A 56,177-nucleotide genomic window follows, 5' to 3' on the forward strand; every position below is an offset into this window, starting at 1 on the left:
GATCTAGAACTAACTAATCAATTAAGTCTCTTGCCAGATAAGGATTTGGTCGATTTATGCCCCCCGATCAAACCATACCAAGTAACGAAGAACCAAAAATATTAAGCAAATTGACGATTACGATCTAGCGGAGATTACCATACAAAGTTCTGCTAAATATCGAACGGCGAATATAGGAGATAGCCAGCAATTACAACCCACCGATGATTTAACCGTTTCTGGCTATCCGCTTCCTTCCTCTCTGATTACAGAAAGGCTATCTACTTCCACCCTTAGACTGGGTAAATTTACTGATAGATTACCTCCTGATGCGCTACTAAAAAGACAAAAGGGGGCAACGCTGAAGATAGATGTAACAACGGAAGTCGGAATGAGTGGCGGCGCGGTTGTTAATAAAAATGGTGAATTAGTCGGAATATTAGTCGAAGCAGATAAAGACGCTTCTGGGAATAAATCATCATCTTTAGCGATTCCTATTAATTTATATCCTCAGTGGCAAGCGATTCGGAATTCTCAAAGATTATCTTCCCCTCTTCCCTCTCCCAATCAAACTTTGGAGCAATTACTAGCAGCTAAAAAATGGGGACAAGCGAATGATAAAACTTGGGAGATTTTACTAAGTAAAGGCGATTCAGATAAGTCAGGCGATTTAGATAGCAATGAATTGCTATCTTTAAACTGTAAAACTCTAGCAGATCTAGATCTAGCGTGGCGTAAAGCATCTAATGGAAGATATGGATTTCGGTTACAAAGAAGCATTTATAATAAGTATCATTATACTTTGCCGCCTAGAGAGTCTCGGCTTTATCTTTATACAGAATTCGCTAAAGAGCTAGGTTGGTTTAACGATATTCAACAAGTATCAACTCTCTCAATTTCAAGTTTATACAATCAAAAAAATCCCAATCTCGGCTTTTACCCAATTTGGTTTGTTGACCGAGGACAATTAGGACAGTATCCTTTTGGTTTACCTTCCGATGATAATCTATTGCGCGATCCTGGTTCAATTTGGGAAAGTAGGGGAACGATCTTGAGCGATATGTTAAAACGATGTTCGATATAATTTTTATCGCGGAAACCAGATACAAAATCAATCAAAAACTGTAGATATAACTGAACAAACTTATCAAGAAATTTTGACATTCGGAAATCTTAGAAAACTAGAATTGCCACGAATGTCAGTATGTAATTCAAAAGTGTCAAATTCACGGATTTGAGAAGGAATATTATTAAACGTTAATGTTACCTTGACTGGAGCTCCCTGCGGAAACCTTGAGCTAATCCTCCCTTCTTCTTTGCGATTACCAATTTGAATTTGACTACAAAGGTAAAGATTTCCAAATGCGTCATACAATTTAGTGACATCCCGATCCTGACATAATATAGTGATATTGGTATCTTCTTTACTTCTAATAACCACCGAACATTTTACAGAGGAGCCGGAACGAGTGCAACTTTGTAAGACTCCTGAAAAATACTTATTTTCGCTGAAAATAGGTTGTTGTGCCAGTAGTTGTGTGTCCCTACGGCTATTGATTCCGTCGTTGACTTGGCTTTCTCTTACCCCTGTCATTCTCTGAGATGCCGACACGCTAACCCCCGAAACCAATAAAGCCAAAGCGAGTAAACCAAAAGCCGATGTTCTGTAAACCATATCAGGTGACTCCTCACACAATAAAGAAAACCGAATCATGCTATTATAGCCGAGATCGTAGCACAGATCATTATATTTGAAGCATTGTCCAGTAAATCCTATTATTTTGATGATAATTTAATCAATTTATAGAGAAGAAATAGATTGATAGGGAATGATTTCTTCTAGCTTATTGCCTAGATTTTCTCTGGCTACATCCAATTCATAAGCCTTTTGTAAATTCATCCACAATTCTGCACCAGTATTAAAGAAACGTCCTAATTTTAAAGCAATATCTCCCGTGGGATTCGCGTCTCCTTGTAGGATGTGATAGAGAGTTTCTGACGATACATAAATTTTTTGGGCAAGCTGAGAGATAGTAAGATCAATTTCTTCTAATTCATCCGCGAGAATTTCACCGGGGTTAATGGAGCTTTTCCAATCATTCATCATCAACCTCCTTTAATGATAATCAACAATTTCAACATGACAGGGTTTCTGTGTCTTGACAGCGAAAACTTTTAATCATAGACTATTTAGCTTCTTTAACCGAATCTAACTCTAAAGAGTTGATTATCTCTCTCGCTTCCTTTTCATACTTATCAAAGTCTTGGGTACTGGCTTCATAACGAATCGTATATTGTTTTTTACTGTATAAAAAACCAATATCTCTTCGTTTAATATTGTCTGCATCATAAACTAATTCATAGTTAGCTGAATTACCCTTGAATTGAAATTTTTTATTACCTATAAAATAAGTATTGTTTTTGTTATCTATAGCAGTCATAGCTCTTTTCTGGTAAAATTTTTGCAAAGTAACATCGTTGTCATAAAGCTCTTCGACAATCAAGAGTATTTTAGGAGAATTGCTTTCATTACTAACAAAAGACTTGGGGATGATGGTAGCGTCAGGAACATCAGGAATTGCAACAGATTGACATCCAAGTTGTTGCCAATTCTGCGGGATTTGAACAGTGATCCCCTCGCAAGAGAAGGAAAGAGGTTTTGGGAATAACATAGTTAGCCAAAGTTGAACCTTATCGGGATTAGTGATAAAAGTAACCATAACCGAACCCAATACAGCTATCGGTAAATTTTTTTGCCCGAATTCCATTAGCCATGAAAGGATCGTGTTTTTTTTCTCTGGTTTGCTAGAATTTACAGAGGGCTGTTCGGATGGATGACTTTTTTTCTGATTGTTTGTCCAGAAAGGTAATAGTTGACCGATCCTTGTAATGATCGATTGTTTTGATTTTGTCTCTGGTTTGGTAGAATTTACAGAGGGCTGTTCGGATGGATGACTTTTTTTCTGATTGTTTTTCCTAGAAAAGGGTAGTTTAGGGATCATTGGTTGAGGATGGTTGTTGATGGCATACAGCAGTTACTTTATTCCTCTGGTACAGCCAATTCCTTATTGGATAAACCTTTCAGGGTGGAGAATTTACCAGAACAAACATGAATCCGCCGTAACGATATTATAACTACAGTGTAATCATTGATCTTATCGGATAAATTAGCCGTCAAGGAGAATAATAACGTTAGTGCGATATCGATAATAATTATAATGAGATTTTGTCGGGTGCGTTCCCTGCTGCAACGACAGGGAACGCACCCTATGCCATTTTTCTTTATTCGTGGCAGACATCTTACTCCCATTTTCTTTTCTAGAATAGGGTTTGAGGTTGGAGGCAATTAACCATCTCTGCCATTACTTTAGAAAAATGGTATTAGCAAGGTCCTATTCACGTTTCATCAGGATTATCTTCTATATTGTTGACTTTCGTTAATTGTGGAAAAATATCTCGTACTGACTTTTCAAATTTTTTGTAGGAAGATAAGGATTCTAATTTCGACAATGGGATTTTTGTACCAATCTGTGAATATAAATCGTCAATTTTTAGTTTATTTCGATAGCGTTTAGTAATACCTTCTCTGGCTTTATTGATGGCATTTTTAATCGTTTCTTTCGGATTGCTAAAAGATTCGGGATCTTTATCGATTGCTAACTCACTATCACTTTTCTTTGTACACAATTCTTTTTTTAGTAATTCTTTGTCTGCTAATATCCAGGCTTCAGTCATTTGTATTGGAACGATAGCAACTAAATTTTTACATAAGTCTCGCTCGTCTGATTTAATAGCATTAAAAGCCGGATCAATTCTTTCCTTAAATGCGTTTTCATCTGTTTTATCATCTGCGTCTGCATGGAAGCACAAAACCATTGCTCCCTTCTCCACCGCTTGAATTGCGTATTTTTTAGCTTTTTCTCGGATATTTTCGCCAGAGATTTGTGGAAGACAAATTGGGTCAAAAATTTCTATTTCTTGTTCATCGTCAAAAGCAACTCTCTCGAAAGTGCGCTGAATAATATTCGTTAAAAATCTATGATCGGAACTGCCTTCTGTAGCTAAGGCAATAATTATTTGTTTGATTTTTTTTGCCATCTTAATTGATTTACATTAATTGGTTTTGTTGATTTTTAATATTTTTAATCGCACTTTCAGCATCAGCAGTTTTTAGATATTCGACAACTTCCGAGAGAGTTAGCTTGGCCTCATTTTCGGATAAAAATAAGGTTAATTGCTTTTTATTATCTTTGATAACAGGGTGAAAATTACTGCTTTTCATCTTAATTCGCTTCCCTTCAATAGTGGATATTCGATTGGTAAGTTGAGAAAGCCAAATGCTGACATTTTTATCATCTTGCCAATTAATTAATTGACTCACCAGAACCGGAGAATGAGTGTTCACTATTACTTGGCGTAAAGGCATTTCAGTATCTTCAAAATCGACAGTTAGCTCTTTTAATAATCTTGCCATTGCTTCAATACGAAAAGGATGAATGCCATTTTCTGGCTCTTCAAAACACAGTAATCCTGTGTGTTGTCGGTCGTATTGCAGGACACATAATGTTAATAAACGTAGGGTTCCTTCGGAAAGCACTCTTGAAGAAAACTCCCGACCATCATCACCTTTTACCTTGATAATAAATTGTCGATTTGCTTTGTCGTCATAAACATTAACTTCTGTAAGATTCGGTAGCAGATTATTGAGATCACGGGAAATTGCTGTGAGGGTATATTCATCATCTTGTTTAATGCGAAATAAAGCAGCGGCTAAATTCTTTCCGCTTGCTGTTATTGTATCTCTGATGCCCATATCTTGACGAGTAGGTTCTCGCAAATCTTCGGGATTAAGCTGCATAAACTTCCAACTCAGCATTTCTTGTTTGGCGGCTAATATATGTTTAAAATCTATAGTATTAATGCTGCTTAAAACAGTTTGTGATGCGTTTTTTGCGGGAAATACTTTTTTATTTCCTTGTTGACCGTCTTGAGGTACAACAATGGTAGCAATACCATTAATATCTTCAGTCTTAATATAAGGAATGGCTCTCCTACCCGTTACTTTTGGTCGCCAAGTTTCCAATACTGTCTTAGGAATATAATTTTTTACCCAATTATCTTCATTGTGCTTTAAATTTTCTAAACGTTCATCAACAATATACAAGTTTTCAAAGCCACTTATATTAGACTCTCGTTTAATTTTTAATTGATACCGTAATCTTGTATATTTAAGATCGACTTCCCCACCCCAATTATCTTTTACTTTGCGATTGACTAACATTTCCACTATAAATTCCATTTCCGTGGCGTAGTCGTCCTCATCATATTGGGTAAAAAGTTCGCTAGGATGTCCTCGCTGCTCGCTAAAAGCCGTCTTCAGATCCACTTCTGCCAACCGCGTCAACAATTGCAAAGCATCAAATAAATTACTCTTACCAGAAGCATTAACCCCAGCAACTACAGTAAGCGGCGTAAATTCCATTTCAAAATTATGAAAGGATTTAAAGCCATGAATTTTAATATAAGTAATCATAGTTTTAGGCGATAAGTAATATTAAAACATCAGCGCAATATTTAACCATACTGGAAAATCTTATCAACTTTCGCCTGATACTGTCCTACTATAATCTAGACATTGGCTTACAGGGGTAGTGCAATTACGCCGATTTTGTCGGGTGCGTTCCCTGCTGCAACGAGGGAGAACGCACCTTACCGATCGATTCCTGAGAGTATAGGGTCTTAGTCTAACAAAACCCATAGACAACAGCTTATCTGGCTGACGGCCGACGGCTGACGACCAGAGGCTAAAAATTAACATTGCAAGAAAACTTAACAATTGGCCAAGAAACTCGATCGAGTAGGTAGAATAGCAAGTAAATCATTTTGTAAACTCCACCCGATTAACTAACTAGAATAGAGATAACCCAGAACGCCTGTGATAGATAAAAGACGCACTACTCGCGATCTCCCCCAAATTAACGAAAGAATCCGCTTTCCCGAAATCCGCGTTATCGATAGCGACGGCTCTCAACTGGGAATTATTACTCCTGCCGAAGCTTTGCGCGTGGCCGAAGAAAAGGAACTTGATCTCGTCCTCGTCAGTGAAACGGCAATTCCTCCCGTTTGCCGGATTATGGACTATGGCAAATACAAGTTTGAACAGGAGAAAAAAGCGCGTGAAGCCAAGAAAAAACAGCATACAGCCGATATAAAAGAAGTTAAAATGCGCTATAAAATCGATGAGCATGACTACAACGTGCGAGTCAACCAAGCGCAACGTTTTTTAAAAGCGGGAGATAAGGTAAAAGCGACGATTACCTTCCGAGGTCGAGAAATTCAACACTCTAACCTAGCGGAAGAATTACTGGCTCGCATGGCCAAGGATTTAGAGGATGTAGCTGAGGTACAGCAAGCACCAAAAAAAGAAGGTCGTAACATGATGATGATGTTATCGCCGAAAAAATAACTAACTAATCCGGAAAAAGGGGCTAAGTCCCCTTTTTTGTTCTTCGGAAATCCCGAAAGGAAACCAATAATCTAAAACAAATGTATTATCCGAGAATTAAGTCTCTGGATTGCAATCACAGGCACTCACAGGGGTTAACCTAGGAGCAAAAGACTATTGTGAAGCATAGTCTAAAAATTGATGACCGAGTTTACTGGCTCTTCTAGGTTCTGTGTGATAAGTTTAACTCACAATATGATCGATCTTTGTGTCCTTTGTGTCTTTGTGGTTCGTTCCACCCCCTCGCTAGGAGGAATGTATCTTAGAATACATTTTACCCACCAAGCCTGGGAGAGCCGTTTACTGCTATTGAGCGTGAATGCGTGGATGGAGTAAACGCTCGACCGGTTGACCGTTTTTTAAATGTTCCTCGACAATCTGACTGACATCCTCTGGTTTAACACGACAGTACCAAGTTTCTTCGGGAATAATTCTCACCGTGGGGCTAGTGCTACACTGTCCTTGACAACCACTGGTCATAACGATGACATCTTCTGGGAGAGCTGCCGTTTGCCAAGCTAAAAGAAGCTCGGACGCACCCTGCACCGAACAGGAAGAATGCTGACAGACCATCACAAATCGCTTTTGGGGATAAGACATATTATCAAAAAGTTGCAAAATTAGATAGTTCCCTGGGTATATTCTTGGGAGTCGCTTTGGGGAAGCATAGTTTTATTTTGCCCCGAATCCCCGATACTGGCAACACAAAAAAAAGGGGCTGAAAATTAACCATCAATCTTTAAAATAGAATTGGGAGAAAAATTTAGTCAATCAAGAGGGTAAAAGTGGCATTCGCTAGTCATTGGGTCATGTTAGGTTTATTACTGGGTTTTGCTGTTGCCCATAGCGGATTAGCCAGTTTACGAATGGGGGGAGAAGCTATCATCGGTGCGCGACTGTATCGGGTATTATTTGCCCTTGTGAGTATCCCTCTAGCAGTAATTTTAGTAGTTTATTTCTTCAATCATCGTTATGATGGTTGGCTTCTCTGGCAAGTACAGGGAGTAACCGGAGTTAAAACCCTAGTTTGGATACTTTCGGCCATTTCTTTTTTCTTTCTCTATCCTGCCACCTTTAACCTGCTGGAGATCGCCGCTATCCAAAAACCCCAGGTTCATCTCTACGAAACCGGCATTCTGCGCGTTACCCGTCATCCCCAGATGGTAGGACAGGTGATCTGGTGTATTGCCCATACCCTCTGGTTAGGGACAAGCTTTACCCTATTAACTTCCCTGGGTTTAATTGCTCATCATCTTTTTGCTGTCTGGCATGGCGATCGCCGGTTAGAAGACCGTTACGGAGAGGCATTTTTAAAGGTCAAAGAACGCACCTCAGTGGTTCCCTTTTTAGCGATTATCGATGGTCGGCAAAGTCTAAAATGGCAAGAATTCCTTCGTCCTGCCTATCTAGGAGTAACAGGGTTTATTCTACTCCTCTGGTGGGGTCATCCTTGGCTAATGCAAGCAACAAGTAAAATTTATTGGTGATTTTGCTCCCAACCCCTTTCCTATTGATCCCGATTGGTGTAGCATGGTTTACATATCAAAATAAAATTTTCATAAAATCCGTTTAGACATGATCCTATCTGTCAACGAAAAGAGCTTCCCTAAGCTAGTTTTAGAATCTTCTCGTCCGGTCCTCGTGCATTTTTGGGCTCCCTGGTGTGGTTTATGTCGTTTAATCCAACCCACCCTCTTGTCTTGGCAAAATGACTGTCAAGGTGCGATTCAATTAGTCGGTGTCAATGCCGATGATAATTTTAAATTAGCTAATAGTTTTCGTCTGCGTAGTCTGCCTACTTTAATTCTCTTCGATCAAGGTGTTCCCGTTCATCGTCTGGAGGAAATTCACAGTCGCGAGGAATTGCATCAAACCCTGCGACTAATAGTCAAAAATCAAATCCCGCGTTCAGCTTAAGAGAAAGATACCTTTTCTGATGGGTTCTGTGGTTAAAATGTATTCTGAGATACGGTAACGCCGGTGGGCGAGTGGAACGAACCACAGAGATACAAAGGACACAAAGATCGATCGCTCCTATATCAATTAAACTTATCACACAAAGAATAAGAGAGCCTCTGATGGGACTGGCAGAGATAATATAATAGGGCAAAAAGTAGATAATCCCAATTCCTAAAACTCCCATAGTTCCCCCAGTTCAAAAAATTAGGAGGCTTAAAAAAATGCCGATTGGTGTGGCTGAATTTGTCGAAAATCAGGAAAATCGCTGTCCTGTGGTACTACTACTAGATACCTCTGGTTCAATGCAAGGGGAACCGATTAAGGCTCTCAATGATGGCATCAAAACCTTTCAGGAGGATGTGATGCGGGATACCCAAGCGACGTTGAGCGTAGAAACCGCCATTGTCACCTTTGGTAAGGGAGGGGTTAAAACCGTGCAAGATTTTGTCGGGATTGACCAATTTACGCCACCTACTTTAAGCGCAGGAGACTTAACCCCGATGGGAGAAGCGATTGAATTGGCCTTAGATTTAATCGAAGATCGTAAAGCGATTTATAGAAATAATGGTATCCAATATTATCGCCCCTGGATATTTTTAATTACTGATGGTGCGCCTACGGATCAATGGAATCTGGCAGCGCAACGGGTAAAACAAGCAGAAGCAGAAAATCGGGTTTTATTTTTTTCTGTAGGTGTTCAGGGGGCCGATATGGAGAAGCTCAAACAGATTTCTAATAAACCCCCTGTGTTACTCAATGGTTTAGATTTTCGGGAATTATTTCAGTGGTTAAGTAACTCAATGAAACGAGTTTCTGGTGGTAAAATTGGAGCGGCGATCGCTTTACCACCAGTGAATTGGGGACAAATTACCACCTAGAGGAAAGTCAATGATGTGGAGAACATTATGTCAGTCAGTGGTCGGTAGTTTTCACGTCCAAACGGGATTACCCTGTCAAGATTACGGTGATTATAAATTATTGGGTCAGGATGTTTTGATTGGAGCCGTGGCCGATGGGGCCGGTAGTGCCAAACATTCGGATTTAGGGGCGAAAATAACAGTTAAAGCAGCGCTGCAATTTTTAGAGTATAAGCTCAAAAAAACAGCATTAGCTGCCACTGGAACTGAAGCGGAATTAAAGGAAATATTCCGGCGACTGTTGGCTTATGTTCAGCAAATTCTCCAAGAAGAAGCCGAAAAAGAACAGTTAGACATTAATGATCTGGCGACAACTTTACTGGTTGTTTTGGTTACTTCAAAACGATTAGCGGCGATGCAGATAGGAGATGGTTTTATTGTGTTCAAACCTCTGGGAGGAAATTATCAGTTATTGTTTCAGCCTGACAAGGGTGAATACATCAATGAAACCACTTTTGTTACTTCTAGTAATGCTTTGGAGGATATGCAAATAAAAGTTTTAACCGAGCCAGTTGCCTTTATTTGTGTGGCGACGGATGGAGTGGAAAAGGTATCGATCGATTATAAAAATTGGCAGCCTTTTCCTCCTTTTTTTCAGCCATTAGAGGAATATTTACAACAGACAGAAACGCCATTGCAAGAAGACCTCAAAGAATTTTTAAAGCGGGAGGATTTAAATAAGTTAACAACCGATGATAAAACCTTACTCCTAGCTTTTTGTTTAAGAAACTGAGGGGTTTAAGAAACCGGGTTTGTTTGACAAACCCGGTTTCTGGCTCTGGTTCAACCCAACCTATGATAAGACTATGGACTAAGTAAATCATGAAAATTGACGAATTACTCAAAAACAAACGAGAAAAAATTATTGCTATTGCGGCTAAACACGGCGCAAATAACGTGCGAATTTTTGGTTCTGTTGCACGGGGAGAAGCTGACGAAAAAAGCGATATTGATTTATTAATTGATTATTGTAGCGAACGTCGGAGTCCCTGGTTTCCCTTGCCGTTAATTCGAGAACTCGAAGCCTTGTTAGGCTGTAAAGTTGATATTGTTACCGAACAGGGACTTAAAGATAGAATCAGAGAGCGGGTACTAAAAGAAGCAATACCCATCGCTCTAATAAAACTCGTATAATCTCAATGAGAAAGGCAAACAATCGTGAGCAAAAAATCTATCAAAAGCTACTTGAAGAGAATTGATGCGATGACGGATGAGAATATCGATTATTCTGATATTCCGCCATTAGGTGATGAATTCCTTACCCAAGAAACAGTATCTTTTTCGACATCAAAGCAGCAATTAACTATACAACCTATGGCAGATTTAATCGTCCGCAATATCGATGAAGCCATCGTCAAAGCTCTCAAAAAGCGAGCCAGCCAACACGGGATCAGTGCCGAAGCCGAACACCGCCAAATCTTAGAAAAAGCCTTGCTGCAACCGCAACGAAAATCCCTAGCAGAGGTGCTACGCCAGATTCCCAACGTTGGCAACGATTCAGACTTTGATCGCGTTCAAGATGACACAGCCAAACCAGTATTTGATTGATACTAAGTAGGTAGGCGTTAAAAATTATCAGACACCCCCGTTATCAAGGGTAGGGTTGATTCATGAATCAACCCTACCTTATCAAGGGGGGATCAAGGGGGGATTAAAGGCAAAATCCATTTTTAATTTAATTATAACCAGCTACTTATATCTAACTTATTAGAAACGACTAGATAAAATTTTCTGAACAGCACAAATACTCGGAGATTTTTTGATGTCTTTAACTTATCGCTGTCAACTACAGAATCGCTGGATTACACTGACGCAAGAACTGGCCGACAGTGGCGAGGCGAAAGTATGGCACACTAACTTTAATGGGTACTTAGCGAAAATCTACCACAATCCCCATAATGAAAGGGTTGATAAATTACAGTTAATGGTGAGAAATCGTCCCAGTGATCCTAACGTTCATCTTAACCATATTTCCTTCGCTTGGCCCTATTCTATCTTGGAAGATAACCAGGGAAAAGTCGTTGGTTTTTTAATGCCAGAAGTGGTGGGTTCAGAAACATTATTAAAGCTTTGTACGCCCATAATGAGAAGAAAATACAAGTTAGAAACTAATTGGTATATTCTTCATGTAGTAGCGCGGAATATAGCCGCTATTATCGAAGCAATTCACCTTAAAGGTTATGTTTTGGGAGACATCAAGCTAGAAAATATCTTAGTGAATAATCGGGCGTTGCCTACAATTATTGATACAGATTCATTTCAAGTATCAGATCCGGATAGCGGTAAAATATATCGGTGTTTAGTTGGCTCAGAAGGATTTACACCGGCGGAATTAATCGGAGTGAATATAGCAGATGTAAATCAAACAGAAGTGCATGATCGCTTTCGATTAGGAGTTGTTATTTATTATCTATTATTTAGCGGGCCGCCGTTTCGGGGATTGTGGCAAGGAGGAGGGGATTCCCTGGAACAGTCGGAACTAATTCGACGGGGACTATGGCCTTTTTCTGGTGATAAATTGCTTGTACCTAGTAATACTACCATACCATTAAATATTTTACATCCCGACTTACACGCCTTATTTTTGCGCTGTTTTAATGAGGGACATAAATTCCCCCACAGACGACCGACGGCTAAGGAATGGTGCGATACTTTGGAAGCTGCACGACAAGAGGTTATACCCTGTGGCAAAGTTGATAATCATTACTACAGTCGCCGTTACGGAAAGTGTTATTGGTGTGAGCGATTTAGTGATTTAAATCTTGATATTTTTCCGGGGAACAGTATCGCTACTGTGACACCTACACCGTCACCTAAAGTAGTGCCACCACCTCCCCCACGCATACCTCCTCCAAGATGGTCGCGTCGTAAAGTTTTAATAAATTTGGGTTTAGTTACAGTAGGGACAGTCGCTAGTAATATTTTCGCTCAGTTGTTTCGTCAGAATCCTACTCCTTCTCCTTCACCTCGTCCTTCAAGTTCTCCATCTCCTCCTTCACCTCGTCCTTTAGCTCCTCCATTTACCGAAAAACTACCCAATCGAGTCACACTAGAGATGGTGAGCTTACCAGCAGGTGAGTTTCTCATGGGTTCTCCTGACAGTGATCCCAATGCTCGCGATAATGAAAAGCCTCAACACCAAGTTAAAGTAAACAGTTTTGCTATTGGGAAATATCCAGTGACTCAGGCACAATATCAAGCGGTAATGGGAACCAATCCCTCTCGGTTTCAAAATAATCCCCAAAATCCGGTAGAAAAGGTTAGTTGGAATGACGCTCAAGCCTTTTGTCGGAAATTGAGTCAGATAACAGGGAAAACCTATCGTCTCCCCACAGAAGCGGAATGGGAATATGCCTGTCGTGCGGGGACAACTACTCGCTATTATTTCGGTGATGATGCCAATCAGTTAGGAGATTACGCTTGGTATAAAGGAAATTCTCAGGCTAAAACTCATCCTGTGGGCCAGAAAAGGGCCAATGCTTGGGGACTGTATGATATGAGTGGCAATGTTTGGGAGTGGTGCGAAGACGATTGGCACGATAACTATATCGGAGCGCCAAAGGATGGCAGTGCTTGGCTAAAAAATGGTAATGATAATCGTTCTCCATTGCGGGGCGGTTCTTGGTACATCGATCCTTATAGCTGCCGTTCTGCTTACCGCTACTACTTCATCCGCCGCGTCCTCTACGACTACCCCTACTTCAACGGTTTTCGGGTGGTGTGCGGTGCTGGGAGGACTCTGTAACCCTTATTTTCTTTTTACCCTTTTTACCCTTTTTTACCCTTTTTTACTTTTTTCTTTTTCCCGCCTAGCGGCGGGTCGATTTTTTTTGAGATATTCTAGATCTCGTAGGGTGCGTGTTTGCGGCAATCAATTCGGTCAAAAAACTCAAATTAACAATCCGCCGTAACGCACCACCTTTATCATTCGGGTTGCGTGTGTCTTTCTGTGATTAACCCTTTGCCCTCTAGTCTTTTTGCCCTTTGCTCTTCTGTCTTTCCCACCTAACGGCGGGTCAATTTTCAGCATTTTAGGTCTCTTTTTCGTTCTGGGTCTCTAGATTTAATCTATCTGCTCTTGTCAAAAAACTCCAGTTCTCTAACTGGTAGGGGTTTACTCACTGATAACTGATGCTAGGGCCTGACGGGCAATTTTTGTGACGTAGAGGGTGACGGCAACGGTAGCGATAAAACCGATAAGACGAATAGTCCATGATAAAACTGGGTTAGTGGCTGCCGAGGTTCCGATAGTGGCAAGATTGCCCGCTAAAGAGCCAATATAGACATACATTATCGTCCCCGGAATCATGCCCGCGCAACCTAGTAGATAATCTTTCAGGGAAACCCCGGTGACACCATAGGCATAATTGAGCAGAGTAAAGGGAAATATGGGAGATAAACGGGTTAAAAGCACTATTTTTAAGCCTTCTTTCCCCACAGCTTCATCGATAGCTTGAAATTTACTATTACCTTGAATTTTTTCCGCCACCCAACCCCTAGCCAGATAACGTCCCACCAGAAAAGCGGCAGTAGCGCCGATAGTTGCCCCGATAAAGACGTAAAAAGAGCCTAAAACCAAGCCAAAAACCACACCAGCCCCTAAAGTTAGGATTGAACCTGGAAAAAAGGCCACAGTAGCTAGAATATAGATAATTATAAACGCGATCGCTCCCACAGCCCCCAAACTATCCACCCAAGTTAAGGCATGGAAAAGAATAGTTTGAGGATTAAAAGCGGTGGAGGCACTGGATTCGAGGGCAAAAGCGGGGGGAGTAGTCAGGAAAAAAACAAGGCTGAATGTAGTTAATAACAGTAAATGCCTGATAATCACAGTTTTTCCCAAGGGCAAAAACTTAGAAATAATCATAAAAAGTCCCTATAAGGAATGAAAAAAGAGAGATTGAACTATAAAAGCGAATTAAATAGAACTGGTGGCTATTCTACCGCGATTATGATTGTTTAGACCAGAAAGTCAATCCTGAAAATTCCCAGAAAATCCCCCTCTCTGGGAGAAGATAGGACAAGCAACAGCCCGGTAATTTTTGCTGTTTACTTGATAAGACCTCTTGCCGTCTCTGGGGAAAAAATGTCACAATTAGAAATAATTAGCATTGGATATAGCAATTAATCTATGAAAATCCTCCCCAAGGTCAAAGCCCCCACCTTCGTGCAAATGGCACAATGGATCATTAATCCCGTGGGTTTTATGGAAAATGCCGCCCGCAAGCATGGCGATATTTTTAGCACAAAAGTGGGTTTAACTGTAGATAATTTTATCTTTGTCAGTAGTCCTGCGGCTCTACAACAGGTTTTAACTAATGACCGGAAACAATTTTCGGCACCGGGGGAAGCTAATCGGATTATTGCCCCGATTATTGGTGATTATTCCGTCGTCATGTTAGACGGAGATATCCACAAAAAACGTCGTCAGCTTTTATTGCCACCTTTTCACGGGGAAAGAATGCGTTTCTACGGCGATTTAATCCGCGATATTACCCTGAGAGTAATGGCAGAATTGCCCCAAAATCAACCTTTTAAAGCCCGTTCAGCGACCACAGCGATTGCTTTACAAGTAATTATGGAGGCAGTTTTTGGAATTAGTCAAGGGGAACGTTATCAAACCCTGAAAAAAATTCTGGCTGAAATGCTCGATATTTTTAACTCTCCGGTGATGGCTTCTTTGTTATTTTTTCCAATTTTGCGGGCTGATTTTGGTGCTTGGAGTCCCTGGGGAAAATACCAGCGTTTCCAAGAAAAAATTGATGATATTATCTATACAGAAATTGCCGAAAGAAAAGCTAATCCTAACCCCAATCGCACCGATATTTTATCACTACTGATGTCAGCCTGGGATGAAGAAGGCAACCCGATGAGCGATAAGGAATTGCGCGATGAATTAATGACCTTATTATTCGCAGGTCATGAAACCACCGCCACCGCTATGTCTTGGGCGCTCTACTGGACTCATCGCTATCCAGAAATTCAAGCAAAAATTCTGCAAGAAATAGCCACTTTAGGAGATAATCCTAACCCCATTGACATAACTCGATTACCCTATCTTTCGGCAGTTTGTTCGGAAACTTTACGCATTCATCCCGTGGGAATGTTAACTTTCCCGCGAGTAGTGCAAGAACCGGTAGAACTAGATGGTTATCCTTTAGAAAAAGGGACAATTCTTATGGGTTGTATTTATCTGGCCCACCACCGCGAGCAAACTTTCCCCGATTCCCATACTTTTAAACCAGAACGCTTTTTAGAAAAACAATTCACCCCCTACGAATATATGCCTTTTGGTGGTGGAGCGCGTCGTTGTATCGGGGAAGTTTTAGCCATCTACGAGATGAAAATCGCTATCGCCACAATTTTGGCTAATTATCAGTTAACTCTAGTTAATAATACCCCCGAAAAACCCAGCCGTCGCGGTTTAACCCTTGCTCCCTCGCGAGGAGTTCCCATGGTCTTAAAAGGACGACGGGAACCTCTGGTGACTGCCCCCATGCTCGCCGAAATTTCTTAAAAAAACTGACAAAATATTGTACAATCAGAGTTGTGGTATCCCATATCATAACTCTGCTTTTTTGTAAATAAAATTGGGGATAATTATGGTCTTAATTCGTTTAGCTAAATCTTGGCAAATTTCCGAAAATGAAGTTACTTCCGAAAGTGTTTATTTTAACCGTCGTCGCTTTTTACAGGGGTTAATCGGGGCAGGAATTGCGGGTAGTTCCCTATTATTAACTGCTTGTGGTAAATCCTCTTCCTCGGAAGCTTTAGAAAAAAGTTTGCAATTACCTAAAATTGCAGGGTTCAGCAAGAATCCGAATTTTTTAACGGTAAATCGCCCCATAGTTGCCGAAACTGTAGCGGGGAGATATAACAATTTTTATGAGTTCGGGGGTGGCAAAAATATCTGGTTAAAAGCGCAGAAATTACCGACGAATCCCTGGACGGTAGAAGTGGGAGGATTGGTAAAAAATCCCCAGACCTACGATATAGATACTATTAAAAAAACCTTCCCTCTCGAAGAAAGAATCTATCGTTTTCGTTGTGTGGAAGCTTGGTCAATGGTGTTACCTTGGCTGGGTTTTCCCATGAGTGCTTTAATCGCAGCGGTGGAACCAAAACCAGAAGCTAAATTCGTCCGTTTTACCTCCTTTTATGATCCCGAAATTACCAAAGGGCCAGGATTACATTTAGGAGCCTTACCCTGGCCCTATGCAGAAGGTTTAAGAATTGAAGAAATGGCCAATGAATTAGCTTTCTTTGCCGTGGGAATTTTCGGGCATGATTTACCCAAACAACACGGCGCACCCTTGCGAATGGTTATTCCTTGGAAATACGGTTTTAAAGGAGCAAAATCGATAGTAAAAATTGAATTTACCGCCAAACAACCCGCCACCTACTGGAACACAATTGACGCTCACGAATACGATTTTGAGGCTAATGTTAACCCCAGTAAACCCCATCCCCGTTGGTCGCAAGCAACGGAGAAATTTATCGGCAGTAGAAGTGATTTATCTTGGGAAATTATCGAAACTCTGCCCTATAATGGCTACGGTGAATATGTGGCTAGTTTGTATAGTTAATTTTGATGATTATCCTCGTTTTATTCAGTTTAACTAAGTATCTATGGACAATAAAACTCTGTACGAACAAGACTTTTATCTCTGGATTAGAACTACTATTAATCAACTGCAAGCGAGACAGTTTGAGCGGGTAGATTTAGAGAATTTACTAGAGGAGTTAGCAAGTATGGGAAGGAGTGAAAAGCGCAAAATCGAAAATCTTTTGATTCAATTGCTGGTACATTTGCTGAAACTAACCTACTGGACAGGAGAAAAATCTAGAAATGAGGGTCACTGGAAAGGGGAAATTATCAACTTTCGCCGACAAATAATCGAAGAAATTAAAGATAGCCCTAGTTTAAAACCCTATATTCTGGAAATTTTTGAGGAATGCTATCAATTTGCTAGAAAAGAGGCTCAAGTTAGAACTCAATTACCCCTCGATACTTTCCCCCCTATTCCCATTGGTTCCCTTGAACAAATTCTCGATGAAGATTGGTTTCCCACTAATAACCACGAGTAATATATAGAGGTAAATTATGGATAATAAAACTCTGTACGAACAAGATTTTTATCTCTGGATTAGAACTACTATTAATCAACTGCAAGCCAGACAGTTTGAGCGGGTAGATTTAGAGAATTTACTAGAGGAATTAGCAAGTATGGGAAGGAGTGAAAAGCGCACAATCAAAAGTCTGTTAACCCGATTATTAGAACATTTACTTAAACTCAAATATTGGGCGGCAGAAAGAGAGAGAAACGAAGGTCACTGCAAGGGAGAGATTAGAACTTTTCGTCTCGATATATTAGATGAACTTAAAGATAGTCCTAGTCTGAAACCTTATCTTTTGGAAATTTTTGATGAATGTTATCTTTCAGCCCGAAAAAATGCCAGTGACCGCTCTCAATTACCCCTCGATACTTTCCCCGCTATTCCCCTTGGTTCCCTTGAACAAATTCTCGATGAAGATTGGTTTCCTGCGGGCGATAATCTGGAAATATAGCCATCAGTTAGGCTGCTCCACACTGCTGTAACAAAAAACAACTATCCACCGATAGCGATCGCTAAAGGTCGAATAATTGTAAGTTTTTGTCAAGGGGTGCGGTCAGACATAGGAATCATCGCTAGAATAAGCCTAATTGTCAGAAATTTAGTTAAACAAGGTTTTTGGCAATATGCTAGTCTGGCTAACAGGCTTTTGGGGGTGATATAGGGAAAACTTCTGTCGATTGCGCCTAAATAGAGTGTTATACAGAAAGTTGACCCATATCGTTACTATGGAGAGTGTTATGCAGAAAGTTTCCGTACAATATGTGGTTAGACCGAAATAATTTCTTCATCAATCAATCTCAGAATTTTGGAGCAGTGCAGGATGAGGTTTTCCAAGGCTTTGCGATTTCGGAGTATCAGCATACTCTTCATTTCTATTTTTGTAGCTTTACAAGTACACTTTTTCCCTGCTTTGCGTCCAGCCAATTCTGAGCCTGTGACATTAGGAACAGTCGCTGCAGTTGTAGCCTTAGTCAAAGCCGTTTCGGCATCAGGTTTGGCAAGAGGGGTTTGCTTTTCTGGTCTACACATGGGCGCAAAAGAATGTAGAAAGCCTTCTAGGTGTGTAGAAGCTATTGAAAGAGTTGAAAATATAGTGAATACTAACGGTAGTTCAGAATCTGTTAGGCAACTTGAAAGTTGGATTGGAAGCGCTTCCCAAAATGAGAATTGTGCAATTTCTCTGTCTAGACATCTTACAGTAAATGTTAACATTGTTGGCCTAACACGAAGTGCTGTTGCAGAATTGGATCGTTTGAGAAATCCTACAATCACTTCTCTGACTTCAGGCAATGCACTTGTAAATGCAGGTGGTAAATGTTTGGACATTCACGCCCCAGATATGCGTAACAATGGTAGCAGAGTTCAAGTTTGGGACTGTAATGGTCAACCTCAGCAACAGTGGAGTTTTAGTGGCAATGCACTTGTAAATGCAGGTGGTAAATGTTTGGATATTCATGCCCCAGATATGCGTAACAATGGTGGCAGAGTTCAAGTTTGGGACTGTAATGGTCAACCTCAGCAACAGTGGCGATTTTAGAGTGCGCTTGTAATTCAGTACATTGGCTGGACTATTAGTCTAAAAAGCGCTTGCACTCGGAAGTAAGGCGAACGCTATTGGGCACTATTGTCATGCAATGAGGCACAAGCCGTCAGCTTTCTCAAGTCATCTGTGGAGGCGTTAATGAAGATAGTCGGTTAGACAATCAGCATCCAGATTTGGTAATCAGCGAGATACAATAGGCTGGATTTGCCCAATGCAACTGCATGACAAAAGTATATTTAGACACCAGTGCCTACAATCGCCCATTCGACGACCAAACCCAGCCCAAAATTTTTCTTGAATCGCAAGCCGTTGTGATAATTTTACAAATGGTTGAGACAAGAATGGTCGATTTAGTCAGTTCTTCTGTACTGGAATACGAAAACAGTCGCAATCCTTACCCTCTTAAGCAAGAAGCTATGAATCGCTATCTTCAGATGGCAGAAGCAAGACAAATGGTGGATGAAGCCATCCGACAGAGAGCTGAAGAATTGGGACATAATGGACTGAAGGCAGTTGACGCATTACACGTTGCTTGTGCTGAAGCCCTCAGGAGTGACTATTTCATCACTTGTGACAAGCGACTGATTAATCGGTGTGCGAGATTAATGCTGAAGGTAGTGAATCCAGTTGATTTTGTATTGGAGGTAAACGGTGATGATCAAAGTTAAGAATGAGCAACAAGTTTTACAGGAAGGGTTATGTGTTCTGTTTATGAACATGGAGCCATCGAAGGTTACTCGATTCTGGGCGGCTTGTAATTCAGGAAGTGGAGACTACCTAAAACTTAAGGAAGAACTTTTCGGTCAAGAATCAGTAGCAAGTCTATACGACAAAATTTTGAAGTTTCAGGAGTCGAAGCCTAACTAGACCGTTAGACGTTGGTACCTTCTCATAAAACCTTACTTCTGCCTACTTTTCAAGCTTTTTGTCCTGTACTTAGGTTTGCAGTAGGCTAATCTGGCTAACACGCTTTTGGGCGTGATATAAAGATAGTATAGGTGACGGTTTATCTGTTGACATCCTCGCCGCCCTAAAAGTGCGGCGATTCCTAAACCTCACGATTTAAGTTTCTGCTTCCACCACCGTCGCATACCACAGTTAAAAAACCATGTACTGTCTTACACAGAGTCCACAGACTTTCGCCCCATTTCAGAAGCCCGATTCCGTGTGTCCCACGGTACGTTGACCGCCTATAGCTTCTTGTACTTGTTGCGCGCGACTTTTTACCCGGCCAAGCTTTTCTGGTCGGAACCCCCTAAGCCGAGTTTTCAAGGTGCTGCGCCGTCCACTTGGTTTTCGAGACTGGCCTTTTAATTCTAACGTAAAGCCAACCTAGAACGGCGGGGTTTCAGACCCAAAATTTCCGATGAAGAATATAGAATTACTCTAATGAAACTAGATCGTATTACGAGCCATCCAAACCGTATGAATGGGCAACCCTGCATTCGTAATCTTCGCCTTACGGTTCGTCGAGTGATTGAGCTACTGGCAACTTATCCCGATCGAGCAGAATTACATCAAGAGTTTCCCGAACTGGAGGATGAAGATATTCGACAAGCCCTAATTTTTGCCTCTTCTTACTTGGATGATCGCATCATTGAACTTCCTAATCGCTATGAAGCTGTTACTTGATCAGGGACTACCGCTTTCTGCGGCAACTTTATATTTTTGATAAAATACGAGTTAGTGAACGCAGATCTTAGGAGGCTTTGGCTATGGCTCCAGCATCTAATGGAAAAACTGCTATCATTCGTACAGAGCGAGGATTAACGATCGCAGGTACTCGTATCACCCTCTACGATGTGATGGATTACATAACGGAACACTATCCACCAAAGTTTATCCGTGCCATGCTGGCTCTTAATGATGAGCAGCTAAATGCTGCGCTATCTTATATTGAGACATACCGTGCGGAGGTTGAGGCAGAGTATCAGCTTGTCCTCAAGGAAGCCGAAGAACTGCGACAGTATTACGAAGAACAAAATCGTGAGCGAGTTGCCCGTATTGCTGCTAAGCCGCCAAAACCAGGCACAGAAGCCATTCGAGCAAAACTTCAAGCGGAAAAAGCCAAGTTGGCATCACGGGCAGGAATTTTCTAGTTGATCATAACTTACGAGGGCATTCTCTTGTCCTCGCCGGAGTCCTTGCTGCGAGTGGTTGGCTTGACTTGATCTCGATTCGTTTTATTCTGTTTGAAGAAGTTGGGTTAGCTGTCACGAGCGATGATCGCGTTGTTTGGCGGTATGCCCAAGCCAATCAGATGATCCTGATCACCGCTAACCGAAGCATGAAAGGCAAAGATTCCCTGGAGCAAGTGATGCGGGAGGAAAATACCCCCACATCATTACCCGTCGTGACAATCGGTAATATTGAGCGACTACTTGCCGAGCCAGATTATCGCGATCGTTGCGTTAACCGTTTGGTTGATATTGTAGTTAGGCGTTGCATAATAGAGATATGAATGGAGGAAATCAAAATGCAATGCCCTGAATGTAAATCTACCCATATCCGTAAAAATGGCATCAATAAACAAGGTAAACAAAATCATATTTGTGTAACCTGTGGCCGTCAATTTATTAATAACTATGAAAAACAGAAAGGCTATGACGAAAAAACGAAGCGAGAATGCCTAACTGCCTATGTTAATGGGATGGGATTTAGAGGAATAGAAAGGCTAAAGGGAGTTCATCATACGACCGTAATTAATTGGGTAAAATCTGTGGGAGAATTATTGCCAGTCGCCTATGACCCAGAAACAATTCCTGAAGTAGGGGAACTGGATGAATTGGAAACCTTTGTTGGCTCAAAAAAAACAAAATCTGGGTGTGGACAGCCGTTGACCACTTTAAAAAAGGAATTTTAGGTTGGGTAATCGGAGACCATAGTAGCGAAACGTTTCGCCCATTATGGGAATTAGTTAAGTCTTGGGGATGCTATTTTTATGTGAGTGATGGATGGTCAGTTTATCCATGTTTTATAGCAGAGGGCGACCATATAATTAGTAAGACTTATATGACCAGAGTAGAGGGTGAGAACACACGTTTAAGACATTATCTAGCCCGATTGCATCGCAAAACACTCTGCTATTCTAAGTCTACAGAAATGTTAGGATACTCTATTCGTTTATTAATTCATTATCTGAAGTTTCAAGAAGTGCCTATTCCTTACTGATTCATAGCTTAATTCAGCAACGCCTTGTAGTTAATATTGAAGATTATCAAGGCGCAAGGCGAATATTCATTCCGTGACGCGTCGAATGCTAGAGCCATTGAAGTCTATCTGTAGGGACACGGCATAACGGGGTCTTTATACTGAATCGGTTTTTAATAGTATGATTAACTGCCAATCCAACTTGAAAAACCCGATCCCTTCTCCCCACTCTCCTATACCTTTTAAACAGGATTTAGTATGACTATAGCGGTTCTCACATCTGTGTGGCACACTTAAACCTTTGCTGATTAAGCTTTTCAATATCGATAATGTACCTCGTGCGAACAGGAAACGCTATATTTCCGTGATGGTCAATTCTTTAAAGGGAGTCTCTAGTCGCAGGCATGGACAAGCTGGTTATCCTAAACCGTACGGGAAAGACGCTCTTTGGTCGCCCAGTTATTTCGTCTCTTCTGTAGGAGGTGCGCCACTGGAAGTTCTTAAGTCTTATATCAAAGATCAGGAAAAGCCGTCGTAAAACGACGGGGTTTTAACCCAAATTTTCGATAATCGAATTTGGCACGTCGGTGGCATTCGCCTCGGATACCATCTCTAAACAATCGGTCAGATCGGTGAGTGCTACGATCGCACCTAACGGTAATTTATCGCCATCGATGGACAGATTGAACGCTCGGTTGAGATGGGAGATCAAGCTTTTTCCTTGCTTGCAAAGGGGACGTTTGGCGGCGTGGATGGCCAACACCCCTCGGTATTTTGTCGGCCATCCCCTCGTCTCGTAAAGTTTGAGACCGTTTGCGACCAGAGATGCCCACGGTTGCCACAAACTGATAGCTTTAATTGCCAATGCCTTAACTCCTTACTCATTTGTTCTTAAGAAATTCCCTGTACTCCGCTAGAACCTCCCGCGCTTTGGGGGAATCGATCGCTTCCAGTATCCCGTCGATTGGTCTGCCCATGCGATCGAGTTGTCGAATCTGATCCACCTTTTCAGGTGCAAGGTAGATCGATCGCTTGCGTTTACCGAATTCGACTTGATAGAAAGTCTGGAGATATTTGCGCCCGTACTTGGCCTGATGAGAATAAGTGGTGATGAAATACCCTGAACCCTCCCCCCTACGACGGCGCGGACGTTTATTCTCGGTTTCCTCTTTACTAGGGGATAAGTTTGTACTTGTTAAGAATACATCTGTATCCCCTAGTAAATCTTCCCGTTCTTTACTAGGGGATAAGTTTGTACTGGTTAAGGATACATCTGTATTCCCTAGTAAACCTTCCCGTTCTTTACTATGGCATAGAACGAGTTAGTTAGGACAGATGCCTGAAGGCTTTACTCACAGCATCCACAAGGTTTTCACTATCATTGATAATCTGACTAACATAGTTTTTCAATCTAGCCCAGAACTTTTCAATTTTGTTGAGATCTGGAGAATAGGCGGGTAAAAATAGCACTTCACATCCCGCTTTAGCTAACAATTTTTTGATTCTCTCTTTGGGATGAAAACTGGCGTTATCAATGATGATAATTTGACCGGGTAGTAGTTCGGGTAATAGCAATTGTTCTATCCACTCACACACCAACTCCGTATTACAGTACCCCTCAAACACCATTGGCGCGATAGTGGAACCACGCCACCAACCGCTGATCACACTAACTCGTTCGCTACAGTGACCTAACTTTAAAGCCTCAAATCTTTCTGATTTGTGACAATATCCATAAGGGTAATCGATGGTGTTATCTATTCCAGCTTCATCAATATAGACAAATCTTTCCGGGGCATAACCTCTGATTTTTTGGAGAAACTCTTTTCGGGCTTCTTCATCTCTTTCTCTGTAGCCATAAGTTTTTTTTTCTAGTAAATCCAATTCTTTTGAGGGCTTGACCAATTCTCATCCTACTGACTGGGTTAGCCCATTTTTGCGCCATTTTTTCTTGGGTCAAATGCCCATATTGTTCGGCAAACTTTTGAAAGGCTTCTAAATCGTCAATTTGGGGCTTCGGCCCTCGACGATAGTTAGTTTTAGCGGCCACCGTCCCAGTTTGTTTCTTCCGTTTCAGCCAGATGTCTAATGTATTACGACTAATATTGAGGGTGCGACAGACATGGCTTTTTTTCTCCCCTCGCTCTACGGCACTCACTGCTTTCTGTCTTAAATCATCATTATCGCAACCCTAAATTCGTGTCAGCCACCGATCTAACCAAACGCGAGGATATCGCCCCCCTCGACAACCCGGACGTATTAGCCCAACTGCTTGCGGCCAAGCGTTCGCCCCGGACGCGACACGCTTATGCGGGGGATTTAAAGGATTTCTTTGTCTTCGCCTTCGGTTGCGAGGAACCGACCCCGGGGGTAACGCAAGAATTCCTCTCCCTCGATCGGTTCGCTGCGCTCTCTTTGGTACTGCGCTATAAGGCTCACTTGCGGGACGAGCGGGGACTAGCGGAGGCAACGAGAAACCGGCGCTTATCGGCGATCAAGTCCCTGGTGAGATTGGCCAATCAACTGGGGCAATGCGATTTCAATCTGTCCGAGCTATCGGGGGACAAGGTGGTGCGTTACCGGGACACCACCGGGGTAAGCAAGGAAGTGTACCGCGACCTGTTGGCCGTTCCCGACCGCTCAACTCTCAAGGGGAAACGGGACTACGCCATCCTGCGATTGCTCTGGGATAACGCCCTCCGGCGGGGGGAGATCGAGAGTGCGGATATTAAGGATCTCGATACTGAGGGTCGAACGTTGGCCATCTTCGGTAAGGGTCGGGGTCAACAGAAAGAAACCGTCAGTCTGTCGCGTCCGACCCTCGATGCGCTTGTGGATTGGTTACGGGAGCGGCGGGAACTCGATATCCGTCAACCTCTTTTTATCGCCCTCGATCGCTGTAGTCGCGGTCATCGACTGACCGGCTCGGCGATCCATAAATTGGTGGCGAAAATCGCCGCTGCGGCCGGGGTGAACAAGAAAATGTCGCCCCACCGGGTGCGTCATTCGGGAATAACCGCCGCTCTCGATGCGACGGGCGGTGACGTGCGGCGGGTGCAGAAATTGAGCCGTCACGCCGATCTCAATACTTTAATGATCTACGATGACAACCGCAAAAACGTGCAGGGGGAAATCTCCGACCTGTTAGCGGGGTTGGTCTGAGCTTGGAGCAAAGCGCTGGTAGCCATATCTATCCTATAGGGCTGGCAAAATTCGCGTAAAATGTAACTAAACGGTGGTTATTGGAAATGGTTATGGAAAAGGAAGCGGTGACGATCCGATTCCCGTCTGAGTTGATGCGGCAGGCCAAGCGGCTCAAGTCCGGGAAAGAATCGTTTAACGAGCTAGTAGTGGAAGCCGTGGAGCGAGAGGTGAGGCGGCGTAAAGCCCGCTTAAGCTCACGATACCATCCAGCGATTACGGGAACAAGTGCCGCTAACTGCCCGCTCCTAGCATCGAGCGAGTATCAGGTGCGCCCCCTGGCCGTCCTTGCCCCGCAACAACAACCCACCGTCTGGAATGAGTCCGTAGCGGAAGCTGGGGGCAGAACACCCGACCACCGAATCGTTCGCGAGACGGTGGGTAAATACCGGGACAAAGGGAAAGCGAATGTTTTCGAGGTGGGGGAAGTGGTCGGTATCCTTGCCAAAGATAACCCGCGCCTGAAAGGGAAAAACAACTGTTGGGCGATCGTTACTGCCGTTCACCCGCGCTCCTGCGACCTGCGACTTCACGATGGGGCGATCGATCTGGTTAAAATCGAGTACCTCAAGGAGTTGGGCTACACCGAAGGGGACTGTCAGACGGTGCGGCGGTTGTGCGAACGCAAAGCGCTCGCTACGCGAGATCGATTGTCGAGACTGAGGGAACGCGAGGACTTGGAAGATGCCGCCCTTGCTTTCTTAGGAATCTTGGGGAAATTACAGCGACCTTACCTGAGTGCGTTAGAAGAGGAAATGCTGACCATGCTAGAGAAGTATTACGGGGTAGTGACCGATTAATTGCCGACCTTGATGGACTCGAATCGTTGGATCGAGGGTGAGATAACTGTTCACCACGATATGGTGTTTAAAGCGATAACGCTCTTTTATCAGTATGGGGAGATTAGAATTAAAAAAAAGCTCTGAAAGCGAGAGTTGGTATATGGTTAAGCCTCGACCCGCCGTGCCGACGGCGAAATTTATGTTCTCATCGGTGTCAAGTGAACGCCTGATATCTACCCTTGATGAGAACGAACTGTTCTTTGGGAATCCTCCGGACTGTAGCCAACATCACCAAAAAAGCAGAATGAACGAACCAAATTAAAGGTTTCTAGATCGAATTGAGCTAGGGTTATTCCACTCAGTAGAATTGTCGCGTCATGGTGTAGTCTTCTATATTCCCTTTGTAAGTGGGGAGCATCTTTCTCTTCTGAAGTATTCAGTAAAGACTCAAGAGTTTTTAACAAAGAATCTAGTAGTTTTAATTTTTGCATTTGTTGCTGCTTTTCTTCCTGTTTTAATCCCTCAAGCTGACTTTCTAATTCCTCGAACTGAATGTCTAAGTCATCAAATACTTCCCGTATTAAATCAGGATAGTACGCTGATAGAGAAAGAACGGACAAAATAGCTTTTGTTTGTTCATTACTTTTTAGCCACACTTTGTTTGAGAGAAACTCAATGATTTTGAAAATCTTATAAATGTTGACCAACCGTTTAATCATTCTGGGCGGCAGATCGGTGTGTCGGCAACATTCTAGCAATATCTTAAACTCTTCAGACTTAAATTTTATTTTCTCTGGAGTCAGGATAGTAACTGACTTATCCCGATCAGAATCTAATAATTTACCACCAACTTTGTTTTCAGTAAAGTCTGTTTTATTAGATTGGGAATTATCAACGGATATGGTTGAAATATTTTCTGTAGAAACTGCCACATTACTCGTTTCCTCATCGCTTTCTTCTACTTCCATTTGCTGATGCAAGTAATTGGCTAAAGCTGAGTGAGCAACAGGTCGTATTCGGTAGGGAATTTGAATAATTTTTTCCAAGTAATCTGTACCAGAAGGTCGCCCTTGATGGAATAGCACTCCGGCATAGTATTTCTCTAAAGCACGAGTGACATAGCGTTCGTCAATTGCAACTACTGCAATAAATAGAGGAGTTTTAACCAGAAGCTGAACTGCTTCTAAAACTTCAACTACTCGGTCAGGTGGGCAACGATCCAGATCGTCAATAAAGAGAACAATACGTGCTGGACCTCTTGGAAAAGTTTTTTCTAGCTTGCTAAATTGTTCATCATTATCTTTCATTTTTGGATTATAATGCAGACAATTAGTAAGCTCGGCGAGATTGCGCTGCAACTGGTGAAGGTATCCTAGTTTTTTTTCGTATAACTCATTCTTAGAAATATCTTCAAGAAAGGTATTTAGAGTCGGATAATTACTAACAAGACCAATTTGTTGTTGTAATTGTTCAATTTGGAGTTCATGCCGCTTGATTTTGTTGACCTGCTGTTCAATGTCCCGATCTGATTGTAGAATTTCTTGCTGAAGAGTAACCCAAACATCCTTTCCTACTTCAAATTTTTCCTTTGCTTCTCCTGCAATCTGCTTCAAACCAGTAAGAATCTTTTCCTGTTCTTCTTGAGTTTTCTGTAATAAACTGATTCCTGTCCCTAATGCTGTAATAAATCCTCCTGTTTGTATTAAGGTCGTATATGTAGAAAGGACATCACTGAGCTTCTTAGGCAATTGATCTCTTAGTTGATCGGGTAATAGAGGAAAAGCGACAATAGACAATCCCGCCAAAAAGGCCACGAGTGACAACCAATTTTTTTGTAAAAAATAACTTGGCATCTTCCGAAGAATTAGCCCGCGCAATTTTCGATTTTCTTTTCTTAGTCTTTCCTTTAAATTCTGTAATTCTGATTTCTCATTTTTACGGATATCACCAATTTTTTCCCACAAGGAACTAGAAAATTCTTGATCTGATTTGCTCTTTTCTAGTTCATTGTAGGTTTGTTCTGAAAAGTTTGCCAATTCTCTGAGAGAGGCGGTACGATCAAACTCACTCATAGCATTAAGTGCTTTCCAAAATTTACCGCCTTCAAGCTGTGAGCGATTTACCTTTTTGAGCGATTGTTCAATTTGCTGTTCAAGCGTATATTGACGATTAAATTCATAAAAGATAGTTTGCGTCAAACTGTACCACAGATCTGCTTTTGCATAAGTCCAGGCATCAAACTTTATCTGATAAATATGTCCTACATAAGGAAAAGCTTCTTCCTCTTTACCCCATGTCTGTTTTTTAGTTAGAGATGCGCTACGAATCTCGTTCATTCTCTGCTGCATCAGATTCATGATAAAAGATTTTCCGCTTCCCCATCCCCCTAAGATTCCTACAGCCAATGGCGGTTCTAGATCCCGTAAAAGCAACATATCAGCTAAAGCGTCAGCCTCACTTTTAAGATTAAGGAGATCTTTTCCTTCTGCCAGATCATTCCATAGCTTTTGAGGGCGAACGTTTCTCCCTGTCAATAGAATTCGATTTCCGATATTTTTTATGAGATTTTTTTGCCAGTTGAATGTGTTTATTAGAGCATCTTCAAGGGTATAGTTGGTGATTAAAATTTTAATAACGGGATTCAAGCACGACAATAAAGCATCTGTAAGAACACCATGAGTGGAGTTTTCTCCAGCATAATCATAACTAGCAGCAATAAAGCAACGATCATATTTTACTTCACTACTTGTTTGGGAAAACAAATCAATAAATAAATTACTGAAATCACTGTCTAGCCAAACAATTTGTTGTTTAACAGGACTTTTTTCAAGTTGATCGTGTAACCATTTCAGCGAAATACTTCTTGATCGGAGTTCAGATGTATGTTCAGATGAAGATTCGTTTAAAGGATTGGGGAAATCAGTTAGTAACAGCTCACCTTTTTGAGTTTCTTTTCCTTCTGCTTCATAGATTTCAGCACCATTACCAGAGAAGTAAAATAGTGCCGTTTCCGTATCTCCATCTTGAGGATTAAAAAGTTGCTCTATCAAAAATTTTAATTGATCAGGTTCATAAGGATTTTTATGATCTTTATCTTGTTGTTCAAATTGATTGAGCAATATTTGAACTTGATCAAACTGACCAATTGTCCGCAGTAATTCTGCGATATCCTCAGCATCTTTCAGAGAATGTTGTGGGCAAGGAATACCCTCTTTGTATTGGTTTACTCCAATGACTAATGCTTTTCTTTTCATGATTTCACCTAGTTTCTGAGTTAAAAAAGTTGAACCTGAAAATTTTATTCGCTTGTAACTGATTTAGATAAAGGAGCGATTGTCTTCATATCGGGCTTCAGAATTGCGCTCGCATCTTGCCCTCCGAAGGAGCGAGCGCGAGGTTTCAAGGAGACATCCTCAATACATCAATTGCAGCGACCATTTCTCTAGCTTGCCCGTATCCAGACGTTGCAGGTCTTTGACCCGCAGCGACCAGTTGCCTTGAATCGGTTGGCCGATCAAGGCTTCTAGAGCAGGAGTAGATGTCCGGTCGTAGGTCATCCTCAGATTGTCTTTACTGCCGCCTGAAATATTATGCAGGGTGACACTCTGACCAGAGGGAGCCACAATTTCCACCAGTAAGTCGCCAATGTAAGTGTGGGGGATGACTACCCCTACAGAGATATCCTTGAGGGTTCCTGACTGGGCAATTGCGATGGCGCTGCTGATTCCTGTGGGAGTATTGTCGGGAATTGACAGGTTCGGACTCACTTCACCTCGGGCAACTTGCCCCGCTGACTCGTACTCAATTTCGATGTTCCAGCGATTGAGCCGGCCGATGTCACGGGAGGCCAAATCTCGCACGTTCAAGAGCCAATCTCCCGCAATCAATTCGCCGTTCAAAACCGACAAGGCTGGCGTTGAGCTTGAACTGTAGGTCTGTTGCCAATCTCGACGAGAGCCACCAGCACGGTCGTGGAGCAGGACTTTCTTGCCAGATGGGGACTGCAACTCCACTTGCAGGTCGCCAATGTAGGTGTGGGTGATGTCTATGCTGACAGACAGGCTTTTGACTTTACCCGCTTGGCTGATGGCGATCGCACAGCTAATTCCTTCGCGCTTGTTATCGGGAATGAGCAGGTCAGCAGTGACCTTTCCCGTCACCACGTTGGAGGGGACTAGCGAACCCACCTTGAGGCGGATCACCTCACCGGGTTCTGAGATATCGGCAAGAGCCAGCCCTGAATCAGAGCTATCCCAGTCCCGAGTCGAAGGGGTTGTGGCGTAAGACAAGGCCACGCCATCCACTCGTTTAAACAGATCGGTGCTATCTCCTTGGTTGCGATTGCTTTCGATATCCAGATGCCCGTCTGCTTGAAGCAAACCACATTGGTAGTGGCGCTCGCGGGTTCCCCCCTGCCACTCGTTCGACCCCAGAGTATCGCAGTGGTAGACCGCTAGTCCGCTATCGGGGAGGTAGGCATCTAAGCCGCGTTGAGTGCGGTTTTCAATGATGAAGTATTCATTGGCGCGATCAGTTTCATATTTCATCAGGGTGCCGTAGTCCCCCTGTTTGGACTCATAGACACCGGGAGAGTTCAAGCGGACTTGGCGATCACACCACCCGACCAGATCTCGCAAGTAGCCGCAGATGGGGGCAGGGGTGTGGCCGTTGTTGAGGTGGTTGCCAGCGGACATCAGGCAGTAATACCCCATGCCGGCACTCTTCTCAAAATCGCCATCCCGAGATCCGTAGTCGTATAAGTCTGGGAGGCGGCAGAGAAGATGGCCGCTTTCATGGCAGAAGGTGCCGATGCTCAGGTCAACTCGCTCGCGGCCTAAGCTCTGGATCGTGTAGTAACGAACTTTGATGCCGTTGTAGATCAGGTTAAGTTCTGAGTTATGGGGCCAGAGGTTGCCTTCATAAACGGTGCGCCCGGCATACATGAAGCTAAGGGCATCGACGATGCTTTCACCGCAAGAGTCAAATTGAGACAGATTGATCCTCAGTTGGTTGACCACTTTATCGAGGGCTTCCCGACAGAGGAGGTTCTGGACGTAGTAGCGTTGGTTCTGGCTCAGTTTAATCGGCCCCACCACCACATTGGAGTAGTCCAATTTGCCGTTGGACATCAGGTGGTAGTATTCGCGCACCGAGCAGAAGTTGCCGTTTTCTCGATAGTTGGGGGCGTTTAACATCGCCTCCACGTCGGCGGCGGTAACTGCACTGGTGAGGTCGGCAAATTCAACCAGCACCGTTAAGCCGCGAATGTGTCCCTCACTGACGCGCCGCCCTTCCAGCAGCCCATTGTTAGGTCCGAGAGTCCTGGCCACGTTAGCAGCCGCACCAGGTTGTGGCGGTCGCAGGTCGGCATAGCGCCTTTCAAACTTTTCGTTGCGAATAGTTTCCGCTTCTTTCAGTCCCCGCCGGATGTCTGAGGGCGGGTGCTTGGAGATGGGAACGCCGCTGGAGGCAAATCGCCCGTTCAGTAAGACGGCATAGCAGTAGAGTCCGCGTTCTGGATCGTAAACGGCGGTGTAACCGTCCTTGGTTTCATAACGGGCATAGAATTCATCCCCGAAGACGACCAGTTCCACGTCCAGTCCATTGTCTTGTTGGAAGATTACGGTTTCTCCAAATATGGCACTCATAATTTACTCCTTGTGTTGAGTTTAAATTTTCTCGAAAATTCAAAAATCCAAAATCCAAAACGGTATGAGAATCACGTTTGAGAAGGCAAGTCGGGATCAGACGGTCTCAGTTGGGTATAACGCCGGGCAAATTTCTCGCGTCGGATGGGTTCGGTTTCCTCAAGGTGCGGCTGTAGTCCTGGCGATGGCGGTGCTGAGATGGGAATGCCACTGGAAGCAAATTCACCCTCGCACAAGATGGCGTAGCCATATTGCCCCAGTTTGTCGTCGTAGATGACGGTATAACCGTCCTTGGTTTCGCGACGGGAATAGAACTCGTCACCGAAGACCACTAGCTCGACTTCAGGACCGTTTTCCTGGGGGAAGGTTAAGGTTTCTCCAAAGATGGCACTCATGGTTGACTCCTGATTTGAATGAGCGCGGATATCTTCTGACAAAGGGAGTTTCGCTCCCGTCGCTCAATTCAGTTACGATAGGGATTGTATTTTTAATCAGTTTGTCTCCCGGAAAGATCTAAAGAAGAGTTCTGCCCTACGATCTCCGAACAATTCCTGGAAATAAGACTCGTCAAATGTTATTTTGAAAACACCCTCACTATCAGTAACCGCACTGCCAACTAAGTCGATGCAAATCAAGTCCTTATCCCGCGCCTCGACTTGAACTGCAAATAGCCCTTGGCGACTATGAAGATCGATAATTTGACCAGAAATTCTAAAGGTTGTTATTTTTTCTCTCCTAAGACATACATTTGGTGCGTTGATGCGCTCCCCCCACTTCACTCAAAAATCACAAATGCTGCCGCTGGAACCGTAACCAATACTGCCTTCCCATTCCGCGCTGCCACTGTCACCGACTGACCAATCTGCGTCGCGTCCGTCGAGTAAAGGCAAGTCAACCCATCTCCCGCGCAGTGCAGGTCATTATCGATCGTCACCCAGGCAGTTTTAGGCTGGTCATAATCGGTGTTAATAGCCAGTAGCATTTCTTTGCCATCGAAAATCCGGGACCAGGGTACTACCGATCGAATTTGTCCATTCACCATTTCTGGCAAGTTGAAGCGGACTCCGTCATCGGGTGCTGAAATCGGGCGCAGGTATTGGCGACCCCGCCGCAGCAGGATATTTTGTCGGCGGATTTCTAGGATTTTGGCGAGTTCCCGATAAACCAGATGGTCTTCATTGAAGAAATGTAGCCCCCTAGTTCGGAACGCTCCAAATTCACCGCCGAACATCGACTCCCGGATATAGCGATCGCTTCCTCCTCGCCCATCGAAACATTGCTCGCTGCCGTAATAGATGCAGGGAATGCCCAAAGTTAAAGCATTTAAGGCTAAAACATTCAGCACGACTTTCGAGGCATCGGCATCGGCACAGAAACGAGCTTTCTGATTGCCTTTGCGTACCTGATCGTGGTCGTCAAAGGAAGTCACCATCTTATTGCGGAACCAAATATGAGAACTTTTATTGACCAACTCCGAGTTACGGAACAGGCTGAAATATTCGTTGGGATTGCGATATCCCTTGACCAGATATTCCAGCTTATCGGGAATATCATCGATCCCTAAAGCGGCACTGAGTCCGGTTAATTCCAGAGTTTCGTAGGCTCGTTTGCGTCCGCCGGTAATCTCGCCCAGCAGGAAAAAATTTTCCTTGCCAATGCCTTGGGCAAACTCGCGAATCACCGAGACAAAGTAGCGAGTCGCGCCCATGTCCATGTGCTTGACGGTATCAATGCGGAAGCCATCGATATCGGCGTAGGCGATCCAGTATTTATAGGCTTCACACAAGTGGCGCAGGGCGGGGGATACTAGGTAATCATCGGCCGAACCGTAGCCGTGATCGATGTCCTTGAGGTCAAAGAAATCTCCTTCCCGGAATTCGGGGTCATAGTCCCAATTTTTGATGTACCCCTTACGGGTAAAGGTATCGGGAGCCTGCAATTCCACCGGAAATAATGCCCCATCATAATCGGGGGGATTTTGCGGATCGGGTTTGGTAAAGGGTATGGTAGGACTACCGTTTTTATCATTGAAGCCCTCAACTGGGTACATCTCCCCAGTCCAAGGATGATCCTGTTCTCCCAAATAGGAAAAGACGTTGCCCGCGTGATTCAAAATGATATCCAAAATCACATAGATGCCGTTGGCATGGGCAGTTTGCACCACTTTCTGCAAGTCCTCGCGGCTGCCAAAGTGGGGTTCCACCTCTAAAAAATTCTGAATGCCGTAGCCGTGATAGGTTTCCCGAAACCGAACCTGTTTAAAAATAGGGCTAATCCAGAGTGCCGTCACTCCCAATCGTTTCAAATAGACCTCTCCAAAAATTTATAAGTCAGTCACAGCAAGGAAGAGAGGCAGATTAGACCAAGAGTCAAAATTAGCTCTCAAAACCGATTAATCAGGGTTTGAAGAGACAAAATCCAATTTTGACGGAAAACTATGGCTAATTATAACGTCAATTACTTCCCCTGATTGCTCCCCTTCTATTACTTCTAAAATTAGCGCACTAATTCTCAACCTTACTAAGCCACAAACGGTCAGTAAAACCGATTTATATCGACTTTTATTTAATCTAAATCTTTCTTGAACTACTTTAAATACTTTGACAACTCGAATTAAATGCTCAACAAAAATTCGCCGAGATGATAAAACTTTATTTTCTTTAATTTGATTCTCGGTTAATTCTCCATTCTTAGGTTTTTTATCAGGAGTTCTGATTTGATTTTCTCCTAGGTAAGCTTTATCTCCAATAAAAGTTTGTTGAGAATCGAATTTGCTTAAAGTTTGCCGACAGATTTTTATGTCGCTCGTCGGACCAGGTTGACCAATAACTACATCAACAATATCTTCAGCTTTTGGCAAGACAATAAATTGACTTTTTAAAGTATGTCTTTTTTGCTTTCCCGAATAATATATTTTTTGTTCTTGATAATCGGTCGGCCTCTCCACGGGCTGTTCTGCGCTATCGACAATCAACTCATAATCCCTTAATTGTTCAATTATTATTTCCTCTTCTTGGCACTTCTTTATTTGTTCTAACAAACTTGGCGGTAACTCTCCTTCAAAAAGTTTTTGCCAATAGGTAAAGATATTATGAGCCGTTGATTCACTCACTTGAAATATTAGTCCTAAGATTTGAAAGCTTAGATGATGTCTTAAATAAACCAACATTAGAACAATTTGTTCCTCTTCTGATAATTTAGGAGGTGTTCCGCTTCCTGGTTGATTAATCCTAATTTTGGTTTTTTCGATTTCTGATTGGTTTTTCCGATGTATAAGTTTTCCAAGTGCCATCAGTTGTTCTAGTTGTTGGTAGTCAATTCCTAATAGTCTTTTAGTTTGTTTCGGATATTTTTGAATGTATTCCCAAGTGTAGTTTTTCATGGCTTTTTTGAGTTACTATTTGTTTTATTATATCCTATATATTGTGATTTAATTAAATTATGGAGAGGTCTAATAGCCGATTTTGCTCTCTAACCCCTTGAGCGTCCCCCCCACATATTTTGTCCCCGCCTCGCGCCAGCGAGCGGCATCCGCCTCGGTTTTCACGGCATTTCCCGCATCGGCGGGGCTGTAGGGTAAGGTTGTTCCACTCTGCACGAAATTCCCCTCGTTGTCCTTGTACCCGTTTTCACGACCATTGGAGAAGCGATCGAGCATCAAGAAATAGAACGCTTGGTCTTCCCAGGCGATCGGCGACGGGAACAATCCCCCCGCTGGTGATAGGGATGCAAAATTTAGTTGGCTTAAGCCTTGAACGGTTGTTGTCATGGTATTTTTCCTCTCAATCTTTCAAACTCCTCATTCTGTCCAATGCTCTTTCAATTCCTACTTAAAATGCTTTTTTTTGGGAATGAGGTCGTTGGCTTATTTCCTCCTTTTTGACCGTCTTCATCTATATTTTTTGACTTTTTGATACCCTTCTTCTAGGGTAAAGTGCAACTATAGTAAAGTGCAGTTAAATTTTCAAAATTTAATTTTTTAGAGCCTGTCCACTCACTTATTTTTAACAAAAGTTAAGGACTCTCTCTTAAATAGTTTTTGATAAGTTCGATTCTTTATTTTGAATTCCTGGTATCTTTTGAAGCTACACTTTCAGCGATACCGAGCCGAAGCAATTCTCTTAAGATCGAATAATCGCAAAATCGGCAATGCTATTTCCCGTTATCAACCCATCTATCGCCCGAAAATGCTTGTCATAGCTAAATAAAGCCAGATTATATTGTAGAGCGGTCGCTGCGATCCACATATAGTTAGTGGGAATCGGATTTCCCTTTTTCCTCAAACCAGAATAAACTCTAGCGTAATATTCGCTGGTATCGCAATCGATCTCGCGTAGCGAGCGCTTTGCGTTCGCAAAACAGTTAATTTTGGATATTTCCCAAAATTGCTTAAGTTCCCTTCGGTTATCCCGTGAAGCGTCAACCCATCCGAAGATCGTTCAATTAAGTTTGTTTGATCTGCCGGTCATCACCGTCCGGCCCCGGCGGATGTCAAATTGGTCGGTTTTTCATCTCCGAGGTGAAACCGAGGGTTCCTTCAAGCCGATATTTTGAGGTAAAATGTTCGTGGATGTCGAATTATTTTAGGGGTTTTAAGAGCTACAGGAGAAATATAGCGGTATAATGAAGATAAAAGAATTCAAGATAATTGCCATGGAATTAGTGACGCTCGATCGAAGTAGATGTATTCAAATTCCTGAAACTTTGCTGGAACAACTAGGCATTGAATATGATAGTCAATTTCAGGTAGAAGTTCAAGATGGTAAGCTAGTCTTAAATCCAATTAAGGAAGAGCCAAAGGTTTATTACGAGAATGATGTTTTGGTTGTTGACAGCCAATTGCTAGTTAATACTGAAGCTTTTATCGAGGAGCTTAGACAAGAAAGAATGAGCTAATGTTGTGATTAAAGTTTTATTCGATACGTCGGTTTTGGTTGCATCTATTTTAGTCAACCATGAACAGCACTCAGCTTGTATTTCTTGGTTAACCAGAGTTAAACGAGGAGAAATTCAGGGTTATATTGGAACTCATACTCTTGCAGAACTCTACGCAATTTTATCGGCTTTTCCCGCAAAACCTCGTCTATCTCCTCAATTGGTACAACAATTAATTAAAGAAAATTTAGATTCCTTTGAGATTATTTCCTTAACAAGCGATGATTATAAAGCTGTAATTAATCTTATGGTAACTTTAAATTTAAGAGGAGGAGCGATTTATGATGCTTTAATTGCTTATGGTTCATTAAAAGCAGAAGTCGATCATTTATTAACTTTGAATCTCAAGCATTTTATCCGTTTTGGCGGGAGAATAGAGAAAATTTCGATGGAACCGCGATAACCTAACTAGCATATTATAGCGGTAAGCGCTTGAGTGAGATACAGACCAAGCTTTGCCTAGCATGGTTTATAGCTCGTGATACTGTACCTCATACGACTGCACACCGCTATAAACATCGCCTTCATTATGTCATAATCACGAAAAAAGACAATTAACCCTAAAAAGCCCATGCTATTAAAATGGTTGAAAATTACAGGATTGAGCTTGATAATATGGAATTTATGTTATTCGGCTGAGAGTCAAACCAGTGCAGAAATCTTACGTCCAAGAAGTTGCAGAGTAGAAAGTGAGTTACGTTCGCTTAATAGTAATGTATCAACTTATATTCAGGTGATTAATAGAAGTTCTTCTTCTGTTAAGGTGTACTGGATAGATTTCAATGGCAAACGTCAGCATTATTTTGACCTTGACCCCTTACAATCCCGTGACCAGCAAACTTATGTAACTCATCCTTGGCTTATTGCTCAGTCTGGAGCGAACCAACCTTGTATACATATATTCCTACCAATTCCCCAAAAAGGAATTATTATTATAGATTGAGATGTTACAGTTACTCCAGAGAAAACACTGAAGAAGTAGTGCTAATAACTCAAGAACAAAGTCAATATGGGAACTCTCTACTCGCCCTTAGAAATCCGTGAAATCGAAACATCATATTTCGCTGTACGCGTCTGGGTTGAACGGCTCTCTACTCGCCCTTAGAAATCCGTTGAATGGAAACTAACCAGTAAGATTCGTCAGCCGATGGATTCATAGTCTCTCTACTCGCGCTTAGAAATCAGTTGAGCGGTCAACGGAAGTCAACCCGTCCCACAATAGAGAGGTCATCGCGCCCGATTCCTCATCGAAAATTTGGGTCTGAAACCCCGTCGTTCTACGACGGCTTTACTGTTAAATATTAGCGCATTTACACGATATATGCTAGAATGCGAGATATGGAAAAAGCCTATTCGTTTCGATTTTACCCAACACCCGAACAAGAGTCGCTATTGCGGCGCACTTTGGGCTGTGTAAGATTAGTTTACAACAAAGCTCTCCACGAACGAACACAAGCTTGGTATGAAAGACAAGAAAGAGTAGGCTACGCTCAAACTTCTTCAATGTTGACCGATTGGAAAAAGCAAGAAGAATTAGACTTTCTCAACGAGGTAAGCTGTGTACCTTTACAACAAGGGTTAAGACACCTACAAACAGCTTTCACTAATTTCTTTGCTGGTCGTACTAAGTATCCTAACTTTAAGAAAAAACATCAAGGAGGAAGTGCCGAATTTACCAAATCTGCTTTTAAATTTAAAGACAGACAAATCTATTTAGCTAAATGCACAGAACCTTTACCTATTCGATGGTCAAGACAAATACCAGAAAGCTGTGAACCAAGCACGGTAACAGTCAGATTACATCCTTCTGGACGTTGGCATATTTCAATTAGATTTGATGACCCAACAATCCAGCCATTACCCCCAACTGATAAAGCCATCGGAATTGACTTAGGAATTAGTAGCCTAGTAATTACCAGCGATGGAGACAAGGTATCTAATCCTAAGCATTTTAAGAAACATTATCAGAGGTTGCGAAAGGCACAAAAAAGCCTTTCTAGAAAACAGAAAGGCTCAAAAAATCGGGAAAAAGCGAGAATCAAAGTAGCCAAGATTCACGCCAAAATTACTGATAACAGAAAAGACCATTTACACAAGCTAACCACTCAATTAGTCCGTGAAAACCAAACGATTGTGGTTGAGAATTTAGCCGTCAAGAATATGGTCAAAAACCCCAAGTTATCTCAGGCAATATCTGACGTTAGTTGGGGAGAAATCACTCGACAATTAGCCTACAAATGCCGTTGGTACGGCAGAAATTACATCGAAATAGATAGATGGTTTCCCAGTTCTAAAAGGTGTAGTAATTGCGGGTATATTGCTGAAAAAATGCCGTTAAATATTCGAGAATGGGATTGTCCAGACTGTGGGACACACCATGACCGAGATGTTAACGCTAGTAAAAATATTTTGGCCGCAGGGCTTGCGGTGTCAGTCTGTAGAGCGACCTGATGACCAGAACAGAGTAAATCTGTTAAGGCAGGTGCGAAAAATCCTTCGGGAAAGAAGCAGAAACCCAAATCGTGAGGTTTGGGAATCACCGTCCGTTTACGGCGGTGAGGATGTCAACGCCCTAACCGCTCTAGTGATCGGGGTCTATCAAGCTTCTAGCGCTCCCCTACCCGCAGGATTTCCGACCCCGACCCCGAACGGACGGATCGAGGTGAAGAACTATCCCGCCTATCGCGCCGCTACTTACCGCTATCGGGGTCAACTTTCCGAGGCGGCGAACCGGTCGTTTTATCCCCTGTACCAACACATCAGTTCCAACGATATCTCGATGACTGCACCCGTTGAAACCCGTTACCCCGCAGACACGGGAGCGACATCGGGAGAGGCCGAAGTTTTCTTTCTCTACCGCGACACCGACACTTACCCGAAAGAGGTGGCCGATAATATTCGGATTGAGGATGTACCACCCATGACGGTGGTGAGTTTGGGATTACAGGGAGGTTACGATTTTGACAGTTACCAACAGGGATTGACCCGACTGAACGAATGGCGGCGTTGCATAATAGAGATATGAATGGAGGAAATCAAAATGCAATGCCCTGAATGTAAATCTACCCATATCCGTAAAAATGGCATCAATAAACAAGGTAAACAAAATCATATTTGTGTAACCTGTGGCCGTCAATTTATTAATAACTATGAAAAACAGAAAGGCTATGACGAAAAAACGAAGCGAGAATGCCTAACTGCCTATGTTAATGGGATGGGATTTAGAGGAATAGAAAGGCTAAAGGGAGTTCATCATACGACCGTAATTAATTGGGTAAAATCTGTGGGAGAATTATTGCCAGTCGCCTATGACCCAGAAACAATTCCTGAAGTAGGGGAACTGGATGAATTGGAAAACTTTGTTGGCTCAAAAAAAACAAAATCTGGGTGTGGACAGCCGTTGACCACTTTAAAAAAGGAATTTTAGGTTGGGTAATCGGAGACCATAGTAGCGAAACGTTTCGCCCATTATGGGAATTAGTTAAGTCTTGGGGATGCTATTTTTATGTGAGTGATGGATGGTCAGTTTATCCATGTTTTATAGCAGAGGGCGACCATATAATTAGGGTCTGCTGAAAAAGTTTGTTGGTGGGGGCAGGGTGTGGGGTGTGGGGTGTGGGGTGTAGGGTTTTACCGATTTTGAGGTAGTCAGTTACCTAATTTTCAGGGAAAAAGTACCTGAATTTTACCCCCGATCCCTCCAATGGTCGGCACTTTTTGAGGTCAAAAAAGTCTAAAAGCCTTATCCAACAAGGTTTTTAGATTTATTCAGCAAGCCCTAATTAGTAAGACTTATATGACCAGAGTAGAGGGTGAGAACACACGTTTAAGACATTATCTAGCCCGATTGCATCGCAAAACACTCTGCTATTCTAAGTCTACAGAAATGTTAGGATACTCTATTCGTTTATTAATTCATTATCTGAAGTTTCAAGAAGTGCCTATTCCTTACTGATTCATAGCTTAATTCAGCAACGCCGGAAAACGCTCTATAATCGGAACGTACCACTTCACCAAATCATAACACTTTTGAATCACCGATAATTCTTTCATTGCCTTAATAAAATTTAACATTAACGCCATTTTCTCAAAAAAATCGACCCGCCTAAGGGCGGGAAAGAAAAGAAAAAAGAAAAAATAGGGAATGAGGGTAAAAGGGGAAAAAAAGGGGAAAAGGGTTACAGAGTCCTCCCAGCACCGCACACCACCCGAAAACCGAAGAGGTCGTCGTCGTTGACGCGGCGGACGCAGTAGTAGCGGAAAGCGGAACGGCAGAGATAAGGAATGCTGAACCAAGAACCGCCCCGCGGAGGAGAACGATTATCATCCCCATTTTCTATCCAAGCACTGCCATCCGTCGGCGCACCGTCATAGTTATCGTGCCAAGTATCGGCGCACCATTCCCAGACATTGCCGTGCATATCGTACAGTCCGAAGGCATTGGGGGGAAAATTGTCCCACGGGAGTCGTTTGTTGTCGATATTCTCCGTTCGGTTCATCGGCGTAGGTTTCGCTAGACCTGTAGTTGGCCAATTCCCCAGTAATGGTTTCCCCAAAGTAAAACGGGGTGGTGGTTCCAGCACGACAAGCGTACTCCCATTCTGCTTCACTGGGTAGTCGGTATTCCCTTCCCGTTAGTTTCGATAATCTCGCGCAGAACTCGATCGCGTGGTCCCAGTTGACTTGTTCCACCGGGCGGCGATCGCTATCGGGACGGTCTTTAAAATGGGCCGGGTTGAGATCAAGGTCTTTTTCAACTTTTAAGTCGGTAAGGGAGGCGATCGCTTTCCACTGGGCCTGGGTGATGGGGTATTTACCCATAAAGAAGGGTGGGACAGTTACTTCATGTTGTGGTCTTTCCTTTCTAAATCCTTCCCAATTAAATTTTTTAACCAGTCTTTCGATTTCCTCGTCTTCTGTTCCCATCGTGAATGTACCCCCCGGGATGGCGACCATTTCTAGGGTGATGCCGTTGCCCAAATCTTGGGCGAAATATTGGGACTGCTTCGACTCTTTTTTGATTTGCTCACCCTTCGCATTTACTCCCACGATCTCAAAGTTAAATACCTTGAGTCCAGTTTCTTGAGAAGGTTTAGGGGTCGATGACCTATTTCCCTCGGCCCCCGTGACGTATTCGCGACCCGTAGCAGGAATCGAAGACCACGGTCGCCGTCGTTCGATCGCCCTTTGCCGGATCGATTGTGACTGTCTTAGAGCGATGCGCTTGATAGCTTCGATCGCCTCTAAATCGCCACGAGATGCTCCTAAGACACGAATCCATAACTGTTCAGCTAAGTCAAGGTCGCCCCTATTTTCTGCTAAGGAAGCCTGATATTTTAGGGGTTGCACGTCCCTAAGCGTGGCAACTTGTTCTAACAAAATAAAATAGAGCTTGTGGGGCGGTTCTGCTTTCAGATAGGGATTCTGTCTCGGTTTCCCATATCTAGCGTTAGTTTGCTCGACTTGACGGCGCAGATGTTCGTCTAGACGCTCGACCGTAGCACAATTGGCTTCTCCTTGCCGCCGTAATCCTTCCAGCAGCGTATGAGTAAATGAGCCTTGTTGTAACTCATCGATCTCCCAAGATTGCTGATTGGCAGTACAGGAATAAAAGGTTATGACTCCCTGATGCTCCTCCTCTCCAATGCCCAGACCGCCTCGGCTGTCTTCATCTCGACAGGCATCTAATAATAGTACGACGTTATCGGCCCCAGACCGCCGCAGCCGCTCGGTGACATAATCCACCGATACAGCCGTTTCTCTTACATTGCCCGGATCACTATCCGGCAGCATCAGATAGTCTTTGTCTTGATAGCGCCTGCCATGACCAGCAAAGAAAAACCAGAGATTGTCTCCAGACTTAAGCAGGGGAGTCTCGAACTGCTTCTGAAGAAACCGCTTGAGACGACCGTAGGTTGGCTGCGTGGGAATGGGGGGACTAGCAGGAATGGGTGGAGAATCTTCGGTAAAGAGAAATATCCCACTGCGATCGAATCCTCCCTCCCCTTCACACCAAGCTTTGATCGCTTCCGCGTCTTTCTTGGCGTATTTCAGTGGCTTGAGGTTGTCATACTCGTTGATGCCGATCGCTATCACCCAGTTTTTAGCCATCTTTTCTCTTGAACTTAAATGTCATCGCTCCTTTCCCTCCTGCTTTGCCCCCGATCCCAAACAGGCTAACTTGTCCTTCCCCATTAATTTCTACAGACAGTTCCACTTCATCGAGCCGGATTTTAGCGCTTGGAGGATCGGCTTCATCGAGCATTTCCCGCATCGCTTTGAGAAAGCCCTGCATTTCTAGCTTCAGTTTGGACACATCCACTTGACTTCTTTCGGTGGCCGCAACTTCGGGCGATTTTTCCTTTCCTTCAAGCCTTCCCCCGGTATCACGGCTACTTCTAGCGCCGGTGGGCGTTTTTTGAAGATCAGAGTCACCCGTAATAATCCATATTTTGCTGGGAGTCGCGATATCTTCGGTCATTGTGTTGATTTCCCCTAAATGTTATCTCGCTTACCTTTAACCAAACTTTCTAATTCCATTATCTTTCTCTCAACCTCCGCTATCCTCTGACTCAACGGCACAGTCTCGGCACAGCCCAAGTAAGTAGCGATCGCACTGACAATCACATCCGTTTTGGACGTGCCAACCCGCTCGACGTACTGGTTGAGTTCGGCGAGAAGAGATGGGGGAATTCGGACGGCGATTTGTGGTTTGCCCATAACAATTACATTTCTTCTCCCACCATGCTACCAAACGCATGACCAAGTATCACCCTTCCAGTCATTTTTCTTAACGAACGACCGAACAGCGAGCTACCTTCGAGTACCATCCTACAGTTATTAGCTAGAAACAATACAGGACAAAAGTTACAGAAAAATTTAAAAACCTTTCCTTAAAAAATTAAGCGAACCATGAATAAAAAATTCTCCTTAGCCCAAAAGTATTCAGCAACAATTTCAGCTTTAACTTGGGATTTTTCTATAGATTTACCAAAAAAGAATTTTGTTACATTTTGTCATAATCTTCTGGCTCACCATCTGAAACTTTAGCTAATGCTTGTTGAAACTTCTCCCAACTTCCCTGTTGTGCTTTTTCTTCTAGATAATCTTTAGTCATCCAAGAGGATATTTGGGCAGATAAAGCCATTGTTACCAGTTGCTCTACTGGTATGTTTTGTTTATTGGCTAAGGTTTCAATTTGTTGATATAAAACATCTGGAATGTTTGTGCTTAGTTTCATGGTTTTATTTCTCCTAGTAATCGTAAAAATTGTTTGGGTGTTAAAATAAAAATGCCGAATTTTTCAATGGGTTTTAGGTCTCTTTGATTGTAACTGATTATAAAATTAGCTTGACATTTGAAAGCTAAGTCTATCAGAAAGTCATCATTTTTGTCTTTGGCTAATGGTCGCCAAATATAAAAGATTTCGTAATGGTTGGCTAGATGGCAAATTCCATTAATAATGTTATCTATGTCTTCATTGTTTAAATCTATTTATTGTTGTTCTCTTTTTAGTATTTCTTCGTACTCAAAAACTAGGGTGGCAGATACATTGATTTGAAAGCGTTGGTCATTGAGTATGGTTAAGAGTTTATAGGATGCTCCTTTATTAGAGAGCAATCCGGCTAAGATTACGTTAGTATCAATGACTATTTGATAAGGAGTTTCTGTCATAATTAATCGCCCCTAATAGTCTTCATTTCCTCATCAGTCAACCCATACAAATTAGCAACCCTATCATCTATCTTTGGTTCGGAGTCGGTATGCCCCGTATCTTTGCTGGCTACAGAGAAAAACGCCGTCACCAACAGCCATTTCCATTGGAGTTCAATCGGGTAAAGTACCCGGTGCGATTTGTACTGTGCGGGTATAGACGGAACCGCCCTCCACATACTTGAAATCGATCTGAACATCATGAATGGTTTTTCCCTCTGGCAAATCGATCGTGTCTCCCTGAGCCGTCACACAATCGGTAGTATCAAAACCGTTGATCGCACATAATCGAATGGCTGTGGCCGGATGATCGTACCACTTACGGGTTCCCCAAAACTTGTTCATTACATTGGTGGCATGACGTACCTTGACTCTCTGATTGTTGATCAAAGTAACTACTACCCACTCCTCCCGATCGAGATCACCAGGAGAAAAAATGCTTTGCTGACCAATGTTGCCGGTAGGGGCATCCCTCAAACGCAGTTTATAGACTTTCTCCCCGATAAAAGCGGAATTGACGGCTGATCGACCATTGCTGGAGGGATTAGTAGGAGAACGCTGGTTTTGTTCTCTAATCCAACGATCGCACTCCTCTTGAGAAAACCCGTAAGACTGCCGGTTCCGACACAAAGCTTCATAATCCGTCTGATTTTGAGCGTTGGCTGGCATAGACATTAGACAAACAATAGAACCCGAAACAATCAGGGAAAGCGACTTCATACAAAAACAGCAACTTTATTAACTAATATTACCTTAGCTAACATCTGAAAATTTTCCAGTTATCTGGTTATCTGGTTATCTGGTTTTTTGGTTGCTGTTAATCTGGTTTACCGAATCGATCGCTAAGGGCCGCCATGATCACCGCAGTCATGGTCGTTCCCTGCCGTTTGGCCTCCGCAGCCCAATGTTGCCGCAAGGATTTGGGAACCTTGACACAAAGGTTTACCTCCGGCTCATTCTGGTTTTCTTGATTGCCAAAAGTCTGACTTTCTGGCAAACCGGTATTCTGGGTTTCTGATAAACCGGTATTCTGGTTTTCTGGTTCTCTAGCTTTCTTAATTAAATCGCCGTACCTGCCCGTAGTCATAAAACCTCTAATATGGCTAAAATTTCCTCTCCCAAAGCTTTGTAATCCTTCCATGCCGCTCTTAACCTAGCATCATCGAGATTACGAATGGGAACGCCCGCTAAAGCGGCTTTTTGATAGCCGACGGTTCTGCGAATCATCGACTTGAAAACAGGGATACTGCCCTCGATTAATTCCTGACGTAGTATTTCCCCCTCCTTATTTGGTGGTGGCGGTACGATCGTGATCAGGGCGCGGTAATTAGCGTCTCCCAAATCTTTAGCCGTTTCCAACATCGGCTGCAGACTGAGAACATCGGGGGCGGTGGGCAAGATCAGGAGTTCGCAACCCTTGGCTAACTCTTTGAGATCGTCGGAGTGGGGACGGGCGGGAGTGTCGATGATAACGAAGTCCGCCCCGCCGATAATCTTCATCGCCTGCCGCTCATCGGCAACGGTGAAGGGAAGATTTCCCCTCTCCGCCCAACCCAGAGCGGTGCGGTTCGGGTCGCCATCAACTAATACCGTCCGACCTCGATCGCTGAAATAGGTGGCGATATGCACGGCGGTGGTGCTTTTACCCACGCCGCCTTTGTAACCGGTAACGGTAATAATTTTCATCTGGTTTTCTGGTTTTTTGGTTTTCTGTTTTTCATCCTTGTTCCTGGAAACAGGTTTTCTGTAAAACCAGATTACCTTAAAACCAGAATTGCGGTCACATTTGGATCGATTCCGTGAACTGGTTTTCTGTAAAACCAGATTGCCACAAGACCAGAATTAAGGTTCCATTCGGATCGAGCGAGTTTTCTGTAAAACCACGCAAAAGGTATATTAATTTTCAGGAATTTACGTCGTTTCAGCCGACGACAAGTCAAGGTTTGAAACCACTTTGACGGAAGAGAAATAGATAGGATTGTATCTGGTAAGAAGGCTTTCTATAAAACCAGATTACCATAAAACCAGATAAATTAGAATCATATCTAGTAAGGAGGTTTTCTGTAAAACCAGATTGCCATAAAACCAGATAAATTAGAATCATATCTAGTAAGAAGGTTTTCTGTAAAACCAGATTGCCATAAAACCAGATAAACAGAATCGACTCCGCAAGCTAGTTTTCTTTAAAACCAGTTTTTTGTAAAACCAGTTTTTTGTAAAACCAGAATTATTCAGATCGATCAAGCAGGTTTTCTGTAAAACCAGATTACCAGATTGCCGGTCAGAAATAGTCAAAAGTTTATCCATTAACCAGAACTGGCTCGATCCAGATCAGTTTGCGATCGGGTCGTTCTCTGAGGCCGTAAGGTTGCCACCGATAAAACCCTCTGCGCCAATGGGTGCGGTACTGACTAGATTAACTCACCCGCCAGTTAGCGAAAAATCAGAAGTAATTATTTCAACAGTAAACAGCTTTTGCTTGCCTAAGCAGGGTATCGGTTCAATCACCCTGACATTTTCCAGCTTCCAAGCGTATCGTTGGGGTTGCCAGTCGCCGAGCAACCGTTCCAATTCCGAAACCGATTCGTTGACATCCTCACCGCCGGGGCCGGACGGTGATTCCCTACAGATCGAACAAACTTAATTGAACGATCTTCGGATGGGTTGACGCTTCACGGGACGATGCTTCTTTAACAGAAGTCTTATACTTTCGGCGTTGCATAATAGAGATATGAATGGAGGAAATCAAAATGCAATGCCCTGAATGTAAATCTACCCATATCCGTAAAAATGGCATCAATAAACAAGGTAAACAAAATCATATTTGTGTAACCTGTGGCCGTCAATTTATTAATAACTATGAAAAACAGAAAGGCTATGACGAAAAAACGAAGCGAGAATGCCTAACTGCCTATGTTAATGGGATGGGATTTAGAGGAATAGAAAGGCTAAAGGGAGTTCATCATACGACCGTAATTAATTGGGTAAAATCTGTGGGAGAATTATTGCCAGTCGCCTATGACCCAGAAACAATTCCTGAAGTAGGGGAACTGGATGAATTGGAAACCTTTGTTGGCTCAAAAAAAACAAAATCTGGGTGTGGACAGCCGTTGACCACTTTAAAAAAGGAATTTTAGGTTGGGTAATCGGAGACCATAGTAGCGAAACGTTTCGCCCATTATGGGAATTAGTTAAGTCTTGGGGATGCTATTTTTATGTGAGTGATGGATGGTCAGTTTATCCATGTTTTATAGCAGAGGGCGACCATATAATTAGTAAGACTTATATGACCAGAGTAGAGGGTGAGAACACACGTTTAAGACATTATCTAGCCCGATTGCATCGCAAAACACTCTGCTATTCTAAGTCTACAGAAATGTTAGGATACTCTATTCGTTTATTAATTCATTATCTGAAGTTTCAAGAAGTGCCTATTCCTTACTGATTCATAGCTTAATTCAGCAACGCCATACTTTCCTCCACATCCGTTTAAAGTCTCCGATTGCCTACCGGCGACCTTGATATAGCACTTCTTGGAGCTATGAGGTACAATGAAAAGCAAATAGACAAATAATAGAACTCGCCAGCTTCCTATGAGACCCTATTCCGTAGATTTTCGCCAAAAAATTATCGATGTCTGGAAGAAAGAAAAAATTTCTATTCGAGGACTAGCCCAGAGATTTGACGTGGCTAAAAGCTTTATTCAGAAGTTATTGAAGCAACATAAAGAAACAGGAGATATCCGTCCTCGTCCACAAGGGGGAAGTCCGCCAACCAAGTTAAATAGTGAACAACTGATAATTTTAATAGAAATCATCGAATCTAACAATGATGCAACTCTCGAAGAATTATCGGACTTACTGTATGAAAAGACACAGGTGAAAGTCAGTAGAGCCACCCTGGGGCGGCTTACGCAAAAACTCAATTACAGTTTCAAAAAAAAACACTACACGCGGCGGAAAAAGAAAGTGACAGGGTACAGCAAAAAAGAGTGGAATACTGGTCTCAAGTTCGGGAAATTGAGGCATCAAAACTAATTTTCATCGATGAATCGGGGGTAAATTTAGCCCTTTTGAGACTCTATGCTAGAGCCTTAATTGGTCGAAGAGCTCGGGGAAGAAAACCACAAAAAAGAGGGAGAAATATTTCAATAATTAGTGCTATAAGTTTAGAAAAAGTTGTGGCATCAGTCAACATATACGGTGCAGTGGATGCGGTAACATTTGAAGGATTTATTCTGAAGGAAGTGCTGCCAAAAATTAAAGAAGGAGACTGTTTGCTCATGGATAACGCCAAGATTCATCTCGGAGAAATGGTCAGAGAAATAATTGAACAAGAAAAAGCTAGACTCATCTATTTACCTCCTTATTCTCCCGAATTCTCTCCTATTGAAAACTTTTGGTCAAAAGTCAAAGCGATATTAAGAAAACTGAAGGCGAGAACTTACAAAGACTTAATAGAAGGGATTGAATTAGCTATGTTATAAGTTACTCAAAAAGATATTCGCAATTGGTTTACTCACTGTTGCTACTGTACCTCATGAGTCAGAGAATTGCTATATCTAAATTACTCGTTAAGACTGTCTAAGAGCAGGGAGCAGAGAGAAAAAACCTGACTCCCGATGACTGAAAGCTGATCACTGACAAAACCTATCCCAAAACGATCGAATCGCGCAGGGATTGAATTTCCTCGGTTTGTAAACGCGCCCCAAAAGTAGAAACCACCCGAGCAGCCGCTAGAGAAGCGAGATTTCCTGCTCCTTTGTAACCCATACCGTGGGTAATACCGTAGAGAAACGCACCTGCATACATATCCCCCGCACCGACGGTATCGATCGCCTCTACGGGATGGGAGTCAATTTCCAGGAGATTTTCGCCATCATAGATCAAAGAACCATTGGCACCCCGGGTGATAGCGAATCCTTTGGCAATGGTTTTAAAATAGGCGATCGCTGACTCGATTTCCTCGCTGCCAGAAATAGTCAAAGCTTCCGACTCATTAGCGAAAACGAAATCTAACCCCGTTCCGATCATTTCCAGTAATCCCTCCCGGAAGAAGATCGCCATATTGGGATCCGACAGGGATAAAGCGGTTTTGACTCCAGCAGCCTGAGCAATTTCTCGCCCTTTAATAGCGGCAGCTTTGGCAGTGGGAGAGGTGACGAGATAACCTTCGAGATAGAGATAATCGGCATTAGCGATCGCTGAGGGGACTAATTCCCGTTCGGAAATTTCCCCAGTGATGCCGAGAAAAGTATTCATGGTGCGATCGGCATCGGGAGTCACAAAAACTAGACATTTTCCCGTGATTCCCACCTCTTTTTCGCCGCCGTGTTCATTGGTATGCAAACCACAGGCCCGCAGATCTTGCAGATAAAACTTACCCAATTCGTCATTACCCACTTTACAGGAATAGAAACCTCTACCTCCCAACTGAGCGATCGCTACTAGGGTATTCGCCGCCGATCCGCCACCGCTGCGTTTACAATCAAGAGCCAATTTTTCCATCAACTGGGTTTGACGATTTTCGTCCACCAGCGTCATCACTCCTTTGTCGATGCCCAATTCTTGCAGTAATTCAGGAGAGACTTGAAATTCCATATCGACGAGCGCGTTACCGATCCCATAAACGTTGTATTGTTTGCCCATAATTTAGTCGATCGCCTAAAAATACTTTGTTATTGATAGTAGGGAAATAAGGAGCAAAAAGCTAGGGGCTTTTTTCAGCCAGAGAATACCATAAACAAAAATTATCGGTGTGCTAGTCTCACACACCGGGGAATTTTTGTTAAGTTTTTTTAACTAAGCCACTTTAAGCCTCATCGTAGGCTTCTAGATCCAACAGATAAAGATAAGGTTCGGCTAATTCCTGTCTTTGAAAAGCGATCGCCCGCAACAGATGCCAATCCCGCAAAGCCTCGAAAGGGTTACTATACTCATCTTTTTCTAGTCGTTCGGCTAAAGAAGCAATATCAGCGGCGGTATATTTGGCAATATCTTGATCAGTGAAGCTTATAACTGTCATTTCTGCACCTCCCTCGACCTTTGTTCTATTTCTAGCTTAACATATATCCTAAGTTGAAAAAATGCCTTCCCCGCCAAGTTAAGAACTGTAAATGAAAGGGTAATTGTGGTAAGATTCCAGCAAAAGAGCTATTTTTAGTTGATCTTCTATGAAAACAGCCCTCATTACTGGCGCTTCCACTGGTATCGGTGTCGTCTTTGCTCGTCAACTTGCTCAACGGCAAATGGAGCTAATTTTAGTCGCTAGATCTAGGGATAAACTAGAACAATTAGCAGCGGAATTAGAGGAACAATACGGGGTAAAAGTGACAGTTATCGTTCAAGATCTGACCGTTGCCGGGGCAGGAAAGCTGGTATATGATACGGTGAACCAAAAAGGAATCAACGTTGATTTACTGGTAAATAATGCTGGTTTTGGTGATTATGGTGCTTTTAGCGAGCAGGATTTAGCCCGACAGTTAGAAATGATCCAGTTAAATAATCTGGTATTGGTGGAATTAAGCCACTATTTTCTCCGTCCCATGCTTGCTGGCACTGGGGGGGCAATTATCAATGTTGCTTCTATTGCCGGGTTTCAACCGCTGCCCTATCTTTCCGTTTATGCAGCCACAAAAGCTTTTGTCCTCAGCTTTAGCGAGTCTCTCTGGGCAGAAAATAAAGATAAAGGCGTTAAAATCCTTGCTCTTTGCCCCGGTCCGACGGAATCTAATTTTTTTGAGGTGGCCCGATTTCCCAGGGCTTTTATGGGCAAAAACGGCCGGTTAGATTCGGCGGAAGTGGTGGTACAAGAGGCTTTAACTGCCTTGGCAAACAAACGCCCCAACGTGGTAGCCGGTAAATTGGCTAATAAAATTATCGTCAATCTGCCCCGTTTTTTACCTAGAAGTTGGATCGTGTCTTTGATAGAAAAGCAATTCAAGCTATAAGTAGAATAAAGCGAATTAAAGCAATTGCTGATAGGATTTTAAGGGAATACCTGTCCGGTTTCTAACTTCGATGGCCGAACGATAGACACCGTTTTTTTCTCTTTCAGCGACAATTTTATCAGCCAGGGAAAAGTCAAGACCGAGATTGACTAATTCCGCAACGGAGTAGTAGTTTAAACAACGCCAAGAAACGTCAACTTCTTGGCGAATATCGTAGGCAAAGATAATCAAAGGTTCTAATTTTTTGAGATAATTTTCTGGTAAACCAGCCAGGAAGTGTAATTCTTCCAAATGGGTAAAAATATGTCCTTCATTACGGACAGAAACAATATCATTGGCATAGACAATCGGCAACCCTAATTTATGAACCAGATCGTTGGTGGAACAGCTGTTAATATCAATTTTTTCGAGAGGAGAGGATGACTGTCTAGAATCGGTTCTATTTGCCGAAGCTATTGGATGGGAATTAAGCTGTTGACGGATGTATAAACCCAGGCCGATTTGGGCAAACCAAATGACGATAAAAGCCTCTTGTGTAAGGAAAATAAAGGAGATAATTGTCAAAGCAATGCCGACGGATAACCAACTTTGGTTATTAGTTTTTTTGCCAGCATTAGCAATGGCAAGTCCCCCGAAAACTGGGACTAAGGATAGCCAGATCCACTCGGAAGATTCGGGAGGGCGAGGAGAGAGATTAGACATATTTTTTTAAAGAGAATCTAAATATTTTCTGCGTTTTTCTTCGTATTCTTCAGCAGTAATAATTCCCTGATCGTAAAGCTTTTTAAGCTGGAGTAAAGTAGCAGTTTTTTGCTGACCTGATTCTGGCAGTCTTCGCTCTGTACTGTTGGCGAGATAGTTAGGATTGTATTTAGGGTTTGCTGAAAAAGTCATTGAAAAGTACAGGTCTCTTAATCAATGATTTCACTTAGCTACAAGCATAAGCTTTAGTTGTTGATTAATTTTTAAGTTATAACTTATCCTAATCATTGACCGAGAAAAAGTGCTGTTTTTCCATTTCAGACATAAAAAAGCCCAAAAAACCTGCCTCAACAGGTTAGAAAGATTCATGACTAAAAAAGTAATAGCAATCGCTGAAAAGGAAGTATGAGGAAGTTTAGCCATCACTTTACCTAAGCTAAATCTTCTTTTCCCCTGTCCAAATTTGCCCTCTATACAATTCCGAATCCTCTCATCATCGGTAGCTTGTTTCTTTTGTTCTTTACTAACATTTTTGGCTGGTCTTCCTAATGGGGGACCACTGATTCTGATTCCCCTTTCTTTACACCAAGCTCGGTTTTCTCTGGTTCGATAAATTTTGTCCACATGAACTGATTCTGGATAGTATCCTGTATAGTCATAATAAGCTTCTATTTGTGCTTTTAAATCTCCTGATTCATTAAAGTTATCCCAACTAATTCGGTCTAAAAATATGTAACCATCTATACAGCTTGCTGAGAATTTAGCCCCAAATTCTACGGGTTTTCCAGCTTTTCCTCTGACTATCGGACGGATGTGGGGTTGAGTTAAGCTGACAATTCTGTCTTCAATACTCTGTTTGTTATTTTGGTACATCCAGAGTTGTTGACGATAAACTTCTGTGACTACTAACAACAGTTTATAGTCTCTTTTTTTCAAGCTTTGTAGAGAGGCTCCTTCTGCTAAAAGTTGTTCAATATGGTCGAGATTTCTTTTCAGATATTGCAGTTGTCTTTTCAGAGCTTTTCGTCTTTGTTTGACGGTAGGTTTTCTTTTTTTCGCTACTTCTAAATAACTTTTTCTGGCTAGAAGACGATAGGTTCTCGGTTTTTGAACAAGTTTTCCTTTTAAAGTTTCATAGAGAATATCAATAATTTTTTCGGTTTGTTTTCTTCCTTGATTTAACAGGTTTAAATCCGTAGGATAACTAATATCTGCGGGCGCACAACTGGCATCTAAAATTAATTTACCTCGATTTTCTGGTTGACTTTGGGTTTCGCTCTCTAACTTTTTTTCGGTGTTTTCTTCTTCTTTTATTTCTCTCGAATTTTTGACCATAAAGCGATTCACTTTATTAATTAGTTCCAGAGTGATTCTTTCTCGAAAGTGAACCAACATTGACGCTTCAAACCGGGGTTCATTGCTGTAGGATGAAAACCCCAAGAAGTATTGTAAATAAGGATTTTCTTTGATTTGTTCTACCGTTTCTCTATCGCTTGTTCCTAATTTTTCTTTAATAATTAATGCTCCGAGTGCTGTCCTGAATGTTTTGGCGGGTGTGCCCATTTCTTCTGAAAAAAGTGATGCGTATTCCGCTTCAAATTCTGACCAGGGAATGAGGTTGGCCATAATTACCCAACGATTGTCTTGGGATAATTTCCCCTCAAAGGGCAGCTCGAAGTTTTCTGGTGGGGTTGAGGGTAACTCGCTTTTACGGTACATTAGCACTAATTAGAGAAGATGCAAGGGTGATGCAAGGGTTTTAAGAGATTCTAGCAGATTTAAGTGCATTTGGGAAGCTCTCAATCAAGCTAAAAGCCCTTTCCTGTAAGGTTTTTACCATTATTCAGCAAACCCTATTTAGCATCAAAAGCTTGATCTGACATGATGATTAAACCAATAAATTCAAAAAAAGCAATGATGCCGGGGATCAAAGTCCAGAAGAAAAGTAGATAGAGAACACCAGCCAAATTCTCCCCTAGATAAAATTTATGGATGCCAAGATAACCGAGAAAAAAGGCTAGTAAAGCCGCTATAGTTCTATTTCTCATAATTTTTGAGATTTCCCTAATTTAGCCAAAAGAAAGTATAAAACCACGATGCCTGCCTGTAATTCCAAGAGAGTAATATAACCCTTGACTAGATAATTTAATTCTAGGGAGGAATTAAAGGCAAAAACTAGCACACCCAAGACTAAAAAAGGCAGTAAACGCCAGCCAGACTTGGGTATTTTTATTCCCGTACTATTAACCTGATTCATGGGCTAATTCTCTAGGTTGGTCTTTTTCGTTGATAGTCGCAAAATCGGTCTTTGTCAAGGGGTGCTTTGATTAACTTTTAGCATCTCAACCAGAATATTATGGGCATCCTTGGCTGATTCTAGGGTGCGTTCAAAAGGTATTCTAATTGTTTGACTCTCCCCTAATTTTTCTACGGCTAAATCCATGCCTTGGGGATCGATGGAGAGCATTTGAGCCGTTTCTGCATCGGTAATATTACCGTAAACTTGAGCGTAGAAAAGCACGGCATCACCGTGATCTTTATTCATGTGTTTACATATGCGATCGCTAATGGCGGGAGTGATAGTTTCAGACATAATATTCCCGAAAAAAATCGATAATAAGGTGGGGACGGATTAAAGCCAGTTCTAAATCGAGGCCAATGGGGGGGATATTAGTTAGGGTAGCGCAATTAATCGCTAATTGCCAGATAATTTGGGCGTGGGCATGGGAGACATCAATGATAAGTTTAATATTATTTTCTTGACAAAAATCCTTAATTGTGCATTAATCTAATTGTCCCACTTAAGGTCAATCGGGGTAGAGAGTAAAGTCTGGGGCTGCCCGTGCATTTAAATTGCCTGTTGAGATGAAACAAGAGGCAACAGTAAAGGAATGGGGAGAGATTCAGCTAATCGGATAGGCGATTAAAATACCTCTTAGCTTAAAATCTCACACCCAGTCCCCACTAACAAACTTTTTCAGTACACCCTATATATTTTATCGTTCACAACCGACAACAGAAGCGGTGTAGGTATTACCGATATGCTGAATACCATTGACAAAAAGATTGACTAAGAAAGGTTGATCATTTGCGCGTACTGTAGCAGTAATTGTTAAGGGTTTATCGGGTTCGATTCGTACTCCATTAGTATTAAAAAATTCCTCGTTAGTTTGATCGCTATACTTGAGAAACAGCCGGATATCAAAGGAGGCAGCCCGGGGGACAGAAACCGTAACGATAAACCTCTGAAAACGTCTCCCCCCCGGCACTGCCCAATCGGTATTCCAATTATTACGAGTTATCGTGACACCGAAAGGCCCTGGAACAGTGGGTTGTGAGACGCTTTTCGTAACTTCACTACCTTCACCCCCTAATAAAGAAAGTGGCCGACAATTTTGCGCCGCTGCCGGTAGATGTGAGCTTAATAATACCGCCGATAGACTTAATAAGCCAGTGATAGAGGTTAATTTCATCATTGATTTTGTCTCCAATTAATAGATAGAACACATCTAAAAATTATAGATGATCATGACGGTAAAAAAAGGCGATTTAACTTAATTGAGGTAAATTACCAGAAAAATGCCGATCATCAACCTTAATTTTCAAAAACGGGGTTAAAATTGATTCATAATTTCCATATAAATATGTTCTAACTGTACCGTCTGACGGGAGATAGAATCAATATTAATGCCATCAAATGCCTGAATAATCTCGCTTAATTCTAGATGTTCATGTAACCAAAAAGCTAAATCTTTACCGTAAAATTTGGGAGTAAATCCTAACTGTTTACCTCGATTTATGGCCGCTTCTTGATCCTGGGTATCCATGATAATAATTTCTTTCGCAGGAATGTGCTGACGCAGCTGATTTAAATTACCTTCGGCAATAATACGACCTTGTTTTAAAATGCCGATACGTTGACAGAGACGCTGTGCTTCATCGAGGAGATGGGTAGTTAATAAAATTGTCATTCCCTGTCGCCTTAATTCTCCGATTAAATCCCAAATTTCATAGCGAGATTCGATGTCTAAACCGGTAGTTGGTTCATCAAGAATTAATAATTTTGGCTGATGAAC

General features: G+C 42.5%; 62 protein-coding genes and 8 pseudogenes (1 of these 70 only partly in view). 32 read left to right on the forward strand and 38 right to left on the reverse strand.

What is annotated here, in order from left to right; translation table 11 throughout:
• Positions 1 to 109: 109 nt before the first annotated feature.
• Entirely contained in the window at positions 110 to 1,063 is a 954-nt protein-coding gene (locus tag myaer_RS08905) for a GUN4 domain-containing protein (protein ID WP_268807328.1), read from the forward strand.
• A gap of 63 nt (positions 1,064 to 1,126) precedes the next feature.
• On the opposite strand, the gene myaer_RS08910 is transcribed toward myaer_RS08905, so the two are convergent.
• The 5 genes from myaer_RS08910 to myaer_RS08930 all read right to left on the reverse strand — a co-directional run bounded on the left by myaer_RS08910 (position 1,127) and on the right by myaer_RS08930 (position 5,512).
• Positions 1,127 to 1,654, reverse strand: a complete 528-nt coding sequence (locus myaer_RS08910) for a hypothetical protein (protein ID WP_046661835.1) — start codon at positions 1,652 to 1,654, stop codon at positions 1,127 to 1,129.
• Positions 1,655 to 1,780: 126 nt separating this feature from the next.
• Positions 1,781 to 2,083, reverse strand: a complete 303-nt coding sequence (locus tag myaer_RS08915) for a HigA family addiction module antitoxin (protein ID WP_046661836.1) — start codon at positions 2,081 to 2,083, stop codon at positions 1,781 to 1,783.
• An 82-nt stretch (positions 2,084 to 2,165) separates the two neighbouring features.
• Positions 2,166 to 2,981, reverse strand: coding sequence for a hypothetical protein (locus myaer_RS08920; RefSeq protein ID WP_046661837.1), 816 nt, complete (start codon positions 2,979 to 2,981; stop codon positions 2,166 to 2,168).
• Between the two features lie 394 nt (positions 2,982 to 3,375).
• A complete protein-coding gene (locus myaer_RS08925; RefSeq protein WP_046661838.1) occupies positions 3,376 to 4,077 on the reverse strand; it encodes a DUF4276 family protein in 702 nt (233 codons plus the stop codon).
• Between the two features lie 10 nt (positions 4,078 to 4,087).
• Positions 4,088 to 5,512 carry an AAA family ATPase gene (locus tag myaer_RS08930; protein WP_046661839.1) on the reverse strand — a complete coding sequence of 475 codons (1,425 nt, stop codon included), beginning with the start codon at positions 5,510 to 5,512 and terminating at the stop codon, positions 4,088 to 4,090.
• A 402-nt stretch (positions 5,513 to 5,914) separates the two neighbouring features.
• On the opposite strand from myaer_RS08930, the gene infC reads away from it, so the two are divergent.
• Positions 5,915 to 6,445, forward strand: coding sequence for a translation initiation factor IF-3 (infC, locus tag myaer_RS08935; RefSeq protein WP_002781641.1), 531 nt, complete (start codon positions 5,915 to 5,917; stop codon positions 6,443 to 6,445).
• 345 nt (positions 6,446 to 6,790) lie between these two features.
• Here the strand turns inward: infC and myaer_RS08945 are convergent, their stop codons facing one another.
• On the reverse strand, positions 6,791 to 7,084 hold the full coding sequence (locus myaer_RS08945) for a (2Fe-2S) ferredoxin domain-containing protein (protein ID WP_046661840.1): 294 nt from the start codon (positions 7,082 to 7,084) through the stop codon (positions 6,791 to 6,793).
• A 185-nt stretch (positions 7,085 to 7,269) separates the two neighbouring features.
• On the opposite strand from myaer_RS08945, the gene myaer_RS08950 reads away from it, so the two are divergent.
• The 7 genes from myaer_RS08950 (at position 7,270) to myaer_RS08985 (ending at position 13,105) form a co-directional block, all read left to right on the forward strand.
• Positions 7,270 to 7,971, forward strand: coding sequence for an NnrU family protein (locus tag myaer_RS08950; protein WP_080949731.1), 702 nt, complete (start codon positions 7,270 to 7,272; stop codon positions 7,969 to 7,971).
• An 88-nt stretch (positions 7,972 to 8,059) separates the two neighbouring features.
• The gene (locus tag myaer_RS08955) at positions 8,060 to 8,401 is read left to right on the forward strand and encodes a thioredoxin family protein (RefSeq protein WP_046661842.1); all 342 of its coding nucleotides are present in this window, start codon (positions 8,060 to 8,062) and stop codon (positions 8,399 to 8,401) included.
• 263 nt (positions 8,402 to 8,664) lie between these two features.
• On the forward strand, positions 8,665 to 9,321 hold the full coding sequence (locus myaer_RS08965; protein WP_046661843.1) for a vWA domain-containing protein: 657 nt from the start codon (positions 8,665 to 8,667) through the stop codon (positions 9,319 to 9,321).
• A gap of 13 nt (positions 9,322 to 9,334) precedes the next feature.
• Positions 9,335 to 10,093 (forward strand): PP2C family serine/threonine-protein phosphatase, encoded by a 759-nt coding sequence (locus tag myaer_RS08970; protein WP_046661844.1) that lies wholly within the window; start codon positions 9,335 to 9,337, stop codon positions 10,091 to 10,093.
• Positions 10,094 to 10,182: 89 nt separating this feature from the next.
• Complete coding sequence (locus myaer_RS08975; protein WP_046661845.1) at positions 10,183 to 10,494, forward strand: nucleotidyltransferase family protein; 312 nt, start codon at positions 10,183 to 10,185, stop codon at positions 10,492 to 10,494.
• 69 nt (positions 10,495 to 10,563) lie between these two features.
• Positions 10,564 to 10,908, forward strand: coding sequence for a FitA-like ribbon-helix-helix domain-containing protein (locus tag myaer_RS08980; RefSeq protein WP_002757103.1), 345 nt, complete (start codon positions 10,564 to 10,566; stop codon positions 10,906 to 10,908).
• A 214-nt stretch (positions 10,909 to 11,122) separates the two neighbouring features.
• Entirely contained in the window at positions 11,123 to 13,105 is a 1,983-nt protein-coding gene (locus tag myaer_RS08985; protein WP_046661846.1) for an SUMF1/EgtB/PvdO family nonheme iron enzyme, read from the forward strand.
• Positions 13,106 to 13,474: 369 nt separating this feature from the next.
• Here the strand turns inward: myaer_RS08985 and myaer_RS08990 are convergent, their stop codons facing one another.
• The gene (locus myaer_RS08990; protein ID WP_046661847.1) at positions 13,475 to 14,227 is read right to left on the reverse strand and encodes a TVP38/TMEM64 family protein; all 753 of its coding nucleotides are present in this window, start codon (positions 14,225 to 14,227) and stop codon (positions 13,475 to 13,477) included.
• Positions 14,228 to 14,491: 264 nt separating this feature from the next.
• Between myaer_RS08990 and myaer_RS08995 the strand changes: the two genes are divergently transcribed.
• From myaer_RS08995 to myaer_RS09010, 4 genes are all read left to right on the forward strand, one after another.
• Positions 14,492 to 15,877 (forward strand): cytochrome P450, encoded by a 1,386-nt coding sequence (locus myaer_RS08995; protein ID WP_046661848.1) that lies wholly within the window; start codon positions 14,492 to 14,494, stop codon positions 15,875 to 15,877.
• An 85-nt stretch (positions 15,878 to 15,962) separates the two neighbouring features.
• Positions 15,963 to 16,946, forward strand: coding sequence for a protein-methionine-sulfoxide reductase catalytic subunit MsrP (gene msrP / locus myaer_RS09000; protein ID WP_046661849.1), 984 nt, complete (start codon positions 15,963 to 15,965; stop codon positions 16,944 to 16,946).
• Between the two features lie 43 nt (positions 16,947 to 16,989).
• Positions 16,990 to 17,448 (forward strand): DUF29 domain-containing protein, encoded by a 459-nt coding sequence (locus myaer_RS09005; RefSeq protein WP_012265437.1) that lies wholly within the window; start codon positions 16,990 to 16,992, stop codon positions 17,446 to 17,448.
• 16 nt (positions 17,449 to 17,464) lie between these two features.
• Positions 17,465 to 17,929, forward strand: coding sequence for a DUF29 domain-containing protein (locus myaer_RS09010; RefSeq protein WP_008201831.1), 465 nt, complete (start codon positions 17,465 to 17,467; stop codon positions 17,927 to 17,929).
• 314 nt (positions 17,930 to 18,243) lie between these two features.
• Here myaer_RS09010 and myaer_RS21315 read toward each other — a convergent pair whose 3' ends face one another.
• A complete protein-coding gene (locus myaer_RS21315; protein ID WP_046661850.1) occupies positions 18,244 to 18,507 on the reverse strand; it encodes a hypothetical protein in 264 nt (87 codons plus the stop codon).
• On the opposite strand from myaer_RS21315, the gene myaer_RS09015 reads away from it, so the two are divergent.
• The 7 genes and pseudogenes from myaer_RS09015 to myaer_RS09050 form a co-directional block, all read left to right on the forward strand.
• Positions 18,506 to 19,015, forward strand: coding sequence for a ricin-type beta-trefoil lectin domain protein (locus myaer_RS09015; RefSeq protein WP_052734171.1), 510 nt, complete (start codon positions 18,506 to 18,508; stop codon positions 19,013 to 19,015). The genes myaer_RS21315 and myaer_RS09015 overlap by 2 nt on opposite strands.
• Before the next feature lie 227 nt (positions 19,016 to 19,242).
• Positions 19,243 to 19,689 (forward strand): PIN domain-containing protein, encoded by a 447-nt coding sequence (locus myaer_RS09020; RefSeq protein WP_046661851.1) that lies wholly within the window; start codon positions 19,243 to 19,245, stop codon positions 19,687 to 19,689.
• A 721-nt stretch (positions 19,690 to 20,410) separates the two neighbouring features.
• Positions 20,411 to 20,653, forward strand: a complete 243-nt coding sequence (locus myaer_RS09030) for a DUF433 domain-containing protein (protein ID WP_046661853.1) — start codon at positions 20,411 to 20,413, stop codon at positions 20,651 to 20,653.
• Between the two features lie 83 nt (positions 20,654 to 20,736).
• The gene (locus tag myaer_RS09035) at positions 20,737 to 21,120 is read left to right on the forward strand and encodes a DUF433 domain-containing protein (protein WP_046663670.1); all 384 of its coding nucleotides are present in this window, start codon (positions 20,737 to 20,739) and stop codon (positions 21,118 to 21,120) included.
• Positions 21,099 to 21,482: a hypothetical protein gene (locus tag myaer_RS09040; protein ID WP_046661854.1), complete on the forward strand. Its 384-nt coding sequence runs from the start codon at positions 21,099 to 21,101 to the stop codon at positions 21,480 to 21,482. The genes myaer_RS09035 and myaer_RS09040 overlap by 22 nt, the downstream gene beginning before the upstream one ends.
• A 15-nt stretch (positions 21,483 to 21,497) precedes the next feature.
• Positions 21,498 to 22,192 (forward strand): IS1 family transposase gene (locus myaer_RS09045; RefSeq protein ID WP_103672714.1). Its coding sequence is split into 2 segments (ribosomal slippage): positions 21,498 to 21,840 and positions 21,840 to 22,192, totalling 696 coding nucleotides; the frame shifts between segments, so codons are not numbered across the junction.
• Positions 22,193 to 22,520: 328 nt separating this feature from the next.
• Positions 22,521 to 22,709: pseudogene (locus myaer_RS09050) on the forward strand (transposase); the annotation flags it as partial.
• Between the two features lie 12 nt (positions 22,710 to 22,721).
• Here the strand turns inward: myaer_RS09050 and myaer_RS09055 are convergent.
• The 4 genes from myaer_RS09055 to myaer_RS21620 all read right to left on the reverse strand — a co-directional run bounded on the left by myaer_RS09055 (position 22,722) and on the right by myaer_RS21620 (position 24,329).
• Positions 22,722 to 22,934, reverse strand: coding sequence for a hypothetical protein (locus tag myaer_RS09055; protein WP_052734172.1), 213 nt, complete (start codon positions 22,932 to 22,934; stop codon positions 22,722 to 22,724).
• A gap of 118 nt (positions 22,935 to 23,052) precedes the next feature.
• The gene (locus myaer_RS22325; RefSeq protein WP_268807323.1) at positions 23,053 to 23,175 is read right to left on the reverse strand and encodes a hypothetical protein; all 123 of its coding nucleotides are present in this window, start codon (positions 23,173 to 23,175) and stop codon (positions 23,053 to 23,055) included.
• 322 nt (positions 23,176 to 23,497) lie between these two features.
• Positions 23,498 to 24,055: an IS630 family transposase gene (locus tag myaer_RS09060; protein WP_008204666.1), complete on the reverse strand. Its 558-nt coding sequence runs from the start codon at positions 24,053 to 24,055 to the stop codon at positions 23,498 to 23,500.
• Complete coding sequence (locus tag myaer_RS21620) at positions 24,009 to 24,329, reverse strand: IS630 transposase-related protein (RefSeq protein WP_046661855.1); 321 nt, start codon at positions 24,327 to 24,329, stop codon at positions 24,009 to 24,011. Before myaer_RS21620 ends, myaer_RS09060 begins: the two co-directional genes overlap by 47 nt.
• A 413-nt stretch (positions 24,330 to 24,742) precedes the next feature.
• Here myaer_RS21620 and myaer_RS21960 point away from each other — a divergent pair, with 413 nt between their 5' ends.
• On the forward strand, positions 24,743 to 25,333 hold the full coding sequence (locus myaer_RS21960; RefSeq protein WP_235614827.1) for a tyrosine-type recombinase/integrase: 591 nt from the start codon (positions 24,743 to 24,745) through the stop codon (positions 25,331 to 25,333).
• Between the two features lie 86 nt (positions 25,334 to 25,419).
• The gene (locus tag myaer_RS09070) at positions 25,420 to 26,172 is read left to right on the forward strand and encodes a YlcI/YnfO family protein (protein ID WP_235614828.1); all 753 of its coding nucleotides are present in this window, start codon (positions 25,420 to 25,422) and stop codon (positions 26,170 to 26,172) included.
• 215 nt (positions 26,173 to 26,387) lie between these two features.
• Here myaer_RS09070 and myaer_RS09075 read toward each other — a convergent pair whose 3' ends face one another.
• The 7 genes from myaer_RS09075 to myaer_RS22330 form a co-directional block, all read right to left on the reverse strand.
• The gene (locus tag myaer_RS09075) at positions 26,388 to 29,408 is read right to left on the reverse strand and encodes a P-loop NTPase fold protein (RefSeq protein WP_046661857.1); all 3,021 of its coding nucleotides are present in this window, start codon (positions 29,406 to 29,408) and stop codon (positions 26,388 to 26,390) included.
• A gap of 159 nt (positions 29,409 to 29,567) precedes the next feature.
• Positions 29,568 to 31,802, reverse strand: coding sequence for a M6 family metalloprotease domain-containing protein (locus myaer_RS09080; RefSeq protein ID WP_046661858.1), 2,235 nt, complete (start codon positions 31,800 to 31,802; stop codon positions 29,568 to 29,570).
• A gap of 71 nt (positions 31,803 to 31,873) precedes the next feature.
• Positions 31,874 to 32,197: a hypothetical protein gene (locus tag myaer_RS09085; RefSeq protein WP_046661859.1), complete on the reverse strand. Its 324-nt coding sequence runs from the start codon at positions 32,195 to 32,197 to the stop codon at positions 31,874 to 31,876.
• A 380-nt stretch (positions 32,198 to 32,577) separates the two neighbouring features.
• Positions 32,578 to 34,107, reverse strand: a complete 1,530-nt coding sequence (locus myaer_RS09095) for an alpha-amylase family glycosyl hydrolase (RefSeq protein WP_235614829.1) — start codon at positions 34,105 to 34,107, stop codon at positions 32,578 to 32,580.
• A gap of 87 nt (positions 34,108 to 34,194) precedes the next feature.
• Positions 34,195 to 35,184: a transposase family protein gene (locus myaer_RS09100; protein WP_046660511.1), complete on the reverse strand. Its 990-nt coding sequence runs from the start codon at positions 35,182 to 35,184 to the stop codon at positions 34,195 to 34,197.
• 69 nt (positions 35,185 to 35,253) lie between these two features.
• Positions 35,254 to 35,571 (reverse strand): hypothetical protein, encoded by a 318-nt coding sequence (locus myaer_RS09105; protein ID WP_046661861.1) that lies wholly within the window; start codon positions 35,569 to 35,571, stop codon positions 35,254 to 35,256.
• Between the two features lie 352 nt (positions 35,572 to 35,923).
• Entirely contained in the window at positions 35,924 to 36,085 is a 162-nt protein-coding gene (locus tag myaer_RS22330; protein WP_327348126.1) for a hypothetical protein, read from the reverse strand.
• Positions 36,086 to 36,455: 370 nt separating this feature from the next.
• Here myaer_RS22330 and myaer_RS09115 point away from each other — a divergent pair, with 370 nt between their 5' ends.
• From myaer_RS09115 to myaer_RS09145, 7 genes and pseudogenes are all read left to right on the forward strand, one after another.
• Positions 36,456 to 36,698, forward strand: a complete 243-nt coding sequence (locus tag myaer_RS09115) for a hypothetical protein (RefSeq protein WP_046663675.1) — start codon at positions 36,456 to 36,458, stop codon at positions 36,696 to 36,698.
• Between the two features lie 4 nt (positions 36,699 to 36,702).
• On the forward strand, positions 36,703 to 37,140 hold the full coding sequence (locus myaer_RS09120; protein WP_080694069.1) for a type II toxin-antitoxin system VapC family toxin: 438 nt from the start codon (positions 36,703 to 36,705) through the stop codon (positions 37,138 to 37,140).
• A 168-nt stretch (positions 37,141 to 37,308) separates the two neighbouring features.
• On the forward strand, positions 37,309 to 37,680 hold the full coding sequence (locus tag myaer_RS09125; protein WP_071846442.1) for a hypothetical protein: 372 nt from the start codon (positions 37,309 to 37,311) through the stop codon (positions 37,678 to 37,680).
• A 395-nt stretch (positions 37,681 to 38,075) separates the two neighbouring features.
• A pseudogene (locus myaer_RS09130) lies at positions 38,076 to 39,263 on the forward strand (RNA-guided endonuclease InsQ/TnpB family protein).
• 58 nt (positions 39,264 to 39,321) lie between these two features.
• Positions 39,322 to 39,762 (forward strand): heme-binding protein, encoded by a 441-nt coding sequence (locus myaer_RS09135; RefSeq protein ID WP_071846443.1) that lies wholly within the window; start codon positions 39,322 to 39,324, stop codon positions 39,760 to 39,762.
• 15 nt (positions 39,763 to 39,777) lie between these two features.
• Positions 39,778 to 40,301 (forward strand): annotated as a pseudogene (locus tag myaer_RS09140) (IS1 family transposase); the annotation flags it as partial.
• 214 nt (positions 40,302 to 40,515) lie between these two features.
• Positions 40,516 to 40,692 (forward strand): annotated as a pseudogene (locus tag myaer_RS09145) (IS1 family transposase); the annotation flags it as partial.
• Between the two features lie 223 nt (positions 40,693 to 40,915).
• Here the strand turns inward: myaer_RS09145 and myaer_RS21965 are convergent.
• The 9 genes and pseudogenes from myaer_RS21965 to myaer_RS09190 all read right to left on the reverse strand — a co-directional run.
• A pseudogene (locus tag myaer_RS21965) lies at positions 40,916 to 41,810 on the reverse strand (formylglycine-generating enzyme family protein); the annotation flags it as partial.
• Between the two features lie 375 nt (positions 41,811 to 42,185).
• A pseudogene (locus myaer_RS21970) lies at positions 42,186 to 42,848 on the reverse strand (caspase family protein); the annotation flags it as partial.
• Positions 42,841 to 43,218, reverse strand: coding sequence for a hypothetical protein (locus myaer_RS09160; RefSeq protein WP_046661863.1), 378 nt, complete (start codon positions 43,216 to 43,218; stop codon positions 42,841 to 42,843). The pseudogene myaer_RS21970 and the gene myaer_RS09160, both read right to left, overlap by 8 nt.
• A 14-nt stretch (positions 43,219 to 43,232) precedes the next feature.
• Positions 43,233 to 43,457: a hypothetical protein gene (locus myaer_RS09165; protein WP_046661864.1), complete on the reverse strand. Its 225-nt coding sequence runs from the start codon at positions 43,455 to 43,457 to the stop codon at positions 43,233 to 43,235.
• Between the two features lie 286 nt (positions 43,458 to 43,743).
• Entirely contained in the window at positions 43,744 to 43,977 is a 234-nt protein-coding gene (locus myaer_RS09170) for a hypothetical protein (protein ID WP_002746549.1), read from the reverse strand.
• 254 nt (positions 43,978 to 44,231) lie between these two features.
• Positions 44,232 to 44,411, reverse strand: coding sequence for a putative toxin-antitoxin system toxin component, PIN family (locus myaer_RS21975; protein WP_235614830.1), 180 nt, complete (start codon positions 44,409 to 44,411; stop codon positions 44,232 to 44,234).
• A 153-nt stretch (positions 44,412 to 44,564) separates the two neighbouring features.
• A complete protein-coding gene (locus myaer_RS09180; RefSeq protein ID WP_046661865.1) occupies positions 44,565 to 45,119 on the reverse strand; it encodes a hypothetical protein in 555 nt (184 codons plus the stop codon).
• 148 nt (positions 45,120 to 45,267) lie between these two features.
• Positions 45,268 to 45,537, reverse strand: a complete 270-nt coding sequence (locus myaer_RS09185) for a hypothetical protein (RefSeq protein WP_046661866.1) — start codon at positions 45,535 to 45,537, stop codon at positions 45,268 to 45,270.
• Complete coding sequence (locus myaer_RS09190; RefSeq protein WP_046661867.1) at positions 45,534 to 46,136, reverse strand: ParA family protein; 603 nt, start codon at positions 46,134 to 46,136, stop codon at positions 45,534 to 45,536. Before myaer_RS09190 ends, myaer_RS09185 begins: the two co-directional genes overlap by 4 nt.
• Positions 46,137 to 47,200: 1,064 nt before the next feature.
• Between myaer_RS09190 and myaer_RS09200 the strand changes: the two genes are divergently transcribed.
• Together myaer_RS09200 and myaer_RS09205 are read left to right on the forward strand one after the other, a co-directional pair.
• Positions 47,201 to 47,895, forward strand: a protein-coding gene (locus tag myaer_RS09200) for an IS1 family transposase (RefSeq protein ID WP_103672714.1) whose coding sequence is annotated in 2 segments (ribosomal slippage) — positions 47,201 to 47,543 and positions 47,543 to 47,895 — 696 coding nt in all. Because the reading frame shifts where the segments join, the coding sequence is not laid out codon by codon here.
• A 148-nt stretch (positions 47,896 to 48,043) separates the two neighbouring features.
• Positions 48,044 to 48,936, forward strand: a protein-coding gene (locus myaer_RS09205; protein WP_103672703.1) for an IS630 family transposase whose coding sequence is annotated in 2 segments (ribosomal slippage) — positions 48,044 to 48,386 and positions 48,386 to 48,936 — 894 coding nt in all. Because the reading frame shifts where the segments join, the coding sequence is not laid out codon by codon here.
• Between the two features lie 163 nt (positions 48,937 to 49,099).
• Here myaer_RS09205 and myaer_RS09210 read toward each other — a convergent pair.
• Both myaer_RS09210 and myaer_RS09215 read right to left on the reverse strand, forming a co-directional pair.
• The gene (locus tag myaer_RS09210; RefSeq protein WP_046661871.1) at positions 49,100 to 50,098 is read right to left on the reverse strand and encodes an adenosine kinase; all 999 of its coding nucleotides are present in this window, start codon (positions 50,096 to 50,098) and stop codon (positions 49,100 to 49,102) included.
• Between the two features lie 163 nt (positions 50,099 to 50,261).
• Positions 50,262 to 50,474 carry a DUF2555 domain-containing protein gene (locus myaer_RS09215; protein WP_002732311.1) on the reverse strand — a complete coding sequence of 71 codons (213 nt, stop codon included), beginning with the start codon at positions 50,472 to 50,474 and terminating at the stop codon, positions 50,262 to 50,264.
• 148 nt (positions 50,475 to 50,622) lie between these two features.
• On the opposite strand from myaer_RS09215, the gene myaer_RS09220 reads away from it, so the two are divergent.
• On the forward strand, positions 50,623 to 51,399 hold the full coding sequence (locus myaer_RS09220) for an SDR family NAD(P)-dependent oxidoreductase (protein ID WP_046661872.1): 777 nt from the start codon (positions 50,623 to 50,625) through the stop codon (positions 51,397 to 51,399).
• A gap of 15 nt (positions 51,400 to 51,414) precedes the next feature.
• Here the strand turns inward: myaer_RS09220 and myaer_RS09225 are convergent, their stop codons facing one another.
• The 8 genes and pseudogenes from myaer_RS09225 to myaer_RS09265 all read right to left on the reverse strand — a co-directional run.
• Entirely contained in the window at positions 51,415 to 52,101 is a 687-nt protein-coding gene (locus tag myaer_RS09225; protein ID WP_046661873.1) for a helix-hairpin-helix domain-containing protein, read from the reverse strand.
• A gap of 6 nt (positions 52,102 to 52,107) precedes the next feature.
• Positions 52,108 to 52,272: pseudogene (locus myaer_RS09230) on the reverse strand (SHOCT domain-containing protein); the annotation flags it as partial.
• 51 nt (positions 52,273 to 52,323) lie between these two features.
• A complete protein-coding gene (locus myaer_RS09235) occupies positions 52,324 to 53,820 on the reverse strand; it encodes an IS5-like element ISMae6 family transposase (protein WP_046660474.1) in 1,497 nt (498 codons plus the stop codon).
• A gap of 137 nt (positions 53,821 to 53,957) precedes the next feature.
• Positions 53,958 to 54,149: pseudogene (locus myaer_RS09240) on the reverse strand (TM2 domain-containing protein); the annotation flags it as partial.
• Positions 54,146 to 54,358: a hypothetical protein gene (locus myaer_RS09245; protein WP_004268453.1), complete on the reverse strand. Its 213-nt coding sequence runs from the start codon at positions 54,356 to 54,358 to the stop codon at positions 54,146 to 54,148. The pseudogene myaer_RS09240 and the gene myaer_RS09245, both read right to left, overlap by 4 nt.
• 54 nt (positions 54,359 to 54,412) lie before the next feature.
• A complete protein-coding gene (locus myaer_RS09250; protein WP_004268454.1) occupies positions 54,413 to 54,694 on the reverse strand; it encodes a DUF2470 domain-containing protein in 282 nt (93 codons plus the stop codon).
• Positions 54,695 to 55,097: 403 nt separating this feature from the next.
• Positions 55,098 to 55,577: a hypothetical protein gene (locus myaer_RS09260; RefSeq protein WP_002784577.1), complete on the reverse strand. Its 480-nt coding sequence runs from the start codon at positions 55,575 to 55,577 to the stop codon at positions 55,098 to 55,100.
• A gap of 138 nt (positions 55,578 to 55,715) precedes the next feature.
• Positions 55,716 to 56,177, reverse strand: the 3' portion of a protein-coding gene (locus myaer_RS09265) for an ABC transporter ATP-binding protein (protein WP_046661875.1). It continues 432 nt past the right edge of the window; the window shows 462 of its 894 coding nt (coding positions 433-894); the start codon falls outside the window, past its right edge; the stop codon is at positions 55,716 to 55,718.

It is taken from the genome of Microcystis aeruginosa NIES-2549, from assembly GCF_000981785.2.
In the GTDB taxonomy this organism is placed as follows: domain Bacteria; phylum Cyanobacteriota; class Cyanobacteriia; order Cyanobacteriales; family Microcystaceae; genus Microcystis; species Microcystis aeruginosa_C.

Excerpts from the sequence above, each read along its gene's own strand:
- msrP (WP_046661849.1), top strand. The coding sequence starts at position 15,963 with ATGGTCTTAATTCGTTTAGCTAAATCTTGGCAAATTTCCGAAAATGAA.
- myaer_RS09080 (WP_046661858.1), bottom strand. The coding sequence starts at position 31,802 with ATGAGTGCCATATTTGGAGAAACCGTAATCTTCCAACAAGACAATGGA.
- myaer_RS08925 (WP_046661838.1), bottom strand. The coding sequence starts at position 4,077 with ATGGCAAAAAAAATCAAACAAATAATTATTGCCTTAGCTACAGAAGGC.
- myaer_RS09015 (WP_052734171.1), top strand. The coding sequence starts at position 18,506 with ATGGGCGCAAAAGAATGTAGAAAGCCTTCTAGGTGTGTAGAAGCTATT.
- myaer_RS09010 (WP_008201831.1), top strand. The coding sequence starts at position 17,465 with ATGGATAATAAAACTCTGTACGAACAAGATTTTTATCTCTGGATTAGA.
- myaer_RS08990 (WP_046661847.1), bottom strand. The coding sequence starts at position 14,227 with ATGATTATTTCTAAGTTTTTGCCCTTGGGAAAAACTGTGATTATCAGG.
- myaer_RS08915 (WP_046661836.1), bottom strand. The coding sequence starts at position 2,083 with ATGAATGATTGGAAAAGCTCCATTAACCCCGGTGAAATTCTCGCGGAT.
- myaer_RS09215 (WP_002732311.1), bottom strand. The coding sequence starts at position 50,474 with ATGACAGTTATAAGCTTCACTGATCAAGATATTGCCAAATATACCGCC.
- myaer_RS09070 (WP_235614828.1), top strand. The coding sequence starts at position 25,420 with ATGGTTATGGAAAAGGAAGCGGTGACGATCCGATTCCCGTCTGAGTTG.
- myaer_RS09190 (WP_046661867.1), bottom strand. The coding sequence starts at position 46,136 with ATGAAAATTATTACCGTTACCGGTTACAAAGGCGGCGTGGGTAAAAGC.
- myaer_RS08920 (WP_046661837.1), bottom strand. The coding sequence starts at position 2,981 with ATGATCCCTAAACTACCCTTTTCTAGGAAAAACAATCAGAAAAAAAGT.
- myaer_RS21975 (WP_235614830.1), bottom strand. The coding sequence starts at position 44,411 with ATGACAGAAACTCCTTATCAAATAGTCATTGATACTAACGTAATCTTA.
- myaer_RS08945 (WP_046661840.1), bottom strand. The coding sequence starts at position 7,084 with ATGTCTTATCCCCAAAAGCGATTTGTGATGGTCTGTCAGCATTCTTCC.
- myaer_RS08965 (WP_046661843.1), top strand. The coding sequence starts at position 8,665 with ATGCCGATTGGTGTGGCTGAATTTGTCGAAAATCAGGAAAATCGCTGT.
- myaer_RS09185 (WP_046661866.1), bottom strand. The coding sequence starts at position 45,537 with ATGACTACGGGCAGGTACGGCGATTTAATTAAGAAAGCTAGAGAACCA.
- myaer_RS09250 (WP_004268454.1), bottom strand. The coding sequence starts at position 54,694 with ATGTCTGAAACTATCACTCCCGCCATTAGCGATCGCATATGTAAACAC.
- myaer_RS09075 (WP_046661857.1), bottom strand. The coding sequence starts at position 29,408 with ATGAAAAGAAAAGCATTAGTCATTGGAGTAAACCAATACAAAGAGGGT.
- myaer_RS09180 (WP_046661865.1), bottom strand. The coding sequence starts at position 45,119 with ATGCCAGCCAACGCTCAAAATCAGACGGATTATGAAGCTTTGTGTCGG.
- myaer_RS09170 (WP_002746549.1), bottom strand. The coding sequence starts at position 43,977 with ATGAAACTAAGCACAAACATTCCAGATGTTTTATATCAACAAATTGAA.
- myaer_RS09220 (WP_046661872.1), top strand. The coding sequence starts at position 50,623 with ATGAAAACAGCCCTCATTACTGGCGCTTCCACTGGTATCGGTGTCGTC.
- myaer_RS09235 (WP_046660474.1), bottom strand. The coding sequence starts at position 53,820 with ATGTACCGTAAAAGCGAGTTACCCTCAACCCCACCAGAAAACTTCGAG.
- myaer_RS09115 (WP_046663675.1), top strand. The coding sequence starts at position 36,456 with ATGGAATTAGTGACGCTCGATCGAAGTAGATGTATTCAAATTCCTGAA.
- myaer_RS09210 (WP_046661871.1), bottom strand. The coding sequence starts at position 50,098 with ATGGGCAAACAATACAACGTTTATGGGATCGGTAACGCGCTCGTCGAT.
- myaer_RS08955 (WP_046661842.1), top strand. The coding sequence starts at position 8,060 with ATGATCCTATCTGTCAACGAAAAGAGCTTCCCTAAGCTAGTTTTAGAA.
- myaer_RS09225 (WP_046661873.1), bottom strand. The coding sequence starts at position 52,101 with ATGTCTAATCTCTCTCCTCGCCCTCCCGAATCTTCCGAGTGGATCTGG.
- myaer_RS08975 (WP_046661845.1), top strand. The coding sequence starts at position 10,183 with ATGAAAATTGACGAATTACTCAAAAACAAACGAGAAAAAATTATTGCT.
- myaer_RS09085 (WP_046661859.1), bottom strand. The coding sequence starts at position 32,197 with ATGAGTGCCATCTTTGGAGAAACCTTAACCTTCCCCCAGGAAAACGGT.
- myaer_RS08970 (WP_046661844.1), top strand. The coding sequence starts at position 9,335 with ATGTGGAGAACATTATGTCAGTCAGTGGTCGGTAGTTTTCACGTCCAA.
- myaer_RS09260 (WP_002784577.1), bottom strand. The coding sequence starts at position 55,577 with ATGATGAAATTAACCTCTATCACTGGCTTATTAAGTCTATCGGCGGTA.
- myaer_RS09165 (WP_046661864.1), bottom strand. The coding sequence starts at position 43,457 with ATGGGCAAACCACAAATCGCCGTCCGAATTCCCCCATCTCTTCTCGCC.
- myaer_RS08910 (WP_046661835.1), bottom strand. The coding sequence starts at position 1,654 with ATGGTTTACAGAACATCGGCTTTTGGTTTACTCGCTTTGGCTTTATTG.
- myaer_RS09005 (WP_012265437.1), top strand. The coding sequence starts at position 16,990 with ATGGACAATAAAACTCTGTACGAACAAGACTTTTATCTCTGGATTAGA.
- myaer_RS09100 (WP_046660511.1), bottom strand. The coding sequence starts at position 35,184 with ATGAAAAACTACACTTGGGAATACATTCAAAAATATCCGAAACAAACT.
- myaer_RS09035 (WP_046663670.1), top strand. The coding sequence starts at position 20,737 with ATGGCTCCAGCATCTAATGGAAAAACTGCTATCATTCGTACAGAGCGA.
- myaer_RS09105 (WP_046661861.1), bottom strand. The coding sequence starts at position 35,571 with ATGACAACAACCGTTCAAGGCTTAAGCCAACTAAATTTTGCATCCCTA.
- myaer_RS09030 (WP_046661853.1), top strand. The coding sequence starts at position 20,411 with ATGAAACTAGATCGTATTACGAGCCATCCAAACCGTATGAATGGGCAA.
- myaer_RS09125 (WP_071846442.1), top strand. The coding sequence starts at position 37,309 with ATGCTATTAAAATGGTTGAAAATTACAGGATTGAGCTTGATAATATGG.
- myaer_RS09020 (WP_046661851.1), top strand. The coding sequence starts at position 19,243 with ATGACAAAAGTATATTTAGACACCAGTGCCTACAATCGCCCATTCGAC.
- myaer_RS21315 (WP_046661850.1), bottom strand. The coding sequence starts at position 18,507 with ATGTGTAGACCAGAAAAGCAAACCCCTCTTGCCAAACCTGATGCCGAA.
- myaer_RS09160 (WP_046661863.1), bottom strand. The coding sequence starts at position 43,218 with ATGACCGAAGATATCGCGACTCCCAGCAAAATATGGATTATTACGGGT.
- myaer_RS08980 (WP_002757103.1), top strand. The coding sequence starts at position 10,564 with ATGACGGATGAGAATATCGATTATTCTGATATTCCGCCATTAGGTGAT.
- myaer_RS08985 (WP_046661846.1), top strand. The coding sequence starts at position 11,123 with ATGTCTTTAACTTATCGCTGTCAACTACAGAATCGCTGGATTACACTG.
- myaer_RS08995 (WP_046661848.1), top strand. The coding sequence starts at position 14,492 with ATGAAAATCCTCCCCAAGGTCAAAGCCCCCACCTTCGTGCAAATGGCA.
- myaer_RS09245 (WP_004268453.1), bottom strand. The coding sequence starts at position 54,358 with ATGAATCAGGTTAATAGTACGGGAATAAAAATACCCAAGTCTGGCTGG.
- myaer_RS08930 (WP_046661839.1), bottom strand. The coding sequence starts at position 5,512 with ATGATTACTTATATTAAAATTCATGGCTTTAAATCCTTTCATAATTTT.